The organism is Methanobacterium lacus (assembly GCF_000191585.1).
GTDB lineage: Archaea > Methanobacteriota > Methanobacteria > Methanobacteriales > Methanobacteriaceae > Methanobacterium_B > Methanobacterium_B lacus.
This window is the reverse complement of record NC_015216.1, coordinates 1,547,501-1,605,171: the sequence shown is the minus strand read 5'-3', so window position 1 is coordinate 1,605,171 and position 57,671 is coordinate 1,547,501. Positions and strand designations below refer to the sequence as shown.

Annotated in this window: 46 protein-coding genes, 1 tRNA gene and 1 pseudogene (2 of these 48 running past the window's edge); 19 read left to right on the top strand and 29 right to left on the bottom strand. The window is 31.9% G+C overall.

Annotation, left to right across the window (positions count from 1 at the left end; translation table 11 throughout):
* Positions 1 to 79, bottom strand: the start of a protein-coding gene (locus tag METBO_RS07810; protein WP_013645151.1) for a zinc ribbon domain-containing protein. The gene continues 536 nt to the left of window position 1, outside the view; 79 of the gene's 615 nt are visible here — the first part of the coding sequence; the start codon lies at positions 77 to 79; its stop codon lies off the left edge, out of view.
* Between the two features lie 589 nt (positions 80 to 668).
* On the opposite strand from METBO_RS07810, the gene METBO_RS12820 reads away from it, so the two are divergent.
* Positions 669 to 3,566: an Ig-like domain-containing protein gene (locus METBO_RS12820; protein ID WP_013645150.1), complete on the top strand. Its 2,898-nt coding sequence runs from the start codon at positions 669 to 671 to the stop codon at positions 3,564 to 3,566.
* A gap of 182 nt (positions 3,567 to 3,748) precedes the next feature.
* On the opposite strand, the gene METBO_RS07800 is transcribed toward METBO_RS12820, so the two are convergent.
* The 3 genes from METBO_RS07800 to METBO_RS07790 all read right to left on the bottom strand — a co-directional run bounded on the left by METBO_RS07800 (position 3,749) and on the right by METBO_RS07790 (position 5,753).
* Positions 3,749 to 4,741, bottom strand: a complete 993-nt coding sequence (locus METBO_RS07800) for an ARPP-1 family domain-containing protein (protein WP_013645149.1) — start codon at positions 4,739 to 4,741, stop codon at positions 3,749 to 3,751.
* 133 nt (positions 4,742 to 4,874) lie between these two features.
* Positions 4,875 to 5,312 (bottom strand): hypothetical protein, encoded by a 438-nt coding sequence (locus tag METBO_RS07795; protein WP_013645148.1) that lies wholly within the window; start codon positions 5,310 to 5,312, stop codon positions 4,875 to 4,877.
* 45 nt (positions 5,313 to 5,357) lie between these two features.
* Positions 5,358 to 5,753 carry a zinc ribbon domain-containing protein gene (locus METBO_RS07790; protein ID WP_013645147.1) on the bottom strand — a complete coding sequence of 132 codons (396 nt, stop codon included), beginning with the start codon at positions 5,751 to 5,753 and terminating at the stop codon, positions 5,358 to 5,360.
* A 305-nt stretch (positions 5,754 to 6,058) separates the two neighbouring features.
* Here METBO_RS07790 and METBO_RS07785 point away from each other — a divergent pair, with 305 nt between their 5' ends.
* The 3 genes from METBO_RS07785 to METBO_RS07775 all read left to right on the top strand — a co-directional run bounded on the left by METBO_RS07785 (position 6,059) and on the right by METBO_RS07775 (position 8,719).
* On the top strand, positions 6,059 to 6,529 hold the full coding sequence (locus METBO_RS07785; protein ID WP_013645146.1) for a hypothetical protein: 471 nt from the start codon (positions 6,059 to 6,061) through the stop codon (positions 6,527 to 6,529).
* 305 nt (positions 6,530 to 6,834) lie between these two features.
* Positions 6,835 to 7,203, top strand: a complete 369-nt coding sequence (locus METBO_RS07780; RefSeq protein WP_013645145.1) for a DUF5518 domain-containing protein — start codon at positions 6,835 to 6,837, stop codon at positions 7,201 to 7,203.
* Between the two features lie 439 nt (positions 7,204 to 7,642).
* Positions 7,643 to 8,719, top strand: a complete 1,077-nt coding sequence (locus METBO_RS07775; RefSeq protein WP_013645144.1) for a hypothetical protein — start codon at positions 7,643 to 7,645, stop codon at positions 8,717 to 8,719.
* A gap of 352 nt (positions 8,720 to 9,071) precedes the next feature.
* Here METBO_RS07775 and METBO_RS07770 read toward each other — a convergent pair whose 3' ends face one another.
* From METBO_RS07770 to METBO_RS13030, 7 genes are all read right to left on the bottom strand, one after another.
* Positions 9,072 to 10,169 (bottom strand): hypothetical protein, encoded by a 1,098-nt coding sequence (locus METBO_RS07770; protein WP_013645143.1) that lies wholly within the window; start codon positions 10,167 to 10,169, stop codon positions 9,072 to 9,074.
* A gap of 88 nt (positions 10,170 to 10,257) precedes the next feature.
* Entirely contained in the window at positions 10,258 to 12,705 is a 2,448-nt protein-coding gene (locus tag METBO_RS07765; RefSeq protein WP_013645142.1) for an AAA family ATPase, read from the bottom strand.
* A gap of 217 nt (positions 12,706 to 12,922) precedes the next feature.
* Positions 12,923 to 14,791 carry an endonuclease NucS domain-containing protein gene (locus METBO_RS07760; RefSeq protein WP_265101221.1) on the bottom strand — a complete coding sequence of 623 codons (1,869 nt, stop codon included), beginning with the start codon at positions 14,789 to 14,791 and terminating at the stop codon, positions 12,923 to 12,925.
* 112 nt (positions 14,792 to 14,903) lie between these two features.
* On the bottom strand, positions 14,904 to 16,094 hold the full coding sequence (locus METBO_RS07755; protein WP_013645140.1) for a PD-(D/E)XK nuclease family protein: 1,191 nt from the start codon (positions 16,092 to 16,094) through the stop codon (positions 14,904 to 14,906).
* Between the two features lie 10 nt (positions 16,095 to 16,104).
* On the bottom strand, positions 16,105 to 18,450 hold the full coding sequence (locus METBO_RS07750) for a DEAD/DEAH box helicase (protein WP_227717209.1): 2,346 nt from the start codon (positions 18,448 to 18,450) through the stop codon (positions 16,105 to 16,107).
* Positions 18,451 to 18,598: 148 nt separating this feature from the next.
* The gene (locus tag METBO_RS07745) at positions 18,599 to 20,365 is read right to left on the bottom strand and encodes a DUF2357 domain-containing protein (RefSeq protein WP_013645138.1); all 1,767 of its coding nucleotides are present in this window, start codon (positions 20,363 to 20,365) and stop codon (positions 18,599 to 18,601) included.
* A 9-nt stretch (positions 20,366 to 20,374) separates the two neighbouring features.
* The gene (locus tag METBO_RS13030; protein WP_227717267.1) at positions 20,375 to 23,935 is read right to left on the bottom strand and encodes an MrcB family domain-containing protein; all 3,561 of its coding nucleotides are present in this window, start codon (positions 23,933 to 23,935) and stop codon (positions 20,375 to 20,377) included.
* Between the two features lie 103 nt (positions 23,936 to 24,038).
* On the opposite strand from METBO_RS13030, the gene METBO_RS07735 reads away from it, so the two are divergent.
* The 9 genes from METBO_RS07735 (at position 24,039) to METBO_RS07710 (ending at position 34,759) form a co-directional block, all read left to right on the top strand.
* Positions 24,039 to 24,563 carry a hypothetical protein gene (locus tag METBO_RS07735; protein ID WP_048186412.1) on the top strand — a complete coding sequence of 175 codons (525 nt, stop codon included), beginning with the start codon at positions 24,039 to 24,041 and terminating at the stop codon, positions 24,561 to 24,563.
* Between the two features lie 353 nt (positions 24,564 to 24,916).
* A complete protein-coding gene (locus METBO_RS13630; protein ID WP_158304901.1) occupies positions 24,917 to 25,081 on the top strand; it encodes a hypothetical protein in 165 nt (54 codons plus the stop codon).
* A 342-nt stretch (positions 25,082 to 25,423) separates the two neighbouring features.
* Positions 25,424 to 28,570, top strand: coding sequence for a helicase-related protein (locus tag METBO_RS07730; RefSeq protein WP_013645135.1), 3,147 nt, complete (start codon positions 25,424 to 25,426; stop codon positions 28,568 to 28,570).
* Between the two features lie 4 nt (positions 28,571 to 28,574).
* Positions 28,575 to 31,754, top strand: a complete 3,180-nt coding sequence (locus METBO_RS07725) for an Eco57I restriction-modification methylase domain-containing protein (protein ID WP_013645134.1) — start codon at positions 28,575 to 28,577, stop codon at positions 31,752 to 31,754.
* 324 nt (positions 31,755 to 32,078) lie between these two features.
* On the top strand, positions 32,079 to 32,207 hold the full coding sequence (locus METBO_RS14120; protein WP_227717208.1) for a DUF365 domain-containing protein: 129 nt from the start codon (positions 32,079 to 32,081) through the stop codon (positions 32,205 to 32,207).
* Positions 32,208 to 32,245: 38 nt separating this feature from the next.
* On the top strand, positions 32,246 to 33,220 hold the full coding sequence (locus METBO_RS12815; protein ID WP_227717266.1) for a DUF3883 domain-containing protein: 975 nt from the start codon (positions 32,246 to 32,248) through the stop codon (positions 33,218 to 33,220).
* Positions 33,221 to 33,270: 50 nt separating this feature from the next.
* Positions 33,271 to 34,341: an endonuclease NucS domain-containing protein gene (locus METBO_RS12810; protein WP_013645132.1), complete on the top strand. Its 1,071-nt coding sequence runs from the start codon at positions 33,271 to 33,273 to the stop codon at positions 34,339 to 34,341.
* A gap of 18 nt (positions 34,342 to 34,359) precedes the next feature.
* Positions 34,360 to 34,518, top strand: coding sequence for a hypothetical protein (locus METBO_RS13625; protein WP_013645131.1), 159 nt, complete (start codon positions 34,360 to 34,362; stop codon positions 34,516 to 34,518).
* A gap of 13 nt (positions 34,519 to 34,531) precedes the next feature.
* On the top strand, positions 34,532 to 34,759 hold the full coding sequence (locus METBO_RS07710) for a hypothetical protein (protein WP_013645130.1): 228 nt from the start codon (positions 34,532 to 34,534) through the stop codon (positions 34,757 to 34,759).
* A gap of 234 nt (positions 34,760 to 34,993) precedes the next feature.
* On the opposite strand, the gene METBO_RS13025 is transcribed toward METBO_RS07710, so the two are convergent.
* A complete protein-coding gene (locus tag METBO_RS13025; protein WP_013645129.1) occupies positions 34,994 to 37,048 on the bottom strand; it encodes a histidine kinase dimerization/phosphoacceptor domain -containing protein in 2,055 nt (684 codons plus the stop codon).
* 363 nt (positions 37,049 to 37,411) lie between these two features.
* Entirely contained in the window at positions 37,412 to 37,591 is a 180-nt protein-coding gene (locus METBO_RS07700) for a hypothetical protein (RefSeq protein ID WP_013645128.1), read from the bottom strand.
* Between the two features lie 477 nt (positions 37,592 to 38,068).
* Between METBO_RS07700 and METBO_RS07695 the strand changes: the two genes are divergently transcribed.
* From METBO_RS07695 to METBO_RS07685, 3 genes are all read left to right on the top strand, one after another.
* The gene (locus METBO_RS07695; RefSeq protein ID WP_048186411.1) at positions 38,069 to 38,758 is read left to right on the top strand and encodes a hypothetical protein; all 690 of its coding nucleotides are present in this window, start codon (positions 38,069 to 38,071) and stop codon (positions 38,756 to 38,758) included.
* Entirely contained in the window at positions 38,751 to 39,212 is a 462-nt protein-coding gene (locus METBO_RS07690) for a hypothetical protein (RefSeq protein ID WP_048186410.1), read from the top strand. Before METBO_RS07695 ends, METBO_RS07690 begins: the two co-directional genes overlap by 8 nt.
* Before the next feature lie 364 nt (positions 39,213 to 39,576).
* On the top strand, positions 39,577 to 40,485 hold the full coding sequence (locus METBO_RS07685; protein WP_013645127.1) for a transglutaminase domain-containing protein: 909 nt from the start codon (positions 39,577 to 39,579) through the stop codon (positions 40,483 to 40,485).
* Positions 40,486 to 40,808: 323 nt separating this feature from the next.
* On the opposite strand, the gene METBO_RS07680 is transcribed toward METBO_RS07685, so the two are convergent.
* The 6 genes and pseudogenes from METBO_RS07680 to METBO_RS07660 form a co-directional block, all read right to left on the bottom strand.
* On the bottom strand, positions 40,809 to 41,162 hold the full coding sequence (locus tag METBO_RS07680) for an Ig-like domain-containing protein (protein ID WP_083804479.1): 354 nt from the start codon (positions 41,160 to 41,162) through the stop codon (positions 40,809 to 40,811).
* Between the two features lie 21 nt (positions 41,163 to 41,183).
* Positions 41,184 to 41,275: pseudogene (locus METBO_RS14065) on the bottom strand (FN3 associated domain-containing protein); the annotation flags it as partial.
* 105 nt (positions 41,276 to 41,380) lie between these two features.
* Positions 41,381 to 41,731: a zinc ribbon domain-containing protein gene (locus tag METBO_RS07675; protein WP_013645126.1), complete on the bottom strand. Its 351-nt coding sequence runs from the start codon at positions 41,729 to 41,731 to the stop codon at positions 41,381 to 41,383.
* A gap of 163 nt (positions 41,732 to 41,894) precedes the next feature.
* Positions 41,895 to 42,950 carry a ketopantoate reductase family protein gene (locus tag METBO_RS07670; RefSeq protein WP_013645125.1) on the bottom strand — a complete coding sequence of 352 codons (1,056 nt, stop codon included), beginning with the start codon at positions 42,948 to 42,950 and terminating at the stop codon, positions 41,895 to 41,897.
* A 319-nt stretch (positions 42,951 to 43,269) separates the two neighbouring features.
* Positions 43,270 to 43,343: transfer RNA gene (locus METBO_RS07665), tRNA-Lys, on the bottom strand.
* 296 nt (positions 43,344 to 43,639) lie between these two features.
* The gene (locus tag METBO_RS07660) at positions 43,640 to 44,521 is read right to left on the bottom strand and encodes a hypothetical protein (RefSeq protein ID WP_013645124.1); all 882 of its coding nucleotides are present in this window, start codon (positions 44,519 to 44,521) and stop codon (positions 43,640 to 43,642) included.
* A 595-nt stretch (positions 44,522 to 45,116) separates the two neighbouring features.
* On the opposite strand from METBO_RS07660, the gene METBO_RS07655 reads away from it, so the two are divergent.
* Positions 45,117 to 45,998 (top strand): TIGR02391 family protein, encoded by an 882-nt coding sequence (locus METBO_RS07655; RefSeq protein ID WP_013645123.1) that lies wholly within the window; start codon positions 45,117 to 45,119, stop codon positions 45,996 to 45,998.
* A gap of 231 nt (positions 45,999 to 46,229) precedes the next feature.
* Here the strand turns inward: METBO_RS07655 and dgt are convergent, their stop codons facing one another.
* Positions 46,230 to 48,077 carry a dGTP triphosphohydrolase gene (gene dgt / locus METBO_RS13020; RefSeq protein ID WP_083804477.1) on the bottom strand — a complete coding sequence of 616 codons (1,848 nt, stop codon included), beginning with the start codon at positions 48,075 to 48,077 and terminating at the stop codon, positions 46,230 to 46,232.
* Between the two features lie 364 nt (positions 48,078 to 48,441).
* Here dgt and METBO_RS07645 point away from each other — a divergent pair, with 364 nt between their 5' ends.
* Positions 48,442 to 48,960 (top strand): AbiV family abortive infection protein, encoded by a 519-nt coding sequence (locus tag METBO_RS07645; protein WP_013645121.1) that lies wholly within the window; start codon positions 48,442 to 48,444, stop codon positions 48,958 to 48,960.
* A 333-nt stretch (positions 48,961 to 49,293) separates the two neighbouring features.
* Here METBO_RS07645 and METBO_RS07640 read toward each other — a convergent pair whose 3' ends face one another.
* The 9 genes from METBO_RS07640 to METBO_RS07605 all read right to left on the bottom strand — a co-directional run bounded on the left by METBO_RS07640 (position 49,294) and on the right by METBO_RS07605 (position 57,369).
* The gene (locus tag METBO_RS07640; protein WP_013645120.1) at positions 49,294 to 49,626 is read right to left on the bottom strand and encodes a hypothetical protein; all 333 of its coding nucleotides are present in this window, start codon (positions 49,624 to 49,626) and stop codon (positions 49,294 to 49,296) included.
* A 78-nt stretch (positions 49,627 to 49,704) separates the two neighbouring features.
* The gene (locus METBO_RS07635; protein WP_013645119.1) at positions 49,705 to 49,989 is read right to left on the bottom strand and encodes an ArsR/SmtB family transcription factor; all 285 of its coding nucleotides are present in this window, start codon (positions 49,987 to 49,989) and stop codon (positions 49,705 to 49,707) included.
* A 118-nt stretch (positions 49,990 to 50,107) separates the two neighbouring features.
* Positions 50,108 to 50,797, bottom strand: a complete 690-nt coding sequence (locus METBO_RS07630; RefSeq protein WP_013645118.1) for a class I SAM-dependent methyltransferase — start codon at positions 50,795 to 50,797, stop codon at positions 50,108 to 50,110.
* Positions 50,798 to 50,951: 154 nt separating this feature from the next.
* Entirely contained in the window at positions 50,952 to 52,652 is a 1,701-nt protein-coding gene (locus METBO_RS13225; RefSeq protein WP_158304899.1) for an outer membrane protein assembly factor BamB family protein, read from the bottom strand.
* Between the two features lie 224 nt (positions 52,653 to 52,876).
* The gene (locus tag METBO_RS13620; RefSeq protein WP_013645116.1) at positions 52,877 to 53,023 is read right to left on the bottom strand and encodes a hypothetical protein; all 147 of its coding nucleotides are present in this window, start codon (positions 53,021 to 53,023) and stop codon (positions 52,877 to 52,879) included.
* A 22-nt stretch (positions 53,024 to 53,045) separates the two neighbouring features.
* Positions 53,046 to 55,784 (bottom strand): cation-translocating P-type ATPase, encoded by a 2,739-nt coding sequence (locus tag METBO_RS07620; RefSeq protein ID WP_013645115.1) that lies wholly within the window; start codon positions 55,782 to 55,784, stop codon positions 53,046 to 53,048.
* A 290-nt stretch (positions 55,785 to 56,074) separates the two neighbouring features.
* Positions 56,075 to 56,362, bottom strand: coding sequence for a hypothetical protein (locus METBO_RS07615; protein ID WP_013645114.1), 288 nt, complete (start codon positions 56,360 to 56,362; stop codon positions 56,075 to 56,077).
* Positions 56,363 to 56,514: 152 nt separating this feature from the next.
* Positions 56,515 to 56,796 (bottom strand): hypothetical protein, encoded by a 282-nt coding sequence (locus METBO_RS07610; RefSeq protein WP_227717207.1) that lies wholly within the window; start codon positions 56,794 to 56,796, stop codon positions 56,515 to 56,517.
* A 180-nt stretch (positions 56,797 to 56,976) separates the two neighbouring features.
* Positions 56,977 to 57,369 carry a winged helix-turn-helix transcriptional regulator gene (locus METBO_RS07605; RefSeq protein WP_013645112.1) on the bottom strand — a complete coding sequence of 131 codons (393 nt, stop codon included), beginning with the start codon at positions 57,367 to 57,369 and terminating at the stop codon, positions 56,977 to 56,979.
* A 155-nt stretch (positions 57,370 to 57,524) separates the two neighbouring features.
* Here METBO_RS07605 and METBO_RS07600 point away from each other — a divergent pair, with 155 nt between their 5' ends.
* Positions 57,525 to 57,671 carry the 5' portion of a tautomerase family protein gene (locus METBO_RS07600; protein ID WP_048186407.1) on the top strand. Its footprint extends 78 nt past the window's final position, so the window shows 147 of its 225 coding nt (coding positions 1–147); its start codon is at positions 57,525 to 57,527; the stop codon falls past the right edge of the window.

The following is a 57,671-nucleotide window of genomic DNA, read 5'->3' as shown; positions in this document are numbered from 1 at the left end:
TATCCTTTAATGCTGCACCGCATGATTTACAGTATACTGCGGTTTCATTATTCTCCCTACCACATTTATCACATTTCAAAATTAAAAACCCCCCAAATATATTGTTAACTAAAATTTAGATTTAATTTACAACCATATATAATCATAGATACTGGACTGTTACAACTGATAATCAATGGATAAGGTTAGAATCTAAATTCTACCCTGTCATTCCATTAAGAAAAAGATTTAAGACTCATTTTATTAGAGTCTTAAAATTTTTAATTTGTTTAAATCCCCCTGAGATTTGCACGTACCTTTGATCTGGCCATGCATCCATTATTTAAACTTTATAAAGTTCAAAATCTATTTTCAGGCATGAAATACTCTAATAAACTATTATCCATATTTAGATTTATCGAAATACTCATAAAACCCATTTTTAAAATAAGAATTAAAATCATGGGGCTGTGAATCATACTTCTCAATGTTTTAATTACTCTATGATGAGAATGGATATGCCATGATTTAAGAATAAAATTAGACAATAATTAGTAGTGATAAGACTGTTTACTATGATATTAGTTCTAAATTTTACTATCACTTCTTTATACTAACTCATATACCTATTGACTTGATAACATTTATATAGAGATTAATTAAAACTACAGTATAACGGGGGGTATCTTATGAATATTGAAAGTAAATTTATTAAAACGAAAACAAGTTTACCAATTATATTTTTAGGTTTAATTTTGGTTTTTTCTATGGGTTTAAATACAGTTTCAGCTGCTACTTATTCTAATGTTTACGTGAATGTTGTGACTGGGAATGATAGCTGGAATGGTCAGTCATCTGTATGGCAATCAGGTGTTATAGGTCCTAAAAAATCTATAAAAAGTGCTACGGGGGCTGTGAGTAATAATGGGCAGATATATATTGCAAACGGGCAATACACTGGGACCCAAAATACAGGCATGACCATAACAAAAAATATGACACTCACTGGTCAAAATTTAACTAGAACTATCCTAACTGGAAGTTACATTTACCATATATTTGATATTAAGAAGGGTGTTATTTTTAATATCCAAAATATGACAATAACCAATGGAAAAACAGCCAATGGAAAGGCTGGTCTAAATGGTAATTCTGGCGGTGCTATCAGTAATAATGGGACGCTTATTTTGACAGATACCATTCTTTCAAACAACAATGCGGGTAATGGTGGTGCTGGGGCTTCAAGCAGCACGGGACTTGGAAAAAATGGAGGTAATGGAGGTAATGGTGGAGCTATTTATAATACTGGAAAACTAACTATAACCAACTCGCTACTCTCAAACAACGCTGCCGGTAATGGTGGAAACGGTGGTGATGCCGGTAAAGGAACTTATGGTGCTTTTTGTGGTGGTTCCGGTGGTAAAGGTGGTTCTGGTGGAGCTATTTATAATACTGGAACACTCACATTAACCAACACAGTTCTTTCAAATAACAACGCAGGCAATGGAAGTTATGGTGGTTGTGGAGGGAATTGTATCATGGGACCCGAGTATGGTGGTCTTGGAGGATTGGGTGGTTTTGGAGGTGCTGTTTACAGTACCGGAACAATCATCATGAGTGACACAATTCTTTCAAGTAACCTTGCAGGAACAGGTGGATATGGTGGACATTCTGGCCCCACATGTGTGAATGGAAGCGGTGGTTTTGGAGGTGTTGGTGGCTCTGGTGGAGCTATCTACAATACTGGAACACTCAACATAACCAGTTCCACATTCTCAAGTAATGCTGCTGGAAATGGTGGGAGAGGTGGAGATAATGGCGCTAGTTATGCTGATGTCCCTATTTATGGAGATGGGGGTGTTGGAGGTTTTGGTGGTGCTATCTATAACAACGGTACAATTACCATAGCAAGCACAAGCTTCTTAACCAACCAAGCGGGAATTGGGGGAAACGGTGGATTTGAAGCTAATGGTGGTAACGGTGGAGATGGAGGGGCTATTTACAATATAAAAACTCTCAACATAATCAGTTCTACATTTTCAAATAATGCAGCAGGAAATGGGGGAAATGGATACTACCAATATTGTGGCAATTATGCAGGCAAAGGTGGTTTTGGTGGGGCTATATACACTACGAAAACCCTCAATTTAACCAACACTACAATCTCAAACAATGCTGCAGGACATGAAGGCAGATGTTCTGACACCGCTACAGGACCTTACAGTTTTGGTGGTGCTATATACAATGCAGGCACATGTAATTTGCATTTTAATAAATTTTATGGAAACTCTGCATCTAAATCTGAAGTTTACCAAAAAATTGGTACAATGAATGCAGAAAATAACTGGTGGGGATCTAACAATTACCCGGACAGTAACATTATCACAGTAATTGATGGCTATGTTAACATTGATCCATGGATTGTGCTCAAAATCAGCAGTAGTAAAAACCCAATTAACCCTAGTGAATCAAGCATTATAACTGCTAACTTAAAGTATAACTCAAACAATCAAGATACTTCTAGTTTAGGAGCAGTTCCAGATGATGAAGTTTTTTTCACTTCTAATAATAACTTAGGTAATATATTGTCCACAAATAACATTATATACAGTGGATTAAATGCATTTGCAACATTTAGAGCAGGAAATACCTATGGAGACTCTATAATAAATGTTAAGGTTGATAATCAAACACTAAGTCTTTTAATCAACATAAGAGATTTAATTTCCCCAGTTGTTATAAATACCAATCCTGCTGACAATGCTGTAAATATCCCAGTAAACCCAATAATCAATATTAAGTTCAGTGAACCAATCAGATCAATAAATAATGGTATTGAATTAAAAAATAGCAGCGGAACATTAATTCCAATAACCAGTATTGTCAATGGAAACATGTTGACTATAAAGCCATTAAAATCTTTAAATGGTGATAAATATGTTGTAACGATTAATCCGGGTAGTATAACTGATCTTAATGGAAATTCTTTCAATTTTTACATGAGTAGCTTTACAGTAGATAGTATTCCTCCAGTTTTAAGTGCAAACCAAGCTAGTGGCATATCAAAAAGTAATATCAACGTTAAATTGTCGAGTGAATCCTGTGCTAAAATTTATTATAGAATAAACAACGGGTCATGGCACATGTTCATAGGCAGTGGAAACGTTTTAGTAAGCAATCAGGGAACTAACCATCTTGAATTTTATGCAGTTGATACTGCAGGTAATCCATCAACACATAAAATATGTACCTATACAATCGATAAAACAGCACCGAAAGTTATCCAAACCACCCCTAAAAAAGGTGCAATTGGTGTTTCAAGAACAGGTACCATCTATATCAAATTTAGTGAAAACATCAAAAACAGCACCAACTGGAACAGGATATACCTCAAAAATTTAAAAACAGGAAAAAAGGAGCTGATCAAAAAAACCATTTCTAAAAACACAATAAGTATTAAAATGAATTTGAAAAGGCAGGCTCAAAATCTCTATCAGGTTTATATTCCTGTAGGGGCAATAAAAGATACTGTGGGCAATAATTTTGCCACTTATTACACTTTCAAATTTAAAACAGGAAAACAATAAACATTTCCATTTTTTTTAATTTTCATTCGTTTTTTTTTTTAATAGGAAATTATTTTGTAAAAAAAAGATATGTTTACATTCTATAAATACTTAGAATATTCCAACAATTAAACCTATTAATACGATTAGTAGTTTAAAAAAAAATTAGGATGGGATCCAAGCTTAAAATTAAAAAAACCTATTTAGTTTCCCTTGAGATTTGCACGTACCGTTGATCTGGCCATGCCTCCAATTTCACCATCTTCAACTTCAAGACTTTTAAAGAATGAAGCATGAATGAGTTCATTGTTGAAGACCAGTGCAGAGCCTATGTAGAGGTCACTTGCAAATCTGTGATCAAAACCATATCCCACCGACTCATTTTTAGATTCATCACAGTCCTTGATGTCTTCAATGAATTTATGGGCAGCTTCAAGGTTTATGTTCATGGATGTTTTTTTATTGTCTTGAAACATGGAATCCAGGGCGTAGCTTTCAACAAGTTTCTTGTGGAGAACTTTGTAGGCTGATTTGTTTGAGATGATGTCCAATCCCATAATTTCACCGTTAATAAAGACTAGAAGTCCTGTTTGGCCTTCAACCACTTTAAAGGATTCCAAGTAGTCGGTCAGATCATCTTTGAATTCATCGTAAATATCAGTCATGGCGCTGGTGGGGGAATGTAGATCAGTTTTCCTTTCGATTTCATGAATGGCGTTCCAAAGTTCGCCCTGGTCTGAGAAGTGCTGACCGTACTCTTCAACAGATTTCTTCACAGAGACAGATTTCAAATTTCTGAGCTTGGAATGTGCCAGTCTGCTTGAATCCTGAAATTTACGGGATTTATAACTCCACCTTCCCTGTTCAACACAGCTCACAGGAATAACTGTTAAAGATCTTTCCTTTAAAAGTATGGTGGTATTTACAATTCTGTTCTGCTTTGCACCCACCAGTTCCTCCCCATCAAGGATAAGCACGGGAACATCGGCACTGTTATGAACCTTTAACTCAGAAACAGTTCCCATTTCATTCATTTCAGATATTTCCACCAGATCCGCCTTCAAAGCATTTGTTAACGTCATGTAATGAAGACTAGATTCATGGCTAGTAAAAACAGGTAAAACAGCCATGGATCCCTGGTGTTGGATTTCTCCAAATTCCAGTTCCTCAAAGTATTCGATTAAATCAGCATTCATAAAATCACACCCCTAATTCTTTTATTTTGAAATCCAAATATTTCTCGGGAATATTATCCCCAAAAAAACAAATCATACATACAACAGGTTAAAAAAAATAAAAAAAAATTGAATTGAAAAATCTATCCTTCTTTTACTTCGTCATGTTTACTGTGGCATGGTATATTGCGTCTGATGTGTCTCCACCACTAAACACGGAATCAAAAATGTAAACATCAACCTTTGCAGGTGTACCTTTATCGTAGAGTGAATCCATACCATTTACCTTGTAAACCTGACCTGCAGTTACGTTGTTGATGTTCCATACAAGTGGAGATTTTTCAATGATTGCACCGCTTGAATCGTACCATACAGTGGCCATTTCAAGGTAACCTATATCTTTATTTGGTACCACAACTGCATTGATGTCGTAGCCTCCGTAGCCTGATGATTTCACAGTCAAGTTGGTGACATTTATTTTTGGCTGGTCAGATGTGCTGTTACCACTACTCGTACAGCCACTTACACCTACAATTGCTAAAACAATTAACACTCCCAGTACTAAACTAATGTTTTTTAAACCCCATTTCATCTTAATTCACCTCTAAACCCAATGTTTTATGATTAACAAAAAAATCTATTTCCTTAAAACTGCCAATAAACCAGCTAAACCTAAGAGCACAGCACCTAGAACACCGAATAATGATATGCTGATTAGAAGCCATACTGCACTTACAATTAGGATGATTCCTCCCCATTTGGGATTCTGCAATACGTAGGCAGATCCTATTAGACCCACGATGGATGCTATAACTGCACTTGCACCTAGACTTGCAACACTGGGTGCGAAAGCCGAGAACATCAGGGCAAAAACTCCTCCTAAAAGTCCGAAAATGCCTCCAAGTATTCCTAGTACGAGTTCAACTGTTCTGGAAGTCTTCTTAATTTCAACACTATCCATTGATTCGCCACATTTTTTACAGAATGTAGCACCATTAGTATTTTCACTTCCACATTTTTTACAATATGTCATATATTCACCTCTAATTAACATTAAACGTATGATATATTTAATGTTTACTATTGACAAAAAATGGAAATAATTATAATGTACATAAAACATATACAAAGATAAATTAAAACAATGACAAGAAAAGTAAAAACCAAAAATTAAGGTGATTCAAAATATTTGTAACCAAAACATTCGACAAATTAGTAAAATACGTACTAAAAACCTGCGATATAGATACCAGCTTCAAAGTCGTAGTACTGGATGAAACAGAATCACAAACATTTTTCAATGAAAGAATCAGCTACGGCAAATACCTAGATGAATATTTGGGTGCAGCAATTAAATCCCCGGAACATGGCTGCGAACCATTATCGTACATAGCCTGTTCAATACCCTGCAAAGCCAATCAAATCTACATCAAAAAAATCAAGGAAGAACTAAATCCAGACGAACTACAAACCTTCAACTCAACAACCAAATTCATGCAACAATTATTCCAATCCTACACAGCTGAACATCTCATACTCCTTAACGATGAAAATTTTTCAAGCGTTATAAACGTAAAAAGACCCAGTATCTTGGCACACGAAGCCTACCACATAGTGGAGTATGAAACCTTTGATCAAACACACACAGGAGAAGAAATCGATGAATATGCCCAGAAGCTGGTGGAACTCTACTACCTATCATTAAAAGATGATGAAATTGAGGGGGAATACGATAAGATCTGTTCCACAAAAAAGGGAAACAGAAAATACGGTAGATTAAGAATAATCACCAATTTTCACATGAAATAAAGAAACCATTGGGCAAGATTAGGTGCAACTCTCTTTTTTTAGAAATACTTACTTTAAAATTCAACTTCCTCAATTATTTAAGGTTATTTAAGAGATTTTGATGATTTAACTGTTTCAATGAAATAAGTTCCAATTTTATAACGAATTTCAAAAGAGAATTTTCATATTTTATAATAATTAGGAGCAATATAATAATATTAAAGAAAAATTTCCTTACAAATCAAAAAGAACATTTCAGGTTATGGATCTGTAATTTAGATTGATAACGTGTCTGAAACTTTTGAATAATGGAGGAGGTTAATTATATGGTTGAAATAAAGTGGACCTCAGTGAGAAGGGGTCTAATAATATCATTAATACTATGGGCCATACTCCGAGATATTGCGGGTGATGCTGGGGGAATAATTGGATTTTTCATTGCAACAGCATACGTAGGATACAATGTTGGAGAAGGTTATAAGAATGGAGCAATTCATGGTGCCCTTGTTGGTGTTGTTGGAGGAGTTGTAGGCACCCTAATAATATTAATATTATACCTCCTGGGATTTGGTGCCCTTGCAAAAGAATTATGGCCAGTCACAAGCTTATTACAGGCTCTTATAGCCATAATTATATACGCCCTAATTGGAGCTGTAGGGGGTACAATAGGCTCAATTTTCAACAGAACACCCTAAACCACGAAATGGAACAGAACAATAAACTGTTTGCATTAAAGATAACTCAAAATTTGCAGTTTATTAGAGATAGATAAACCACACAATTTTCCATTTTTTTAATAACTTGGTGTAAAAGATCATTAGCTTTCTTTTCCTTAATCAAATTTTCATGATAATTATGTGGCCATTGGTGCATATCACATATTTAAATTTTGTATATTCATAATTAAACAGTAATCCACCCTTCAATAATTAATTGATTCGTATTAATTCTTTTTAATGATTAAAAATATGATAAATTCAACTTTAAACGAGAAAATATGATAGATTAGGGATCATAACCTATGTGCGGTGAATATAACTCAATCATATATGAAATGGAACTATTTTAACAACAATTTTACTAAAATTTATAAAGGAGTTTAATGATAACTATTTAAAAATGGGGGTTGGTTAAATGAAAAGAAATATACTATTTTTAGCAGTTTTAATATCATTTTTTATCTTTGTTCCAACTGCATCGGCAGTTGACAGTACTGATATTGTTATTTGTGATGTAAACCATAAATATGCTGGAAATCATGCCAATTTAAATATTGAGGGATATGTAGAGAATTCGGGAGATTGGGACTCACCTGACTATTGGGGTACACCAGACGGTTATGTGAAATTAAAGGTTGTAGGAAAAAATTTCACCAAGGAATCTAATCAATACACCTCAAACGGGGATTTTTATTTTAGTATTCCAGTGAACTCTGGAAAATATTCATATTTTGTAAGATATGCTGGAAACTCGATGTTTGGATCTTCATCCTACAATAACGCATACACGATTCCAAAAGGGAATTCTACATTATCACTAAACATGAAATTGGGAATAAAAAAATTAACTCTAACAACGAAATTAACTGATCTAAACTCTAAAACACCAATATCTGGAATAATCCAAACTAAGTTGGGTGCTAAAACTTATTTTACTAAAACTAATTCCCAAGGTATTGCTACCTTTACTATTCCTGCTTCTTCTGGAAAACAAAACTTATTGGTTTCTTTCATTGGATCCAATATTTACAACGGAAAAAACAGGACCCTAAATTTTTCCATATCACCCAACACCATTATAATATCAAAAAATACCACAACATTTGTTAAGTATGTCGAGGACAACAACTATCTCTACAAAAAATATGCTAAAATTACTAAAAACTATTTATTCAGTGGATTAGTAAAAACCAGTGAAAAATACAGTTACCAAAAAATCAACTCCCTTAGAACCGTTAATTTTGGAAGCGGAACTTCACATCAGATAGTTAAAACCTATCCTGATGGGTATCTAGAAGTTGACAAGTACAGCTATATTAATCAAATTGGAATTTATGATTACATAAACTACGACAACAGATACTTAGACTACATTAAAATATGTTACAATAACGGCAAAACAAAACTAATTACCTGCACACACTACTACAGTGATTACTGGATAATCAGCAGCATAGGAGTATCTAAAATTAAGTTTTATTTCTACTGCTAACCTTTAATCATTAATTCTTTTTTGATTTTTTTGGACTATATAAAATTTAAAATCTTATATAACATCATGATTTCCACTTTAGAGGGGTTTTTGTAATTTAATTATTTTTTTATTCAGTAACCTTTTTTTGAAACTGTTTAATTACAAAATTTGAAGAAGGTAGAACTAATGGTTCAATTCATTCTATTTTTTTTAATATGCCCTAGAAATTGGTAGAGTTATATTATTTATCATTAAAATATGATGAAATTGGGAGAGGAATACACTAAAATTTGTTCAACAAAAGAAAGGGAAACCGAAAGGGTAGATTAAGAATAATCACCAAATTTAGGTGAATCGAGGGTAAAGATAATTAAACCAAACCATTTTTTTTAATATCTCCTATTGTATTCAAAACTAAATCCTTAAACTTATTCCATTCATCACTTTGCAGATTTCTCTTTAGATCAAACATAAATCCGCCATTAATCTTGATAAAATTGTCAATTGTCAATGCTTTTGAAATAAATTTATCAACTACTTCATCACCGTTTTCAACTTTTTTTATGATACTATTAATGGTGGAATACATTATTTGTCCATTTGCCCTTAAATTTGAATATCCTTGCAACAAACTAACATTTTTATTATCTATTTTAACATTCAAAGAGAATCCTTTGGTTCCCCAATTGATTATTAAATCGTTTTCAGAAGCAAATTTGAAAAGTAAAATAAAAAAATTCTTTCCATAAGTATCTACATTTTCTAAAAAAGTATCTTTTGTTAAATATTGAGTTTTTCCACCCTTTGATTGGATTTCTGCTGATTGTCCAATGATTCTGGATACCAATGTTTTTGTTTGTTCTTCTTCAGCTAAATATTGTTTAATTTCTACACCTAAAACTTCTGTTTTATCCATTTGATTGTTTAAGAATTCTATAATTGTTTGAAGTTCTTTAGGTATTTCATCTGCAACAAAAAGTAGTCTGATTTTTCCATTTTTTAAATTAGATTCTAAATTATTCCAATATACATTTTCATTCATATCTTCATCTAAAAAATCATCTATAAGAGTTATATCATCATATTTTGAAATTAATGTATTTTTAATTTCTTCAAAAGGTAAATAAGACACTATATTTGCTGCATAATCTAACATTTGTGCTACTACTTCTCTCCGTAATCTTGTATCACAACTTCTTTTAACTTCGACCAATGTGGGAATACCATCTTGATCCAGAAAAAAATGATCTAAAGACAATAATTTATTTCCTTCTTCTTCAAAGGGGATTCCAAGTTCTCTTTTAACCAATAGCCATTTTCGAGGATTTTCACTATTAATTTGATCGCCAGGCATTAAATCAGGATATTCTTCAATTAAATCTTGAAAATCAAGTTCATTTACATACTTCTTTTCATCCATAGCAACTAATTTTTCCTTATTTTTAATCATGAAAATTTTACTTGACATTCAATCACTCCACTATCAATTATTCAATTTTAATCAACTAAGGTTCAAATTTAAACAATTTTTTAACTGTTCATAAAATACAAATTCACTATTTATCAATGAGATTCCAATTAACATTTCCACAGTTACATTTAACAACTTCTGCACGTGGTCCTTGTGTAATTAGATGTAAAAGAGTTCCACATTCCGAACATTTAAAGATTGAAAATAGATCGTGGAAAGTTTCCACAACAGGTTTAAAGTCTTCATGTGTGAAGTCAGCCCACTGATTATAATGTACAGCCGGATTAATAGCCCAACGTTCCATATTCAAACGTTTAAAAACATCCTTTGAAAATAGTTCAACTTCCTTCAATTTTTCCAGTTCTTCATTATTTCCCCAGGAATTTGCAGCTGATTTAGCATGTTTCAGTTGAGTTTTATACTCGGATAATGCTCCAGTTAATAAATCTCCAAGCTCGTATTGTCCATTAAAATTGAATTTAACAGGCGCTCTAAGTGATGCACAAACTTGTGTAAAATATTCTTCAGATCCTCTTCTAAGCTTAGCAGCAGCAGATGGTATGTCATTTTTGTTTAGATCAGTATTTATTAACTCCCAAATGTCACCAAACACATTTATTGAGGGTCCATTCTGGATTGTCCAATTGGAAAATTCTATCCTATTTTTGGCTTTAATAACACCTTCAGATTGTAACTGTCTGGCCCATGTCTGATCATGGGTAGTTATGAAAAATTGTTTTCCTTTAAAGAATTCTGCTAGCATATGGCATATTTGACGACGATGAGGAGCATCTACACTCATCATAACATCATCCAAAATTATTATATCTATGTATCCTGTGGTGAGTCTTTCAGCCAAGGCAAGATAAAGGCAGATTCCCATACTGTCTTGATGTCCTTCACTATGCATTGCATTTGGAGGATTCACACCCTTTCCATGAAAATCAACTTTAAAAGTTACTCCTGCACCATCTGAAACAATTTGGGCATCAAAGTTCTTCTCATCAATTCCATGAAGTTCCTTGTAAAGTTCAACAAAACGGTCCTTAATTTCTGTAAATAATTTATCCAATACAGAATTTCTTGACTCTAAAAAGGTGTTTAACAGAATTTCAGCTTTGTAATAAGATTTAAAAGATTTATTGAAATCATCCCGGGAAATTTCATAGTTATTCAGATTTTCTTCAAGCCTTGTGAGATTATCCCAAGCAGTTAGCTCCTTTGAAGGTTCTGGAGTTTTTTTAACTGCGATGCTGTAAATTCCCTCTAAAACCTTATCTATATGCTCTGGGGAAAAAGTAACACTAACCTTTTCACTGTCTATTTTTGAGGTAAAATAGGTTTCATCCTCAATGGAAGATAATAATTCTTTTAAACTATCCAACCAATGGTTCAAGATATCCTTTTCATTATTTAATTCTAATTTGTCAGTAGCTTTTATGATTTCATTCAAACTTGCCGTTTTTAAGTTTATATCATTAATAAGACATTCAGTTAGTTTTTCTATTTTATCTAACTTTTCGGATGCTCCTTTAAGTTCATCTATTTTATTGTTTAAATGGGTTTTAAGATCTCCTTTTTTCCATGGCTTATCACAAAGTGGGCATTTACCTTCCGGATTAATTAATTGAATTCCAAGCCGTGTAAGTTTGAGTTGTTCGTTTGATTTTTTTAAATTAGGATTTGAATTAATATCCTCAATTAATTCATGTAACTCAAGGATTATTTTACTTATTTCTTTTTGATTTTCGTCAGATATTAACTCTGAAAGATTTTCAATATCCTTTTTTAACAGATCAAGATTTAAACCAGAGTTTGAAACAGGATTTTGAGATTTAATGTCCAATTTTAATTGTTCGGAACTAAGTATTTCTAAAGGTTTTCCACCCAATATTTTTCTGTTTAAATTTGTAAAGGCAAGAATTTTTGAAGAGTCAAAAGTATCAATTCCTATATTGTTACATAATGTGCTAGTTATGGTTTTAAGAGCACTTTCTTTGGCTGTGTGATTAGTTTTTAGGGTATTTTTAATTTGGTTAAGTATGCTTCTTGTTTTTTCAACGTCTGTAATTTTAAGAAGGGTTTGAATTTGTTTTCCACGTGTACTAGAATCTGCATTGACATAATTAAGTATTTCACGGCGGGTTAAAACATGCTGTCCGCGACTAGCTAACTCTAAAACAGGTTGTAAATTATCTCGAACTGAATCAGTACATATCAAATTGTTGGGAGAATCTAAAGTTCTTTGTATTTCAATGGGTTCTTCAACACCATGAATTTGGACTACTGCACGAACCTTAGCATCTTGAGGGGAATGATCAATGTGTGGGCCATGTTTTTTTAGATTAATTCCTTTTGTGCCTTTACCTGTCATACGAGATATCTGTCCAGTTAAAAGAAAGTCCACAGCATCTACAACAGCACTTTTTCCAGATCCATTTGGGCCTATTATCATAAAATTTTTCCCTGCAGGATTTATTTTAAGATTTTTAATGCCCCTAAAATTTGTGATCTCAAGTTCAAGAACTTTCATGATAAAAACCTCAATCAGTGAAAAGATCTATAATTTCCTCGGGATTAATTGGCTCATATTTAACAATTGATATTAAATTTTCAATTGTTTCAGAATCAAATTCAGAATTACTCTTTAGTTTTAAAATCACATCTGCCCATATATCATCTAAAACTGTTTTAGGAACGTTAGTTTCTTTGATGTTTATACCCCCCCGTTGTATTCAAATTAATAAAGTTTAAATGAGTTTCATATCCAACTCCGAGAGAACATCCGTTAATTCAATATGTTCAATGTTGGGATTGGTTTTCAATGCAGATCTGAATTTGTTGTCATAACCTCTACTTACAACGATACCTTTAACAGATTTACCAGTAGGTTTGTGATCCATCACCCAACCCATGTAACCTGAAATTTGTCCGAATGTGTTTCTGTTTGCCTTGTTAATTTTTAACTCGATTACAACAAAATTTCCTTCATTTTTATCTTTACATAGAAGATCTATTATTCCGTCATCTCCACGACATCTCTCTTGACGGCTAACGATTTCCAAATCATGATTGAATCTTTTAAATATGTTAATATTTTGTTCTAATTTATCTTCAACTTCTTTTTCTGTACGAATTTGAGAGATAAGCTTTTCACGATCGAATCCTTTCATAAAATTAGCAAAATCAGGATTTTTGTCAATTAACAAATCAGTTAAATGTTTCCAATATTTTTCTTCAGTTTTATAAGATAAACGATGGAATAATGCATTTAATGCATTCCAACCTTCTAAATAAGGGTCATTACGCATTTCAGATAATTCTAAAGAATTTTCAAATTTGTAGAGTGGAATAAAATCGCAACCATATTCCCAACCATTTTCAACAGTTTCTTCAAGATCTTCTAGGGGATAAGCATCGCTTCGAGCCATAATTAGATATTTTATATCTTGATAGGTGGTTCCTTTCTTTTTTCCTGCCCTATAAAGTAATATAAGGTCTCCTGCAAAGGTATCCTTATGGCATGTCCACATTGTACCCGGATCCAATGAAATTCCCGGGTCAAGCTCACTTCTCTCTGATCCATCCGGGTTTAGATAATATTCTGCTTTAGTTGACCATTGCCAGTATTGAGGTTTCTTCTGGGGAGAAATTGTAATGATTTCGTTTGTCTCTTCAATCCAGTTTAAATACTCCTGAACTCTTTGAGATTTGTTGAAAAGATCTAAAATCTTATTCTTTCTCACCATTTCTACAAATTTTTTGTAATACTGGATAGATTTCTCTTTGTCGTTCAAATCTTTATACAGATTACCAATTTGATATAAAATTTCTGGATCATCAGGATACAAACTTTGCATATATCCAAACGTATTTAAAGCATCTTCGGGCTGATTTAAATCTCTTAAAAATTCTCCTTTGCTATTCAATAAACTATAATCTTCTGGATCTATTTTTAAACCCTTTTCAAGCTGATCTATAGCATTTTGTTTTCTTCCTAAATTCCAAAGTGCTAGTGATTTCCACCAAATAGTTTCATTATTTGTGGGATCGATTGCAAGAGATTTATCATAAAATTCTATGGATGCTGAATATTCTTCTAATAGTGCTAAACTCAAACCTTTGAGGGATAATAATTCAGGATCTTTTTTGTACTTTTTAAGAGCAAAATTTACACATTTTATAGCTTCATCAGATTTTTCAATATAATTCAAAGTCCTAATTTTATTTGTTAAAGAAAAGTAATGTGTTGAATCTAGTTTTAAAGCATCGTTAAAATAATTTAAGGCTTTATTGAGCTCATCTTCTTCAAATAGTATCTGACCTTTTAATTGTAGGGTATCAGGATTTTTAGGATCCAACTTTAGACTTATATCAATATTTTTATTTGCTTCACTATCTTTTCCCAATCCATACAATGTATTTCCTTTGTTATAATAAGCCATTGAATCTTTAGGATCTAATGAAATTATTGTATCGTAATAATTTAATGCATTTTCAAAATCATCAAGTTTGATCAATATATATCCCTTAAGAAAATTTGCTTCAATATTTTTTGAATCAATTTTTAATGCACTATCTACAAATTCTAACGCTTTAACAAAGTTTTCATTATCTATTTCTTGGTTTGTTTTATCAATAAAACTTTCAATAATTTAAATCCCCCCATTTAAATTTGTATTTAAAAAATTACTGATATTTACAATGGAATACATAGATGATTAAAATATTTCAAGGTACACTAGGAAACCTTTTAGATGATTTGTTATCTTTACAAAAGGTTGTAAAGTCACATGCATCACAAGTTCTCTCATCCGGATTAGGGCTCCATGACGATTGTATATCCTGTCCATTCACTTCCATGAGTATGCTTTTTTCAATATCTGCCACCACATAATCAAATTCCTTAAGCGAAGTTTCAAGATTATCATACTCAACTGGAATGATCCGTATGGATCGTAAACTCTTTAGAGAATCTGAAATTTTAGGAGGTTTATGATGTGGATTCCAGTTTAAAATATTCTTAAGATCGTCGGCAAAGGGTTTTATATCAGTTTTTCCAGTTTCAACATCTTTTTTAAGTTCCTTTAAATCCTCTTTAAAGAGTGATAACTCGTTTAAATAGAATAGTATTCCAATAAGTACAGGTCTGGATTCAGGTTGCATGGATCTTAACCATGAATATGTTAAGACTTGCCAGTTATGATGGTTCCATGATGGAGAGTCTAGTTGTGGTCTTTTCATACCTTTGTAATCAACAATTATTTCATATTCTGGTTTATCGAGTTTTTCAAGTTTGTACTGGAACGCAGGATCGTTGTGTAAATATTTTATTATGAGATTTTTGTCACTTGCCTCATCGATCTTAACAGAACTTAAAACATCAATGATACCTTTGATTCCATAGTAGTTAGAACGGCTCTGATCCTTTTCGTAGTTGGGCATGTCCCTTATGCCTTTGAGTTTAACTTCTGAATCATCTATGAGTGGAAATAGGTGGGGTCCCCATGTGTTTATAGAGGCTTCGGCCCGTATACTTGCTGCTAACTTATGTGGATGGTCATGATCTGGACACAAACCAAGTTCTTCAGTTTCTTCGTGAAATGGACAGAAAAGATTTGCAGGTGGTTGCATTCCCCTTGCCCTCATCATTTTGTCTATGGATAGTTCAATGTCTCTAATTTGGGTTTTCCAGTCCCAAGGAAAATCCTTCCAATCATCATCTTCCTTCCATCTAAGGTAGGCTTCTTCCATCACACCATGAATAAAATTACCGAACCATAACTGTATTGGCATGGCCGGTGGAAGTGTTCCTTTATTTTGGTAACGATACTGGAGGCCACATGTAAGATATGCTAAAAGATCACCTGTAAGGCTGTACTCTGGAATTATGTAGGGTTTTGAACGTACTGAAAGACTCATAATATACACCTTAAATTTTTATAATATTATTTAGACCTCTCCAATGCCATTTACCATCCCGGGACCAGCCTGTCCCAATGTTTGGAAGATCATTAAGTTTATTCTTAGTTTTATAACCATTTTCAAGGGTATCTAAACCAATTAGTAATAAAACGTCCTGTGCTCTGCTAAATGCGACGAAGTAATGTCTGATCAGATCATCAAATGCACGATCCTTACCTGATCTATCTGGAATGTCTAGAGGGGAACATTTACGGATCAGATCTTCCAAGTCACATGTTTTTCCACCTTCATTTGGAAAACGTTTAAATGCATTTTTATGATGATCCATCTTAAAATCTGAACCAACATCAACAATTACCAATGGAAATTCCAATCCCTTAGATTGGTGTATGGACATGATGTTGATCCTGTTATCTGGAAGTGTGTCAAGCAAACTCTCTTCAACTTCGATTGCACCAGTGGCAATTGGAACAAAAATATTCCAATAAGCTTCTTTAATTGAATTGTACTCCAAATCATGGAATTTTTTATCAAAAACAATGTTTCCCCCGAAACTACTGAAAATTCCAATCTGTGAAATGGTTCGAGTCACTGCTTCAAGGTAAACCAGACCTTCAACATCATTTTGCATGCTAGGTATCCATGTAACAAGTTTATAGGCCAAGTCCAATAGTGCAACATCTTTGGACCATTTTTTCTTGCCCAAAGGTTGACGATTTTGCCAAGCTGTAACAAAATCTTTAAGCCCAAGATGATCTTTGGGAGCAGGATCTGTTTCAATGTACTCCGTGGCGGTTTTTCTCCAAGATTCAAATCTTCTTTGAGCAGTTTTTGGAAGTTTTTCAATAGATGCTTGAATGGTTGAACATGGATCAACACATTTCAATAACAAACCACACAAAACACTTGCTTCCCAAGTTCTTTCTAGATTTTGGCCCCTTGGATTAAAAACAGATAATGGATGATTAGCATTCTCCAAATCTTCCCTTAAATAATGGGCCAAACGTTTCTTCTTAAATGAATTAATTTCTAATGGAGAACTCATTAAAACAGCAATATCTGTGGGAGATCCTTCCATTGGATCTACTTTTATAACATACTCTTTTCCACAATGTTCAAACTTGAATCCGTCTCCATGAATTATTTCTTTTACAAACTTTGTTAGATCCTTTGATAAAGTTTCTACATCACTTCTAAACATGCCTAATACTGGAAATTCTGTGCTAGCTTTTCTTGCAGGTTCAATTGGTGGTTTTCCCTTAACCCTTGCTGGTTGAAAGGCCCCATCTAAAACAGAAAATTCGTTACAAAAATCTACGATGTTACAAGTTGAACGATAGTTCTTAGAGAGGTAGATCAATTCAGGATCAATTTTTAGTTCTTTAAATATCCTGGTTTTAAAGTTGGTGAAGAGATCAACCGTTGCTCCCCTGAATCTGTAGAGGGACTGATCATCGTCACCCACAACAGTCAAGTTTCCACCATTTTTTAAGGCGGCCTTTCCAATTTCAAAGTAGATCTGTTCTTGTAAAAGGTTTGTATCTTGATACTCATCAACCAAAACTAATTTGATATCCTTTAGAAAACTTTCCAATTTATTATCCCTTAACTTATCAAGAAAATCAGCTTCAATTAATGAAAAATCGTATAGCAATTTTTCATCCAATTCTGTTAGATAATCATTAATAACTGCATAGGCTACTTTAACGCCTGGATCTTCGTCTTTTGAAAATTCATCCCAAAAAACCTGATCATAGTACACCCGATCCTTAATTTCTAATAAACATCTGCACATCTCATTGGTGTTTAAACCAAAGGAAGAGCCTCCTCTGATTTTTATCAGGAAATTTCTAAGATCTTCGTTGTGATGTTTTTCATCCTTAAATAAACCTGCCCTCATCATCAATGCATTTGAAACAAACTCGTCGATCACCACTGGTGGAGGTGAGCCTGGAGCTCGATGATTCCTTAAAACTTCTTCAGAGATGCTGTCCAACGTACCTGTGACTATTTGGTTAAAATCAAGCTTTTTAAGTTTACTATGCAAATCAGCAAATTCAGGATCATTTAATAACTGCTGCTTGAGTATGTCACCCCAACTCAGAATTCTGGATCTTAATTCAGCAGCAGCTTTACGGGTAAAAGTTGTTGCAAGAATGTTTCCAGGGTTAACATCATCCACATAGATAAATTTCAATATTTTCAACACCATGACGGTGGTTTTACCACTGCCAGGTCCTGCTACGATGAATTGAGATTGATCAGTTGGGGCTGAGATTGCTTTATTTTGATCAGGGTTTACAATTAATCGTATGTCACGGTTGAGATTTTTGACCACTAACTGTTCAAACATATTCAAATTTATCATATTTTTACGTTCCTTAAATTAATAACAATATTATAAATTTAATCTCAATAACAATATTTTATATTTACATATACATTATTGATTATTCAATTATATGATAACTATTTAAATATCAATTTTTTTTATTTAATACCTATGATTCTTTAATTAACCAATCCAAAATATCTCTGATAAAATCTTCAATTTTATTTTCTTTTAGATTATTTCCTGGTTTTAAATTAAATGCTCCAACAGAGGGTATCAGATTGTTTTGATTTTCAGGAAATATAACTGCTTCACCTCCGGGATAAAGTACATAAGCTCCTAAAGAGTTTTTTATAGCATCTTTATAGGTATGCATCTTATATACATCTTCAAATTTGTATATATGATCTTTTTTATTGAATAAGTCCTCATTTGGAATTCCTTTCGACTTATATTTAGCATCAAAAAGAATAAAGTGAGTTTTGTCATTAAAATTAATTTCAATTACATAATCTGGCCTCAACTGAAGGGAATATGAATAATATTGATAATTATTTTTGCTAAAAGTTAAATTGTAAAAGAATTTTAAAATAATGTTTTTGCCTTTGTACTCAAAATATAATTCTATTTTGGAATTTTGGCCTTGTTTCAAATTTATATTCTTATTTTCAATCTGAAATAGATCCTCATAATATATGTTATAGTTAGTAATTTCTTCAATAATCTTTAGAAGTTTGAAATAACACCAAATTTCATATAGCTCACTTAATTTTCGTTCATTACCATTGAAAATATCTTCTATTTCATTCCATTCTGGCTTAAAACCAAATTCATAATTTAAATAATATTTAAAAATATCTCGGTAACCTTCTTTCTTTTGTAGTACCTGGGAATTCATTGGCACTTTTTCAAGCTTGTTAACATCCATTAACCACTGATCTGAAAGATAATCCGAAACCATGGTCTTAAATAATTGTAATCTATCATTAAAATAGCTGTTTTCTTTAAATTCAACCAATAATTTCTCAATAATTTCTTCAATAGATACTAAAAAATATTTTACCAACCTATTTTCAGGAGTATCTACAGATTCTTCAAAGTAAGGTTGCTCAATGTTATTTGGAACGTAATTTCTCATATTTTCAGGCCAAATCTGTGGAGGTTTATTAGTTTTAATTAGATCTTTAGGATTATTCACAATATTAACTAATATGGAACTTCCAATATTATTAGCAAAGGCAGTTGGTACAGTTTCCAAATATTTTCTTAAATTTACAAAAATATTTTTTCTAATGTATTCATATGCATAGGGCAAATTTTCATCTAAAAACAAATATTCCAAAAACATGTAATATTCATAATAAGTATTTTTGGGGATGTTGTTCTGCTCGAAATTCTGAAATAGTGGAGATTTAGGTTTAAATAATATTCCTGACATTACATTAGACAATTCAGCAACCATTTCGACGTATTCATTCATATAATTAATTTTTTTAGATCTAACTTCAAATGGGATTAAATCAGAGTTAATATTGTCAATTGAAACATCGAAAAATGATTTACCTGCGAAACTTTTAAAATTAATATTAGCTTTAAGAGGATTTTCTGATGTGATATTTAAAGGTTCGAAAACATCTTCATAATTATCTCTAATAGTTGTAAGGATACGAATTTTTTCATACTCAACTAACGGTTCAAACGATATTTGATATTTTGTTTCTTCAAGAAGCATTAACTGATGGTTATTTCCCAAATTACCATATAAAATAGGTGATTCATTATCAATTTCATCGGATTTTATTACATTAAAAAATTCTTTAATATCTTCCATAAAATAATTTGAAGAACAGTTAGTTGGATAAAACGAGATAACAGACAAGTGCCCTATTATTTCATTTTTCAACGTTACTGGGACAACAACCTTCTGACGATTCATGGTATCCCTTTAGTTTGTATAAGAAACATATCTCTGCTTAAGGAGAATATCATTCATTTCTTGAAGTTTTTGCTTGGAATTTGGATACTCATTACATTGAGCAAGTAATTCTGAAATTATGTTGTCCAATGTTCGCTGAGATCCATGTATTTTTGGTAGCATTTTTTGTTTAATCTGAGCGTCAAAATATCTTTCCCAATTATTCCATTGTGATTTCTTACCTTCATAAACCCATGAAACATACATAAAACGCATAATCTCATTGATTATTCTGAATCCAAAATCAAAATGAGCTTTTTTTAGAATATCTTGAAATTTTTTAATTTCCAATGTAATTAGCTCCCAAAAGTTTCCAGTTGGTGTATTAATATCCAACATTAACTCTTTTAATTCGAATATTTGAGCATTCCTAATTTCTAAATTTGATAATGGATTTTCTAAATATTGTTTTTGACCATCCAAACTACCGGTATCCAAATTGTTTTTCATGTAATCTAAAGCAGAAGGTGTTAAAAATTCTATGGTATTTGCTCTGTCTAACACTTTAGGACTGAACATGTAAGTTGTTTCATCAACATTTACAGTTCCAACAACGAAAAGATTTTCAGGTAACTTTAATCCTTTTGGAACATCTTCAATTCCATTATTATGTAATGGTATTGGTTCATAGCTTTCCATTCCGGATAGAAAATCTGAAAAATATCTTTCAACATGGGAAAGATTCATTTCATCTAAAATTAAAAAATAAGGGTTATCTAAATCTGCATGTGCATTTAATATTAAATCTAATGAACAGGTTTTTTCGTATTGTCCAGTAATAACATTGTAAAAACCTAAAATATGACGATTTTCTGTCCAGTTAGCTCCAACTGGAACAATTTCATACAACTTTCCTTCAAATTCCCCATAATCCTTTGAGACTAAATTCCATTTGATTTCACCTTCAGCTTGTTTTAAAAAGTTATCAAGATCTGAATTTTCATCATAGTAAATATATACTTGTATATCATCAGAATAAGAATGCTTTTCTTCAACAAAATTAATATTTCCCCAAATAACTCTGTTTTTATCAATAATTTCCATTCCAATATCTTTTGGTAAGTCTTTAATGGTTTTAGAATCAAATATTTCTGTTAATTCATTTATTTCCTTAGGTTTAAGTTTCCAACCACCATTATGCTTTTTAGAATAAGTTGTTACAGATCTTTTCATTGGATAAACAATTTTATGTTCAGTAGGTTTGATTTTATTGGAGGAACTTAAGTACTGAGAAAATAGTTGTGCAAGTTTAGTTTTTCCTGTACCTGAATTTCCTGTGAAAATTACGAACGGTTTTATTTTAAGAGATAATAAATAATTTTCAATTATTTCTTTATCAAACACATAACCCCTTTCTGTCAAAAATTTAAAGAAATCATCTCCCAATGTTTCTCCCCCCTTTAATTCATATACTTTATAAATAAATTCCTTCAATTTTTCATTGAAGTCATTATCTTCTAATCCTCCAATTAAAACTGCTTGATTTTTTTCAGTTCCATCATTTATTTCGACCCAATTCCAATTATTATTTTCATTTGTTGCATTAACTCCATGGAAATGCCCACGATTTAATAGAAAAATCTTTCCATCAGAGTTTTTAGCAAATAATCCTGAAATAGTTTTATTTATTCCGTTATGAGGGAAGTTAATTTCACATAATGTTTGATTATTAGAAGATTGGGATGGATTACCCACTCCAAAAGGGTTGTAATAATAGTTATTAGAATCATCAAATTTTCCCCATATTCCAAGCTTATCTGAAAAGTAAACATTTTTAGTTTGGGGATTATTTTCAACTTTGTTATCATTAACTTCCATAAACCGTTTTTCGAATAATTTCAGCGCTTTATTAATCTCTGATCTTTCTGATAATGTAACTAGCTTATTCTCAGAAACAAGAAGATCATATAATTCAAACATATTGATTAAATCTTCTTGTAGTTGTTCTTCTTCTGGCAAATTCTCTTTTTCATAATATCTTGAATAAATAGTTCTGTTATTAAACCAAAGGTTTTCAGAGATTTTAGTAAAATTTTTTGTTAAATCTGATTTTTTTCCAAGCTCATTCCTGAGATTGTTTATATAATGATCTTCGTATTTTTCAATTTTCGAAAACTCTCTGTTGTTTTTGTAAAGATCTTCTAGTACTCCGGAATTAATGTTTAATGCTAAGTATGCACCGGTCATATCCTCTTTAAACATGTATCCTACGTAGTAATTGTTTGATCTAGTTTGATCAGTGAAATAAACGTATGGGGTTTTAGTAAATTTATTATTTGCAAAATGAACGGATTTAACATGATATTGCTCTGGTTTAAGAGCTAACTGATTGTTAATATATTCCTTTAAATTTACAGTAAAACCATTAAATACCGCTGATAAAGGATGATCTTTAACTAGTTCATCTCTAGCTCTAATTCCCTTAAATTTTTCAAGAACTTCATTTAAAAAACTTCTTATATCCAATGTGTAGATTGAATACTCAGATTTGATCCTATCCACTTCTAAAATAAATTCTTTCAATTTAAATAAGAATTTAGGATCGTCTAAATTACCTATAACAACCATTTCTGTAATTTTTTCTCCATCTTGGACTTTAGTCCAGTCACCTTCATACTTTTCTTTAAATTCCTTTTGATATTTTCCCCCACCTAACCTCCCTCTATTGATCATGTAATAATCATTTTGACTATTTTTAGCAAATGCTCCTGAAATCAACCTATTATATTCTTTAGGAAAATTAATTTCACAAGAAATATCTATTCTATTTCCTTCTAAAGGTTTTTTTAGAGTTAAACCATTCCAAAATCTGTTATCCAGTTCTTCATATGATAAACCCATACTTAGATCATTGTTCCAGTATGAATTTTTTAATTTTTTTGTATAACCAAATTTAGTATTTGAAATTATTTCATCAGTATTTTCTTTAAATAAATTTAAGAACCTATTTTCCAAATCCCTTATTTCATCAGGATTTCGAACTATTTGTAATTGAAAACTAGAATTTGTAATTGATTTGTAAAGATCTAAAAATTGGTTTAAATCGGATAAAAGTATTTCATCTGAAGGAATATTTCCAAATTCATAATATTTAGCATAAATATTTCCAGCTTCGTAGAACGGAGCATAATTTCCATTACCTAAATCAATTTCTTTCTTTAAATCTTCTGATACAAGTTTATCCCTAAATTCTTCAGAACTTTTCTTCAAATGTTCTAAAGCCTTTTTATCGCCATACTTGTTACGATAATCCGTAACACCCTGATTTAATGATAAATAAACTCCATCCATATTTTCTTTAAATAAATAAACAATATAATAGCCAGATTGTGCAGAATAAGTAATTTTGGGATTGAAAATTCCAATCCAAGGAAGTTGGGCCCAATTTCCCATTCCAGGAGAACCCTTAACAATATATTTATCACCGTCTAAACTTTGGGTAATTTCATTAGGAATTTCTTTTCTTATTTTATACGCCAAAGAGTTGTCTACAAAGTTTTCTTGTTTGGCAGAAAGGTAATTTTTTAATATTTGTTCAAAGTACTCTCTTAAAATTTCTATACCCCCATATCTTATATTTTTTAATTAATTAAAGTTTTTTATGATAAAAAAAGACATAATAATAGGGGTTACTATGGTAGATGATGAGAAATTAATTGAAAAAATATATCAATCAATACTTAATCTGGAATTAGAATTTCAAATATATGTTAAAGGACAAAATGGTTTAAATAACATTGTTTTATTTGACGAACCAGAATTATACCCTAGAGAAAAAGCTAGATTTAGAATTGGAAATGGTAGTATACTAATTTTCGATGGTGAAAAACCAATTTTAGCTATAGAAATTATTTCAAATAAACCGACTTCATCTAAAGAGATTGCAGGACCTATTCCAGTTTATATGATTTCGAGAAAGATAAAGTTGAATTACAAGGATGGTACTGAACGTGAAATTGATCTTTTGAATAAATTTCCATTATTAGTGGTTGTTCCTGATCAATCCAAGACAAAAACTAATCAAATAAATGACCTAAATGAAAAATTCAGGGGAATTTTTAAATTAAACACAGAATATTCTGCTTTAAATTATTTTAGAGTATGTGTAGAATCCGATTTTGATTATTATTTAAAAAAATTATTGAGTATTGAAGTTTAAATCATGTTACTTTAAATCCATTCATACTCCCTCACGAATAAATAACTAAATAATTCAATTTATTATTTAGATTCAAACTAGTACAGGCATAGTTACTTATTCATATTTTTTTAATTAATTAGTCAACAATTATCACAATTTATCATACTTATTATATTGTTAGTAATACTATATAAATATTAATAATTTTAATTAAATATTATCTAATGGATGCTAGAATTGATGATAGTCTTTTTTTTTATTATTCCTTGAATATCAAGTTATTATCATGATTTGCCTACATAAAGTGGATAAATATTTATATACGCCGAAAATATACATCTAATAGGAGTAATATAGACCATGATAAATTGTTGAGGAAACTTGTAGAATATTTCTCTACTGGAAACAATTTTAGAAAACTTATAGAACCAATAATAATTAAGAAGGATACAGAAGGAAAATTTGATTCCACTGAACTCTTGAACAGGTTAGACTACACAATAATTGATCAGCGCGGGATGTTGCATCCATCATAATCCTACATGGATCAATTTGATACACGTACTAGAAATATGATCGAAATAAAAAGAATGAAAGAGTTTTATACTAAATGTGGAATAAAAGAAATGATTTCATGATAAATGGCCTGAAACTGACTAAATATTTATAATAAGTATCTTGGAGTATATATAATAACCTGAAAGCCTAAATATTACATTATGAAAGAAGACGATGTATTCTATTGAGTGGTTTACAAAACGAAATCTTGTAAATAACACTCGAAAGGGGTATATTACTCTATCGTTACACAACTATAGATATTTTTAGTTCTTACATTCAATTTCATTTTCTTAACGTTCTTGGGGGGGGGGTATTATATGAGTAGGATTGTTGATAATCAAAAGAGCCTTCAAGATGGGCTTGTTCATGTTAACATGATTGATATTTTTAGAGAATATTATGATGATGCTGAAGATTTTAAATTTCACGTAGGTAGTGGATTTTTCTTTTTAGATGGTTTCGGGGAATTTTATAATATTATTGATATTAATAAATTGAAACTTGGTTCCGATACCTACAAAAACTATTGGGATACTCGTGCACCCCTCCTTATAATGATGGGCAAAGAAACCAATAAGACCACCAAAGATGCCCTCATAGATGCAGCAAGTATGGTAAAATATGCACTTAATACTCATGAAGAACAATATATGGAATTCCTAGAAGACCTAATCCACAAAGGTTTAATAAAATTCAAAGTCTTCACTGACCAAAGGTTCCATGCAAAAATTTACTTCTTTTATGATGGAATTTCAATTGATGATATTTATGTAGGTTCCGCTAATCTGACTTCAGCAGGCCTTACGCGAAACATTGAACTCACAGCCCCTATGAACACAACCAAAAGCCTAAAAAAAGTTCATAAAGAATGGTTCAAAAATTTATGGGATCGATCAACAGAAGACCTAAACGTTCTAGATATAATTAAAACCTATAAAAAATATGATTTCATCTATTACGAACCAAAAAACTTCTTCGAAAACCTAATCAAACTAATGGACAAAGAATACTTGTTTTATAACTCAGATATTAGTGATAACACCCTCCTTGTTAAGTTCCAAAGTTTCGATTTCTATCAAGTAATGAGCACTCTAGAAAAATACAATGGTTGTATTTTAGCATCTTCAGTGGGATTAGGTAAATCATATGTAGCTTTAGAAGTCATGCGATATATCGAAAACAATGACATGGAAGCTCTTCTTATTGGGCCTCCTAACTTGTTAAAAGGTAAAGATAGTGTTTGGAATGAATATCTTATGAAATATGACTTGAATGTTGAGAAAATCAGTTTTGGTGAATTACAGCAGAAAAATTTTGATGCTAGCCGTTATTTGAATTATGATTTGATTGTTATAGACGAAGCACATAACCTAAGGAATTCATCAAATCGCAGAAAAAATATTTTAGAAGTTATTCACAGATCTCCTAAAGCTAAATATCTACTTTTAACAGCTACTCCTATAAACGTTAAAATTAGCGATCTTACTAGTCTTATTGACCTATTTTATGAGGTTAACAAAGATACTTGGTTAGATAAAGAACTGAAATCTAGATACGAAGATTTTAAGACTAAAGTTAATAAACTTGAAAAATCACAAGATGACTCTAAAGAACTATTAAATGAAGTAATTGAACTCCAAGGTTATATAGAGAAAGAATTGATAGTTAAATCTACTAGAAATATGGTAAAAGAGTATTTTTCTGATGATCTTCTTAAGTTAGCTGGAACATCCGAAATTCCAGAACCAATTGTAATTGGCGAAACTTTTAATTATCCCGAAGAATATCACACCAATTTCTTTGATAAACTTCCCGATTTTCTTCTTTCTCTCAATTATGAGCATTCTAAATTCCAAAAAGAAGAAGATGCATTCAAATATTACGAAGATAAAAATTTGATTTATCTTTATAAATGGGTACTATACAAAAGAGCTGAAAGTAGCATCTATGCTTTCTACAAATCAGTAAAAAAACTTCATGACCGTATAAATACATATATTAACTTTTTGAATAAAACAAACGTTCCTAATGATCTTAAATACATAATTGATAGGGATTTAAATGAAAGACATAAGATAGCAGCTAAAGTATTCGAAAATTTTGAATCGGATGAAGAAAGAAACCAAGTTATAGAAAACATGTGTGAAGATTTAGTTAAAACCTCTGAAATGCTAAATGAACTTGAAAAATTTAAAAGTGACTATGTATTTAAAGATGATACGAAACTGGAACAACTCAAAGAAATTCTTAAAGAAAATCCAGATAAAAAATGCATAATTTTCACAGAATTTTTTGCAACATTAGAATATTTAACTATTAATTTAAAAAATGATTTTAGTGTTGATTATGTTGCAGGAGTAAATTTCAAAGGACAATCGATGAAACCATCTTCTAAAGATAGAAAAATTAAACGATTCAAAGCAGGTTATTTCCAGCATTTAATATCAACAGACGTTTTAGCGGAAGGATTCAACCTACCTGAAGCAGACATAGTTGTAAACTATGATTTACCTTACAATCCTGTAAAAATCATCCAAAGAGTAGGTAGGGCCACGAGAATAAATGAACCTAAACAAATTGAAATAAGAAATTTCAATCCCGATGAATCTATAGACCAGGAATTAAATTTAATAGAAAAACTTGATATGCGAATATCTAACATCATAAGCATGATAGGTATTGATTACAGCATATGGTCCGATACAGAAGAAATGGTAAAAGAAAAAGAACAATTAGCCAATGTAAATAAATGCAAAGTGTTGAAAGAGCTTAAAGAAAGATTCAAAAAAGAAAACCCTGAAGAAATATATAAAGTTCACTTCAGAGACGAATCTAAATTAGATCTACTATTGAGAAAAAGTATTGAACACTACAATTTAAAACAAGAAGACATTCCTGTGCGAAAACCCTCAAAACCAATATATACTACACTAGTGAATAAAAAGGAAGGATTTTATGGAATTTATAAATTCCACAATGATTATTATGAATATGGATTACCTGCAAGCTTCATTGAACAAACCCCAAAACCCCAAAAAACATATGAAACTCAAGAACTTAAGGTTTTCTATGAAAAAATCAAAAAAGAATACATTAAAATAATGTGGAAGAAACGAGACCAAGGATTATCTCACAAAACGGACAGGGAGATAGTCAAAAAACTTTACAAAATAAAAGATGAAATTCCTCAATTAAAAACGGTAATTGATAGAATTCTTATTACAGAACTACATACAAATTTTCAAATAGCTAATCTTGTAAAAGAAAAAATATATCCTAAAATTAATGATGGAAATTTTATATGGGCTCTCCAAACAGACCTTATAGACAAATGGGAAGAGGAATTTGAAGCAATTCTGATTAGTGAGGGGGCAGAGGACAAACAATTCCTTGATGAAACCATCAAAAGACCAGAAGAATATAAAAAAATGATTTCTGCATTTATACAATACAAAAAGGCTTAATCAAATGACGAAATATAACTTAGAATACCTCCAAAACAGATTAGGAACATTCAACAAAGACTTCAAATATCCTAACAAAAGAATATTAGGATCCAACCTTATATACATCGAAACACAAACAAAAAAAGAATTAAATGAGTGTATAGATAAAATTAAAGATAAAATGAACCCCGGATATATTTGGGGCTATGTAAATAGCACAGAATCAACCTATGTAACAAGAGCATTTGGGGAAAATCAGATATTTACTTACAATCCTGAAGTTTTTAAAAATAGAACTGAATATGTAAAAGGAAAACAAAAAGTCCTGAATAACCTCACTGAAGACTCAATAAATGAATTATTTGACCAAAAAATAGTTTTTAATCATTTTTACGAGAAATTATGGTATTTAAGAATAGATTTGGGCAAAGAAATTAGAGACCAAAACAATTTATCTGATAATGAATCTTTAATGGCAGCCCAACACATTATTGACAGGATATTATTCACTTATTTCATTTGTGGAAAAAAATTATTGAATGTTAATGGTAAAGAGCCAATAAGTGGTCAAAAACTTTTCACAAATATAATATCAAGAATGCCGGACCCTTGGAGATGCTTAAAAACCCTTTTCTTCCGAAATTTCGCCAAAAACGGAACACAAAAACTTAAAATAGGTTCTAAAGATTACATACAAACAAGATATCTAAATGGTGGCTTATTTAGGCCAAAAATCATCGAAGGAATTTCGGAAGAAGAACTTATAATAAAATACACAAAAAAACAATGGCAAGATCTCTTCGAACCACTCAACAAATATACATGGATAATAGAAGATGAAATAATGGATTATTATGGGGAATACGAGGGAAATCTAACACCAGAAATCATTGGCCATATATACGAAAAATTTGTTATCACTATGGTAAAATTAGATGAAATAAAACTTGAAGAATTGAAAATCTCAGATAAAGGAGAACTTTTAAAAGGTAATAAAGAAATTGGTGCATATTACACTGAAGAATATATCACTGATTTTATATCACAAAATACTATTAAACCAAAACTATTTGATCAACTTGGAATAGTAGAAAAAATAGATTTTGATGATTTTGTTAACGCATATAGCTCTGAAGTTTTAGAAGAAGCTCTTGGTATATTGGACAAGATGACTATTTGTGATCCTGCTTGTGGATCTGGGGCTTTTTTAATCAAATCTGGCGAAATACTTCTAGAATATAAATCTAAAATAAATAAAAAACTTAAAAATAAAAATATGGATTTATATAATCTTAAAAAATATATTATTATTAATAACCTTTATGGTGTTGACATACAAGAAGGGGCCATTGAAATATGCAAATTAAGACTGTGGTTATGGTTAATAAGTAGCTCAAAAAATCAAAAATTTGAACCCTTGCCAAATATCGAATATAACTTTATTATCGGAAATTCATTAATGGGATGGGCTAAAGAGAAATTAGGCCAAAATTTATTAGTTAAAATAGATGAATCAGTATTGAACAGCATTGAATCCCTTAATATTAATAATGAAATTGGATTTAACCAAATTAAAGAAAACCTGCAGAATAATGATATACAAAGTTATGCAGAAGTAATTTCATTTTTGAAAAATATTTACTCATACTCAACAGATGAAGAAGCTGAAAAACTTAAAGATATAATAGAATCAATTAAAAAATTTATTTATAAAGAAGTTGATCGGATATATTTCGATAGCATTGAATCTAAAGGCAGAATAAACTTTGTGGATTATGAAAATTTCAATCCTTTCCATTGGAAAGTGGATTTTAATAAGATTTTTAAAGACGGAGGATTTGATATTGTAATTGGAAATCCCCCATATGGCTTTAGGGGAGTATTAACAGCGCAAGAGAAAAAAATATTCCGAAAAAATCTTGAAATTAGTTTCCCTACAGGGGACATTGCTGAATTATTTTTTAAAAGAGGTCTTAATGCATTAGTAAAGCCAAATGGCTATTTTAGTTTTATAATACCTAAAAAATCTATTTATGGGGAGTCTTGGGGCGAATTAAGAGAGTATTTAAGAAATTACTATACATTTTTCTTTTCTGATGCTGGAAAAGCTTTTACAGATGTAAAATTGGAAATGATTGTTTTTGGACTTGTCAACAAGCTAGAAAGAAATAGAAATATAGAAATTTGGTATTTTAATCAATCTCAAAATATTGCAAAAACTCTAGGGGAGGTGGTAGATTCAAATAACGGTTCAGAACCGTTTTATATTTATAGCTTAAATAGAAATGCAGAAATTTATGATTTATTGAAGGAGTATAAAACTCTAAATGATTTTGATACTCGAATTTCTATGGGTCAAAGTAACATAACTAAGTATATGTTAAATGAAAGGGAAAATAAAGAGGACATACCTATTCTTAAAGGAAAAGACATTTCTCAGTATCAAATTAGAAATTTGCATTATTTACCTTATTCTAATGTTGAAAAAGAATACTTAATCCCCAAATTAATCATCCAAAAAATAGTATCTCATATCAAAAATCCTTTTCCTCATATTCAGTTAATGGGAATAGTTGATAAAAAAGGAATTTTCAATATTCATGACACTGCAGTACTCTATAAGTCTGAAAAAATTAATCTAGAATCTATGTTACTACTAATGAACTCAAAGATAATCTCATGGTTTTTGTATAATTTCACATATGATAGGGCAATAAGGACGATGGATATGATAGCTTATTATGCAAATCAAATTCCAATTCCAACTAATTTAGAGAATTATAATAACGAATTAGAAATAATCTGCGATTATTTGTTATTCTTAAACCAAACAGCATTAAACAAAGAAATTGGTGATTTTTTCAAAAATGAAATTATTGATACTCTATTTTATGAACTATACTTCGATAAAAAAATTAAAGAGAAAAGAATATATTTCGATTCGGAAGAAACACTTATGAAATTAGTATCTAATTATCTAAAAACAGTTGAATTTGATGAATGGGAAAGTTTATACTTGAATAAACTTTTAAATAGTAAATTTTCCTTAAAAAATCAATTAAAACTTGAAAAAATATCTAAAATCAATTTAGAAATCATTCAAGATGTTTCCGAAAATATAAAACATGATGTTAATATACAAAGAAAAATTGAGAAAATAAGGTCAATGTCATGGGTTAAATTAATCGAAGAAGGTATCTAGAATAATACTCTTTAGTTTATTAATATTTGGGGAAATAATATGAAAATTGTAGGTGTAACACATCCAATACCAACAGAGTATGCAAAAAGGATATTATGAAAATAAAACAGTTTTTGTAGTAAAAAATGCCTTTGTAAAGTCTCTAAACGGGATAAATTTATATATATATATATATATGAAATCTAAATGGGCAAAAGCATACACAGAATGGGTTAATATAATATTTATAGAAAAAATTAACCATAATTCCATTTCTAAAAAACATGGTACGAATTTGATGAACTCAACGATGAACTCAAAGAATAGATTAAAGGGTGTAAAACTATGTTTGTCATTGGTTTTGAAAACTTTGAGAAATTTAAGAAACCTATTAAACCTAACCGTTATGTCACTGCTGCTGGCAAATATATTTATGAAGACGAATTTAAAATGATAGAGATTAACAAAGGTTGAATTTTACTACTCATGGGGGGGGGGTTATTTTGGAATCAGTGAATAAAAGGATTATTTTTTTAAATGTAGGATGGATGAAAAGTTATCAAGGGATTATTAATGGTGATATTATCCAAGGTGGTGGTTCATATGTCCATGAAAATAAGTTTGGACATGAAGTTTATAATTTTTTACCATATGATGGATTTGTTTATGGTTTTGTACAACCTCCACGTTCATCTAAAATTCATATTGAAAGACTTGGTGCAGATCCAAAAGATGATTCTATAGATAATGTTCTTGCTATATGGGTTGCGACAAAACCTACTAGTGGCAATGTAATTGTTGGTTGGTATAAAGATGCAACTTTATATAAAGAATATCAGTATTCTGATGAGTTGAATCGAAATTTTAAAGATGAAAAGATTGGATATAATGTAAAAGCAAAAGAAGAAGATTCAAAACTATTAGCATTAGACGAAAGAGTTTTTCATATTAAAAGAGGTAAAGGTTGGATGGGACAGTCGAATATATGGTATGCATCACAGGAATCAAATGAAGACTTCAGAAATGAAGTTTTAAATTATATCTATGAGAATATTATTCCTAAAAAAAATGATAAGAAAAGAAACCACAGTATTTCTCGCCAAGTTGACACATATCAAAGACAAAAAATTGAAGTAACTGCAATAAATCATACGATCAAATATTATGAAAAATATGGGTATACTGTAGAGTCTAAAGAAAAAGACAATGTTGGATGGGACCTTGAAGCAGTAATGGATAATATCAAGTTAAAAATAGAAGTTAAAGGATTATCACAAGAAAATGTGGCAATTGAACTCACTCCAAATGAATATGAAAAGATGAAAGAATTTAAAGAAGACTATCGTATATCTGTTGTTACCAATGCACTAAAAAAGCCTATTCTAAGAATATTTTCATATAACGATGAAAATGGAATATGGCAAGATATAGAAGGTAATAAATTGGAAATTGATGAAAAGGTCAGTGCAAAATGTTATGTTAATTGAAATAATTTGTGTAATTTTTTGGATTTGTATCTGAAAATGTAGGGATAATAATGATTTTAGTAATAGGGGAGAATAACAAGTTAGAAAAACTTATTAATGAAGTCAATTTCTCAGAATTAGGTATTATGGAACGAAAAGATTTACAAGAGTGGATTTTTGAATGTCCAGAGATATTGGGAGAAGACTTGTTAATAGTAACTAAAGAATATGATAAATTTGACAAGACTAATAAAAGATTAGACATATTGGCAATAGATCATGATGGAAAATTAGTCGTTATTGAATTAAAACGTGATGTAGCCAATGCTTTTGTGGATTTACAAGCTATCCATTATGCTGCATATTGTTCTACATTTACTTTAGATCAAGTGGCAGAGATTAGAACAGAAGATAACAATAAATCAAAAGATGTAAACAAAGAAGAAATTATTGATTTTATTGAAAACAAGGAATTTTCAGATTTCGACAATCAACCACGAATAATAATTGTTGCTAACAGTTATAAGGAGGAAACATTAGCTGCAGTTTTATGGTTGCGTGATAATGGGATTGATATTTCCTGTGTCAAGCTTGAATCTCATAAATTGGACGAAAAAATTGTTGTAACACCTGATATTATCGTACCAATACCTGAAGCTAAAGAGTTCATGGTATATCGTGAACAAAAAAGCAAAACATTATCCAAGGGTAAAATAACAGAAAAAACGTTTTTTGAACACTTAAATCAATATGGAACGCATTTTTTTGAAGAACTTTTTAAATTCAGTGATGAAAAAGATTTAATACTCAATTGGGGTGGTACGGGATTTTCATTAAATGTTAGAATTGGTAACGAAAAAGTCAGTTTATTACAAGGTTACTGCGACTTAAAAGTGACTGGACAAACCATGAACTCAACGGTTAGTATGATATCAAAAAAAGTAGAAAACGGTGATATAATAGTTTCAGATTATGTAGAAAAAACACTAGATTTGAATATTTTTAGAAAGGTGGGGAATGGATTTGTATTCGATCTGGAAAGAGAATTAACTGATGTTGAATGGTCTAAATTTAAAGATGTATTATCCCATACAATTGAAAATATCAAAAAAAATGGAGTAAAACTCTCTGATGATAATTAATTAGGAGGAGATTTTATCATGGATGTTAACAATGATTTGGATATAAATTTAATTGTAAATGATGAAGAAAGTCCTGAAGTTGCTATTGAGATATTTCAGTTATATGATCATGAGTTATATGTTGAAGCTTTGAGAGAACAAGTTAAATTTTCTCCGAAAGAGGAAAGAAAACTGTAAAAGCTCCATTATCATGAACGATTTTGACGCAATTTTTTGGATAGCAAAAAAGGGTAAAATTGATATTAATGTGTATGAACTTCATAAAGTGACGCCTTTAGATTTAAATGAGATGTGGGATGTTGTAAATAAGGTTATTGAAGTAATAGAAAAATTAAATATTAAATGGATGAAACTGATGTTGACAGTCCAGAAGTCAGTTATGATATTTTTAAATTGTATTGGGATGATTTATACGTAGAACACTGAAAGAACAAGCTAAGATTCTTCGTAGGCGAAGAGGTAATTGTTCAAGTTGGATTGCTGGTAATGATCTATCTGCAGTAGCTTGGATAGCGGAAGAGGGTAATATAAATCTTAAAGTGCCAGAACTATATGATGATCTCCATACACGTAAACTCCCCTTGGAAACTTGTAGATAAAGTGATTGAAGCAATGAAAAATTAAACTAAAATTTTAATAATGATTTTATGGATCATATCCTCTTTTTGTAGTTGAGCTCTTCAAATGTGATGATGAACTCAGTGCACTGTTCTCTGTTTATTGTGATGTTGCCATCCAGCTGTTCTGTTAAGTTGAAAACCAGTAGAAGTCCCAAACTATCCAGCTTTTCAACATCAAATTCAGGTATTCCAACACCGTTGTCACGGACTCTTAGATAATACTTACCATCCCTAAACTTGAGGGATATAAATATTTCCCCGTTTTTCTCTCTTGGAAATGCATATTTCAGACTGTTAGATACGAGTTCACTTATTATGAGTCCGCATGGAACTGCGGTGTCTATGTTCAAACTCAGATCTTCCACATCGTACACTGGTTTGATGTCGGTGTTGTTGGCGTTGTAGGAATAAAAAAGGTTTGAAACCAAACTTTCTATGTACTCTCCAAAATTTATCTGTGAGATATCATTGGACTGGTACAGTTTTTCATGGATAATGGCCATGGATCTGACACGGTTCTGGCTTTCTTTCAAGATATCAAGGGCTTCTTCATCGTTTACAAATTTCGTTTGGAGGCTTAAGAGGCTTGAAATGATCTGCATGTTATTTTTTACCCTGTGGTGTATCTCCTTAAGCAGAATATTTTTTTCTTTGAGGGAGGATTTGATCTGATTTTCAGCTGTTTTACGTTCGGTTATATCCATAAGTGATACCAGCTGTTTTTTTGTGCCGGGAATTGTAACCACTGTCACTAGCAGATCCTTTATATCTCCATTTTTATCCTGTCCCTTGGTTTCGTACTCCCTGGGACGTTTGTCAGGTTCATTTTTAAGTTCGTTGTATCCTTTGATCCTTTCAATCTCTTCTTCAATTGCAAAGTCAGTCCATTTTTTCTTGCCTTCGATCTCTTCCTTTGAGTATCCAGTTAATATTTCAACCTGGGAATTGACCCTTGAAATTGTCATATCTTCATCGATCATCAACATGGAAGTTCCTGTATTTTCAAAGATAGCCCTGTAATATATCTCATTTTCAAGTGCTGCATTTTCTGCGAGTTTACGGGATTCTATTTCCTTTTCTGCCAGGAATAACAGTTTCTTATTTTCCCTCGTTGTGATGAACTGACGGATGATCACCAATAGAATTATGATTCCAACTAGAAATTCTGTTAAAATGTAATTTGAATCAAATTGATTATTATTTGCCCATAAAAGTATTATAAATGCAATTAACGCCCAGATAAGGGGTAAATATGGAGTTGGGCTGTGTTTTTGGATGCTGTTTACTAGTTTGGAATATCTGCTTAGATCGAGTTTTTCAGGGGTGGCTTGTAAAAATGCTGCCAGTCCAACCAAGACGAAACTAATTATCCATCCGGTATCCAGAAATCCGCCGGATACATAGGTTCCTTGTGATGTTTGCACAGCGAAAATAATATCTGTAACTATCATGACGAGGAGGCTCATGCTCAGAAACAGCAATGGCATGGATCCTTCATCGTACTTACTGTAGATGCCTCTTAACAAAACAAAGAACAATAGAAAATCACCAATTATGTAAATAACTGATATGGTATTTGCAAATGAATCTCCGCCACTTGCGAGAATTGGACTAATCAAAAATGTCCAGAATATGAGTCCAACTGAAATAATTATTATTCCCATGTCTAAAAATATTTTAAGTTTTTCAGTCTTGGTAAATGAAAAACTGGACAAGTAATAGATACCAATGGCAAAAAGGGGATAAAAAATTAGATAGAAACCATCTGCAATTGATGGAAAGGGGGATTGATAAATTCCCAATTCTAATATGGCCCATACTACATCTCCCACAGTGTAAAAAATAAATGAGAACGTTATAAACATCCATGCAAATTGCACTTTTTTACCGTACTTTAAGGAACGTGCAGTCGCATAAAAAAGGGTCAAAACAACGAGCAGGTCAACGAATATGGGGAAAATATCTCCAAAAACCATCATCAAAGCTGAATTATTTTCAAGCAGTACTGTGAAAAGTAAAGAACAGGTCACAATTACCAAAGCTATAATAAAACCAGTTTTGATGGAAATTAAAGGTTTATTAATCATAATATAATCATTTCCTGAGTTAATTAAATTTAAAAAGGTTATAGGCAATTTGTTCAATTACCAAATAGACTATGTTATGTAGTTAGATTTCATATTCAATTAAAGGTTTTTCTTTTATTTTTGATCAAGCTACTAACAGATGTGTTAAAATATGTTAATCAACTGCATATAACAAAGAATAAATTAAGAAGATATCTGAGTTTTAAAGATTTTTCAAGTTTGAAGAAAAATTAGAATTGAATAGGGAAAATTTATCAAATGTCAAGATAGATGATATTTTTTTAATACTTTTTAAAATTAACTTAATCTAACTATGAAAAAGCTATTATTATCTAAATATTATCCAAAAAAAATAATTTAGATCTATCTATATATGAACATCATCTGGGGACGGGAGATGTCACAACCATCATAGATCATCATCATATATTTAGTATATTCATATAATTCACTAATATAATCCATTTCCTGAGCATCTACTTCAAATTCATTCATTTCAGTAATTTTTTTACCTATTTCTGCTAATTGAGGTACATAATCCATTTTATTATCCTCCAATTTTTATTAAATTTTTTGTAGATCTAAAATATGGTAGGATGCATATCATAAATAATAATATATTCTAAGATATTAATACATTTTCCTATCAAATAATCATTAAATTTATCTATTTTTGTCAATTGGGTTATTTGGGTAAAAGGATAAAATAAATGCTAAAATATTGATTTAATTTGGTAATCATACTTTTATGTATGTAAAGTATTATTAACTATTACCATTATAATAATACTTATTAGCTTCACAAGCAACTAACCATTTTCTAAATAGCCGTGAAAACAGTTTAAACCATTAACTGCACTGCATCATACTTTTGTTAACAGTATTTCCAACAACATAATCTTATTTTAATTTGTATTAACCTAATACTTTGAGGTTAACCTTAACCATAAAATTAATATCTTTAATTCTATAACTAACAATATTTACCAATGGAATAAAAAGAAGTGAGTGTATAATGGTATGAAAAATGGGAACATCTTCCTGATGGTTGGATTGGTTGGTTTGGTGCTTTTAACTGGTTTAACTCAGTTTAGTCCACATGATAAACACAAAAATTTTGAGGGATACAATGCTTTTAACTTTGATCAGAATGTTTTAGATTTGCCTGTTACAGATTTTAATAGTGCAGGATCAAATTCAATTGGTTCTGATACTGATTCTGGTTGTTGTTCAGTTGTTGTTCATGTAAGTTCAGGACATGATGTTGTGTCCTACAGGAGGGATTCTAATAATTCTGCAGATACAATCATTGAAAATATGAGTTTCAGTGGTCAAAATGCCATCCATGAATATAAAACACAGGGAGGTTATTTTACACACGTCATAATCACTCAAAGTGGATGGATAATCTGTATCGGTGGAAAGGATGATCCTGATATCAATAAAATGCTTCAAAAACTCGGAAGCGAAATAGTGTCACGTGGCAGTATCCAGAAGCAGGATATAAATGAGGCCAATGCAATTATTAAAGAGAATCACTGGGGCCATTTCCTTATTAAATCCCCCGACAACAACGTGGCAGTAACATCCTACGATGGGAGAATTCCAGACAGCCCAGCAAACATGACTGACATGTTTAAAATGAACGATGGAGACTATGTTAAACTTGCCAACAATCCCAGTTACTTTGTAGTTAGCAAACATGACTGACATGTTTAAAATGAACGATGGAGACTATGTTAAACTTGCCAACAATCCCAGTTACTTTGTAGTTAGCAAATACAATGAGACCAGCACAGACCCAGTGGATGCAGCAATAAAAATTGTAGGTAGAGATACCTTTGGTTTGGATAGAAGGGATGTTACAAGCTATGAATTTATAAATAATTCCACCATTTCCAAGGTGAGTGTTTGGGCCTCCTTTGATGGAGGAGCTTTAACTGGTGCCCATGGATATCCTGATAATGTTCTGTTTTATGGCAATGAAACACCTGCAAAGGAACTACCAACCATACCTGCCAAAAAATATTTAGGAGAACAAGTACTTTACAACAACACTCCCAACAAGTCTGCAACATCATCCCCTTTAAATTCAGGAATGGCCCTAGTAATTATTATATTGGGATTATTTGCTGGTATATTTCTGGTCCAATCCAAGTTATGACGTTAAATTTTGACTTGGATTAAAAATAATTTTTTTTTATATTTAACCCGTAGAATTTGGTTTTAATTTCACTTCTAACCTTTCATAAATCCTGAAATAAGGCGTATAATTATTTAAATTTGGATTTGTTGGGTTAAGGATTTGCTGCAAGATATATGTTGATTTTTGAGTTATTCAATATCCTTTAAAAATGTCTTGATTGTTAAAATTAGCTGTGATCTTCCTTTTTTTGAGATAAAAATCAAAAGATTTATAAGTGTTAATAATGTGATAGTCAATTGTCTTAAAAAAAGATTCTTTATACGAATTGAATTGAATTTTAGGACATGGAGGCGGTATAATTAAGGGAAAATGGATCTTATCAGTGCTATTGCTATCGGGCTTAGTACTGTTTTTTAATGTAAGCGGCGCTTCTGCTGTTACTACAAATAATATTAACGTTACAAATCACACCAAAACTACAGTTGCATCTCAGGCAACAGTTAAAACAAGTTTCACACCGAGTCAAATCGGTGCTGCATCATCTAAAGTTAAATCTTACTACGAAAAGAATAATAAATTACCATGTTACGTGACAATTAATAATAAAAATGTCACTATGCCACAGTTCCTACAATTAATATCAGACGATATATATCAACTCAGCAATAAAAAAACAACATCAATAACTCTTAAAAATGTAACAGCACCATCAAATCCTGTTGAAAATCTAAAATCAGGACAGTTAACAAAGACGGAATACATCAACCTAGCCAAGATCACAAGGTCGTACATCTACGCCAATGGTAAGGCACCTAACTATGAAAATTGTTCCCTTGGAAAGATCAAGTACCAGAATCTGATTTACAGTTTCAGTAAGATTCTAGCATTTCAAGCAGCAAACAACAGACTACCTAACTACGATTCAGTTGCACCATTCTCAAAGACCAGCACAACCAATAAGATCAGTTCAAATGCACTGGCATCAGTTGATTCTATAGGATATGCCGAAGCAAAATTCAGAGATGTTCAGGGACAGTCAAGTGCAAGTGTTATGGACAAATGCGGTTATGGAGACTGCTGGGCAGACAGCAGCTGGTTATACAATAAACTATCAGCAGCAGGTATCCCAGTAAGAATTATGAGCACAACTTCAGGTGGAATTTACTACCTACATCGCTGGGTTGAAATAAACACCGGTAATGGATGGCAAACCTGGAATTATGCAAAGTATAACAGTCAACACTACAGTGCACTAGGTTCAGGACATTACGTTGTAAAGTCATCAGTATAAAAAAAAATTAACATTTCCACACATCTTTTTTCTTCTTTTTAAAGGATTATCTTGTAATTTTTATAGAATCCAAAACAACCTTATAATTACGAACGATCCTAGGGAGACCTTAATCTTTGTACAGCAAGATAATCTCTGAAACTACTATGGCCAGATGCTCATGCTCAGAAATATTATTGATTATGAACACACATTGTACCTGCTATAAATTCCCTTAACCATTTTTGAGCATATTTTATAATGAAAGAAATATAACCAGTAAATTTTTCGTTGGATATTTAAAAAAAGAAGAGAATGGGCTTAATATTTACCTGTTTTAAAATTTACTGTATATTTTGTGTTGTTTTTCCAGTCAGATCTTTAACTGAACCTAAAGGTATGTAAACCTGGTAGTTGTTTAAACTTGACATTTTACTTGACATCTTAATTGTTAACGTGTTCTTATTGAGTGTTTTTGTTATGGACACCAGTTTTCCAGTGCTCAAATTTTTAATGTATATCTTGGAGTAATTGGTTCCCAAATTAATGCTTTCACTGAAAATAATTGATATTGCTGAGTATAAAGACACTCCATTAGAATTGTTTTTAGGCGTGGATTTGGTTACTACTGGAACTGTTTTGTCTATGATATAGTTCTGTGTGTAGATCAGGGATTTGTTTCCTGAAAGATCTATCATGAAAAATTTGAGTACAGTTGTTTTTGAAATTGCCAATGGTTGAGTGTACACATTATCTTGTTTGTTGGTGTTGTTCCGTTTAAGGTGTAGTAGATGGTTTCTGATTTGCTCATGTACAAAGCAACTGTCTTAGATGTGTTGTAAATTCCACCTGTTGATAGAGATGTGGCTGTTGGTAATGTATATTCTCAAAGAATTTAAAAAAAATTAATGAAGGATTAAACCACTATTTCTCCATCATTGATTCTTTTTGCAGTATTGTAAGCATCATAAATACCAAATATCCAAATGAGTGGAGTTGTTATTAACCCTATAAGTACCAGGACCAAAAGTATTGAAAAGAAATAAAGAACCATCATTATTAATCCTTTAGCTATTTGGCCATTATATATTTGTCCAAATCCAACAAATAATGCTGATAATACTGCTGCAAGTCCAGGATTTTTTTGTTGATAAACAACTTCCCTGTAAACCGGTCTTGCCTGTCTAACACCACATTCTGGACATACCTCTGCTTCTTCATCGATTTGCTGTCCACAATTAGAACAATATTTAGTTCCCACCACCACTAAAACCTCCCAACCATCTTAATAATTAATTTATATTCAATAGAATATATTTAACTATTTATTTTAGTCTGAGAGGCTTTTTGATTACAGTATTATTATATTAGTCCCATGATTCATTTGTTTTAATTGGAACTGTTTCTTATTAGTTATACAAGATATGGGCTTATCTAACCTTTGATGCAGTTTCAATCTCTGCAATTTTAGCCTCAAACAGGGCTTTGCAGGACGCATTCACGGGTATGGTTCCAGCTTCCTTTGCATGTATGATGTCCACTATAAGATCGTTCATAGGGGTGAGTACTTCATGCTTTTTACCAACATCAACCACAATTCCGTTGATTGAATCAACTTCACATTTCCTGCCCTTTAGAAGATCCTGTCGCATCGATGCTTCAGCTTGTCTTGAGCCATTCCAAAGGTTGTAAATATTTTTCATGGTCTTGGAAATTGTTTCATCACTGTCGAAGGAAAATATTTTTGAGAAATCCAACTCCCCAATTCCCATAGATGTGCCACTTGCTGAAATAACTTCTATAGTTTCTCGTCCAACATAGGCTGCACTTTTTAATGCCCAATCATTATCAAACACCTTGGCAAAGGAACCTCCTATAGCTGTACTTGTTCCTGTCATTACGGTATTTATCACTAATTTAGACCATCGAAGACTCAAAAGGTTGTCTGAGGTGTGTACTGTACACATGAGTTCGAGAATAGCTTGAATGTTTGGTAAATATTTACTACCACGTGGTGTCATGCTGCCCAGGGCAAAATAAGCTTCATTGATGGGTGTGGTTAGCATGGAAACACCCGGCTCTATTGCGGTAGCACCCCAAGATACTGGTGCACCAACTGTCCGATCCTGACTGAAGGCTTCAGACACAGCAAGTTCGGGGAGGCCGTTTTGAAGTGTGCACACCACGGTATTATCATGTGAATGATCCAGCATCTGAGGAATGGCAGTACCGTTGGCTGTCTGTTTCACCATGTACAAAAAAAGGTCATAGGTTCCTTCCATATCCTTTGCACGCAGGGCATGTACCGGCACGGTTTTATTAACCTTTCCAACTACACGTGCACCATTGGTAGTTAATGCATCCGCAGTAGCTTTGCTTGAAACAATCAGGTCTACCTGTCTTTTCTCTGCAATGTAAGCTCCGAGTATGATGCCCAAAGAACCTGCACCCATTATTCCAATTCTTTCAAATTCAACAGTTTCCAAACAAATTGCCCCCACATTCAATTAAGACCATAAACAGCCCAAAAGAAGTTTCTATTTATTAATTAGATATTCTACAATTTGAATCTGCACATGTTAAATGATACGAAAATTCTAATATAAATTAATTATTATTTATTTTAGACTATTGGTGTAAAAAAGGGAACTATGTTAATTATAACTAATTTTTACAGTTATTAATACTAAAAATTAGCCCTAAAAACCTATTAAGCCAAGATTTTGTTGAGTAGTTGGTGAAAATTGTATGAGGGTCAGTTAGTAGAAAAAAAGTGCAGTTTTTAGTTATGATTTATAATAGGAGCGGGCCCGACGGGAATTGAACCCGCGGCAACTCGGTTAAGAGCCGAGCGCTCTGCCAGACTGAGCTACGGGCCCCTCAAAATAAAATACAATTCACTGGAAATAAGTCCAATACTTAACATTCAATATCATGACTATTAAAGTTTTCTATTTCCTTAATGCAGTCTAATATCCCATATATTTACCAAATCAAACACTCAACATGAATACCAGTATTAATATGGACAGAATATGCGTTTATTCCCTGTGTAATATAGGATCAAATATCAAAAGTTGTTATTGAACTGTTTAACTTTTTAACCCAGACCTTTAAAATAGTTCAGCTCAAAAAAGAATTTAAAAAAAAAGAATTGTAAAAGTAGATCCCTTAATTATTCGAGATCTAATTTGACTGTACCGATCTTTGGTGCAAGGTAGTTGTAGAGTATGGCTATGAGCGCTGTTTCAATGAAGTAGAGTATGAAGTTACTTATGAACTCTGTGTAGTTGTGTGATAGCAGGCCTGTTATGATTCCCATGATCAGGTAGACCAGTGCCACTGCCAGTGCAGTTGGAAGTACTGGTATGTGTTTGATTTCATGGAGTGATTCTCGGATGGATGCAAATTCTATGTTTATTTTAGCTACCCTGGTTACGATGTAGTTGTAGAATATTGCAAAGAATGCGTTACTTATGAAGGTTAGCACAAATGCCAATATTGGGAGTCCAATTATCAGGGCCACAGACAGTATTATTCCTATGGCACCGAAATTTGTACCGGTTGGTATGGCTGATCCTGTGATATTGGTGAAGTTTGCTGCTATGCCCGTTGCATCAGGTGTTGATCCTATGATCGAAAGGATGGGTGAAGCAACAGCTGCAAGCGTTAGTCCTACAATAAAGGCCCATATTGCACTTATGGCTGCTAGTATGAGTGCAAATGATACTTCTGGAATTTTTTCTATTTCATTTCCATTCATGCCCAATTTTATTCCGCCGAGTCTAGGTACAAGTGCGTTGTAGAGTATGACTGAGAAGAAGCTCACAGCAATTGTGCTGAAAAATCCTAGTATTGGAAGGAGTATGATCAAAGGTATTCCAATACCTGTTATTACGTTGAATGAACCAATCTCAGATGCAACTCCAGTCACCTGAACTATGACCATTGCAACCAAAATAACAACGGCTGCAACAAAGCCTAATACTCCGTATATTGAAGCTGACATCTTGGTAAAAGGTGTCAGTTCAAAAGATTTAATTTCTTTTATATCCATTTTTTTAACCCCAAATTATTATTTTTTTATTTAACCCAAGGGAAATTTTTATTAAAAAATTCAATTCCCCTAAAACTATTTCATTTTTTTAATCAATTCTTGATTACTTAATTCTTGTTTAAACACTTAAAAGTAGTTATTCCAAAATTTAATCAGCTTTCACTCTTTTTTCCCTCCAAATTCAAACCAAATTAAGATCGCTGAACCATGATATATATACGTGTACACTTTCATTTTCACTTTGAGAGAAAAAAAATTGATAAATAATGTCGTAACTAATCTATCTTTTATACCATTTTATTAAGTGTTGGCTATAACATATTTTCCAAGATAAAATTAGTATATTTCAATATTAAATTTCATAAATTGAGGAGTATATCGTGATTTCTTTAATGGTGTTCATAATGCACTCTAAGAATGGATCTAATAATCAAGATTCCACCCCGAAAATTTGAGAAATAAATAAATTAGTATAATTCAATCTATTTAATAATACTATAATATAGGGGGAATAAATCTGCCCAAAGAAGAAGAAATTAAAGATAAAAAAGAATTTAAAAATGATACTTGTTATCAGGAACTTTATCGTTTATTAGTGTTTTACCAGCTTTTAATTGATTTTCTCGAAAATTTTTTCGGTGGAGGTTTTATTCTATTCGATAAGGAGTCTAATCGGATTTATTTAAGATTATACAATAAAATAAATGAAATTATTGGTGGGAATTGTTTTGAAGAAAATTTAGTAGCAGTTGATTTTCCCTTTATTCATTTACGTTCATTGGATCCAGATGCTCCTGAAACAGATTGGATATATGGAGGTCAACAATTATGTGGAGAACAATTAAGTTCAATTGAGGATCTTTTTATAAAAACAGGTGAAAATGTATACGAATTAGATGAGGAAGATAGTAATCTTATAAGTTCAATTAATGATTATATGGAAGATATTAGCAATTATAAAAAAGAAGAAAATCTAAGATTATTGAAAATAGCTAAAGAGAGAACTAAACATGCTAATACTCTTTCAAATTCAAAAAAAATTATGGAAGAGAATAATATTATTGATTTTTGGGATCTAATACATGAAAATATTGTTAAAGTATCTAAATCAAGATTTAACAATGAACATTATGCTGATGCTGTTGAATCAGCGTTTAAAGAGGTTAATATTAGAGTTAAACGAATCGTAGAAAATAAAATAGGACAAGAATTAGATGGAAAACATTTAATGGATACTGCATTTTCATTCTCAAATACATCTAATCCTACTATAATTTTAGATGATCTTTCGAAAAAAACTGGAAAAAATATACAAAGAGGATATAAACAGCTTTTTTCTGGATCAATGCAAGCTATAAGAAATCCAAAGGCTCATGAAAATATTGAAATAAATAAAAATGAAGCAATACATTTTATTTTCTTAGCCAGCTCATTGATGTTTAAATTGGATAATGCTATAGAAATAAATGAAGATTAATTTTAAACTAATCATGTAATAACAATTCTGTCCATTTAATCTATTTTTTCAATTTACACTGCCTAATGAAGGCTTGGAAATTTTGAATTCCTTATATTCTTCCACTAAATCTATAAATAACTCTCCCAATATATTCTTTAAAAAAATAAAAAAAATAATGAATGTTATTTTTTGTTAAAATTGATTATTTCATTTAATTATATCTTAATATAATAACACAATTGGGAGTTATCACACCAAATAAAGTTTTTTGTATTCATTATTAGCATAGTTATCTGTCATTCCAGCAATATGATCACAAATTATAGATAAGTATACGTAATGTAGTTCTAATAAACATTTTATGAAAATGATTTGTTGTTGAAGTTCTTCTATTTCATAGGGAATATCATTTACCGTTATAATATTTATTTTATCAAATATTTTTTCAATAACCTTTTTGTTAAACTGATCATCACATTTTTTGCAATCTTTATTTATACTGGAATAATCTCCTCCGATTAATTTTAAAAAATGATAATTTAAATCTAAATGATTTCCAGGGAATGTTTTTTTAAATATCAATTCTAATTCTTCTTTATTAAATTCAAGTTTCAATAACTTAATCAGCTGATTTATATCCATAGGCGGGCTTGTTTTAAATTCTATTTCTTCTAATTTTTTTCCATGTAAAATTATATTACAATTTGACAAATTAATCGTTTCAACAATTCCTTGATATAATTTATTTAACTGTTCCTTAGGCATCTGTCTGGGATTAGTATAAAAAGCTTTGAATAATTGTCTTACAATGTATATAGCTTTACCATCAAAGACGTTTACATTATAGGAGTTTAAAATTTGATTTTTGATATAGCTCTCTATGTTTTTATCAAATTCAGATGCAGAATAACTGAAATCTATTATTTTTGAATCAAAATATTTTCTTTTTTTCCAATATTTTTTATTTCCACTTTGGATTTCGTTATTTTTGTTACAGTTAATATAATCTAAATTAACTAATTGTAATTTACAATGAGTTTTAACATCATTTTTTAATTTATCTAATGAATTAAAAGTAACATCCTTAATGAAATAATCTATTATATCTCTAATTAAAGAATTCCAAATATAGGTTTCATTCTTACAATTTTTATTTTTTTTAATTCTAGTTTCTAGCTCTCGAAGTAATTTAATTTCAATTTTATCCGGGACTACATATTCCACTATGAAACTATCCATAACAATTTTGTCCCACAATTCATAGTCTATAGTACGTTTTTCACTCAATTTGTATTTAATAATCATATCTTTAGTAAGAACGTCTTTAGGAGTTGAATTTTTTATATAAGAACTAAATTGCTTATAATATTTTTCATCTAAATCTGTTATGTTGAACGTATCTTTTTTTAATTGATTTTGTATGTTAATAATTTGTTCATTAATATAACTAATAATTTTATTTACGTCTAATTTAAGATCATTATCCCTCAATCCATCATCTAAATCATGTTGTCTTTGTGCAATTTCATCAGCTATAGTTACTATTTGTCCTTCTAATGTTACAGAATGATCCGGATATCTCAAAAACTTTTCAATATATTTTTTACATTGTATAAATCGATTAATATCCCATTTTTGACCTTTTTTTTTAGTTTTAGTGTGTTTTAATATGCCTTCAATTACTTGCCAAGTTAAATTTAACCCTTTTTCTTTTTCATATTTTTTTTCTAAAATATCTAGAACCTTTATACTTTCAAAATTGTGTTTAAACCCATAATAATTTATTCGATATTTTAAATTTCCACCTAAATTATCAGTCCCTCGCATTATATTATCTAAAACTTCTTCTCCTTGATGTCCGAATGGAGTGTGGCCTATATCATGTCCTAAAGCAATAGCTTCAGTTAGATCTTCGTTTAAACCTAAATTTCTAGCTATGCTTCTAGCAATTTGCATGACTTCAATAGTATGTGTTAACCGTGTCCTATAATGATCTCCTTTTAAATGGGAATAGACTTGTGCTTTATGTTCTAATCTTCGAAAAGCTTTTGAAAAGATAATCCTATCTCGATCTCTAGAAAATTCGTTCCTATCCAGATCTAAAGTATCATTTTCAAATGATACTTTTCTATCTTTAAAAGAAGGTTTTTGAGAATAGTTTTCGAAAACTTCTCTTTTTAAATCATCATATTTGCCTTTTTTTAAATCCTCAAATGTTAAACTATCAATAAAAATAATTCCCCCTCCAAATATATTATGCTACAGTAATAAAAATATTATTGTATTAAGAAATAGACAAAGAACTGAAAATAAAGATTCAATAATTTAATTGAAATTAATGATATTAATAATTGATCATTTAAATTATAGCAAATAGTGTTTTTAACATTATTGTAATGAAATTGTCTCAAATAGAACATCTTAAGATTAATATTCCCGAATTTAAATTATAAGTGATTTTATGACCTCAAAGAAATTACCCAAAGACGTAAAAAATCATTTTGAAAAATATTGGAAACTTTGCATTAAATTCTTTGAAGATTCTGAATATCAATTAGCTTCATTTTTTGCTATTACACTTATAGAAGAAATTGGAAAACTGTCAATTATTAGGAATAAATCTTTAGGAGGATCGTTTGATGATAAAGGATTCTATAATCATCATAAAAAATATATCTACGCTGCGTTTGATAATCTCAGTAACAATTATCGGGTTACAAGAATATACAGTAAAAAAGAAAGTAAATTTGCTGAATTAGTGTTAAAAAAAAAATTATTTGACATGAGAAATAATTCATTGTATTTAGAAGAAGATATGGTGACTCCTGAAAAGGTAATTTCAAGAGATGATGCTTTTTTATTAGTTTGTTTTGCTGGTGAAATTTATGCAGAAATACAGGGAGAATCAATAGGACCTAGTCCCGATGAATGGCTAAAAATTCTTGAAGAAGTAAACCAATTTAGAGAGCATAATAAATAAGTTTTTTTCTTTTTTCATCTTAACACATTTTATTTACAATTTTTAGTTTAAAGTAGCTTAATCGAACCAAGATACCTATACTTAGTGGGTTAAATAGGAGGTATTTAGTAAATTTTGAGAATAGGCTAAGATATTTTCTGAAAAATGTGGCGAAAATTACTTTGTCTAACTCCTACTTCGTTATAGTCCAATATAATGCTAAGAAATTATCGATTAATAGCATACATGCTATGGTTATGTGAGGGTTTAAAAGATGTTTGTATGGTTATTGGGATTACTAATGGTTTTAAATCAAATAAAAATAGAAACGAAGAATTGGAAAGAAAATGTGGTTTATTCCCTAGTTATCATGAGTAGTAGGGCCAGGGCTGCGAATTCCAGGCCTAAAAATATCAGGGGCAAAGCTGCGGCTTCTATGGTTACTGGTGGATAGTATATTAGGTAAACTGAGAAGATTATGTTTTGTATCAGAAATAGCAGTGAGAAGAGTACAAGTGTGGTTGTGAATTTGGATTTAACTTTTTGATACCTTTCAAGGTATACGTAGAGCATTCCAATTAACAGGCAGATATTTGCCACGCTGGTAATTAATGGTGAACTCTTCACGAGAATAAACAAACTTGGAAGCACATTGGAAAATCCTAACAAATTCAGATCCATAAACATCTACTCACACCTTTTACAACACAAATATTTTTTTAATTTTTTTAATATTACAAAGTCATCATTGCTTAGTTGGGTTACTTACATTTCCTTAAATTCTTCCCAGATCTCAAGGAAGACGGCGTAGTTCTTTTCCATTTCATCGGACAGGAAGTAAAGTGCACCGTACTTTTCTCCAGTTGATTTAACCAGATTATTTTCATTTAAAACATCAATATGATGCTTTATAGTTTTATAGTCCAGACACAGCTTTTCAGCAAGCTTATTAAGATTGTATGGTCTGTTATGAAGTTCAAGTATGATTCTACCCCGGTTTTCCCCACCCTTGTTTCCGGTGATCAACCACCATAAAAATACTTTCTTCATAAAACCTTAACCCCTAACAAACCGCAATGAAATACTATTTTAAAGAACCCTTACTTTTCTTATTAACCTTCCCTACTACTTATTACCCACGGTTTGGGTTTAGTAAATGAACACTACATCATTTGATACAGTAAAATCCTGCCTGCATGTAGGACATCCAAAACAGTTCAACCACTTTAAAACCGGTTTTTTCAAGTAATGAAATGTGTTCCTCAACTTTAATTGGGAAGAACTCCACATCAAATCGTTTCAAAAAGTTATTCACAGTTTCTTCATCCCTACCTCTTTTGAGCTGATAATTTTTCACGTACTCCTTCACTACCCTAATTCCTTCCTCTGTTTTTGGGCGTATATTTTCGAAGGTGATGTAAACACCATCATCCCTTAAAAGATCGTAACAGACCTTGGTGGTTTCAGTCCTTTCCTCTTTGGAGAGGTAGTGGTGGGCTTGAATTGCTGTTATAACATCGGGTTTTAAATCGTTACCCAGTGAAATATTGGAGGTTTCGTTGGGGTTAAGAATTCTGAGCCTTTTAGTTTGGTTTGAAAGTTTCTCTCTGGCCAGATTCAACATTTCAGGGGATGGATCTGAGAGTATGAAACTGGTGGTATCAAACTCTTGAACTGCCTTATTAACCAGTGTTCCTGTGCCGCATCCAGTGTCCAACCAAATTTTAGGTTCCTTTAATATTGTCTTTACCATATTCAAGGTTTCATCATGGAACGATTCGTAGTAAGGAATGGTGTCTCCAATCTGGAGATCGTAATCTTCTGATCTGTGGGATGAACTGTTATCTTTAGCAGGCATTTAAATCCCCCTTAAAGTTTTTTATCATTAAAAAATTCATTAACTTCAATATATTATACATCTCTTTTTGTCACTATGTAATGTTTAGAATTTAATTTTATAATATTATAACGCAAAAATATAAAAAAGTAGAATTATTTAAGAATTTGGGTTATTAAGCTCTTGTTTTAAAGTTTAGAAGGTACTTAGTGTTGTTGTTCCCTGCCAGGTCTTTAACTGCATTTGTAGGGATGTAAACTTCGTAGTTGTTCCTTTTCAGTCTGGTTTTTAACATTTTAATTGTGAGTGTGTTTCCAGATATTGTGACTGTGGTTTGTGTAACTTTGCCTGTGCTAATATTTTTAATGTAGATGCGTGAGAAATTGGTTCCCTTGCTGATTTTTTCGCTGAATTTAATTGTTATGGGTGTTGTTAAGGCCACTCCCTTGGTATTGATTATTGGTGTGGTAGTGGTGATCTTGGGTGCTGTTTTGTCGATGGTGTAAGTGTTTGTGTAAACTGGGGATTTGTTGCCTGCCAGATCCACTGCGAAGTACTTGAGAATGGTTGTGGAATTGATGGTTATGGGTCCTGTGTATCGGTTGCTTACGGTTGTGGGTGTTTTACCATTTAGTGTGTAGTAGATGGTTCCATAATCATTCATTGTTAGTTTAACTACCTTTGTGGTGTTGTAAATTCCTGATTTAAGATTGGAACTGGCACTAGGTGGTGTGGTCTTATCATGAATGGCATAGAGGATACCGTCTTCACTTCCGATGTAGAGTGTGCCGTCACTTCCAATACATGGGGAAGAGTCAATAAATTTTCCTGTTTGATACTTCCATTTTAGAGAACCGTCAGGGTTAATAGCATATGCACATCCATCACCACTTCCAACGTATATTATTCCATTACTTCCAATGGCTGGAGAAGACATTTGAAGAGGATGGTCACCGCTATATATGCAATATTTCCATTTTAAATTTCCAGAGGGTGTTAAAGCGTATATAAATTTATCCTGGGATACAATGTAGATGGTTCCATCCTTTGCAATTGCAGGGGATGAATCTGTAATGTTTCCTGTTAGGTATTTCCATTTTAACGAGCCATCAGGGTTTAAAGCATATACATTATGATCTTCACATCCGAAGTACAATGTTCCATCACTTCCAATGGCTGGAGAGGAAACTATAATATCATTACTTGTAAAATTCCATCTTTGGGTTCCATTTGGATACACTGCATATAAATGATTATCAAAAGTTCCCAAATAAATAGTTCCATCACTTCCAATGGCGGGAGTTGATACTAACATATTACCAACTGTGCAATTCCATTGCAATATTCCATCGGGGTTTAGGGCACATAAAGTGCTGTTAACCAAATATCTGTGAGTGGAAATTCCGATATATATTGTTCCATCAGCTCCAATAGCCGGAGATGTAGCTATTATATCCCTATAGTTTGGAGTATAATTCCATTTCTCAGTTCCATTGGGGTACAGGGCATATAACATACCAGTACATACAAGGTATATGGTGCCTTCACTATCAATTGCAGGAGTGTAACCTATTTGATATCCTGAATTGAAACTCCATTTCACAGTGCCGTTGGGGTAGAGAGCATATAAATTTTTATCTACACTGCCAATGTAAATGGTGTCATCGGCCCCTATAACTGGAGAAGGAAGTATACCTCCTCCTGTTCTAAATTTCCATTTGGTGGTGTTGGTTTGTGGTCCTTTGTACTCTGATTGGCCTGTGTTGTTTGCGTCGTGATGAAATTTAGGTTGTGGTGTGTTTCCAAGGTTTGTTGCTGAAACAGCTCCCGAGAGAATAATCGTTCCAAAAAATATTAAAACTAAAACTATAACCATCTTACCAAATTTATTTTGATTCCCAGTTTTCTTTAATTTACCCTGCCCTAATATGCCAAAACCCCACATACATATATATTCTAAACTAAATTTTAGTATACCCTTAAAACCCTTAACCTTTTCTCTGGGTTAGGGTTATAGCCAAAAATAATATGCATGATGTAGATGGAACAGATTAAATTTACTAATACGCTGGGGTGGGCAATGTAAAGTTAGTTTGTAGTTCACCAGAATGGACTTGTACGGATGAGTATGCCTATTACTATTACAACCAAGAGGAGAATTACCACTCCCAACATTATCAGACAATCAATTTTTCTTTCCATCTTTCTTTCAAGTTCATTCTTCTTCTTTAATTCATCATCATCCATTTTAATCCACCTAACGAAGTTTTTACCTGTTTATTCTTCTCACAACGTACTTCCTCAGCTCCTCTGCAAAGAACATTATGGGTATGAAAGTTATGACGTAGAGCCATTGATAGATGTCAAGGGCTGTTGTTCCGAAAATAGATTGGAGGTATGGTACGTACACAATTGAGAGCATGACAGCGACTTCAAATATTATACCCCGCATTATCCATTTATTTTTAAAGATTCCCACCTTGAAGGTTGATGTTCGTGTGGTCTGACACCCTATCAAGTTTCCAATCTGGGAGGTGACAATTCCAACAAAGACCATGGTGGTTGCTTCCAAGTAGAGGGGATCAGTAAAGGGTAACGATTCTCCGAGGCTCCATCCTCCTCCGTATAAAACCCAGAAGTAGCCACTCATAACAAGTAAGGCTTCGATCAAACCCAGGAATATGTAACCCCTCCATATAACTCCCCAGTTTAAGAGTCTTTCATTTCTTGGTCTAGGTGGTCTGTCCATAACATCGGATTCTGATGGGCCCATTCCAAGGGCCAGGGCAGGTAAAGTATCTGTTCCCAGATCAATTGCAAGTATCTGCATGACAGTTATGGGCAGTGGTATTTTAAAGATGACCAGCAAGATGAATGGAATGATCTCCGCTGTTTCATGGGCAAATATGTAGGTGATGAACTTTCGGATATTTTCAAATATGGTTCGCCCCTCTTTAATGGCTGAAACAATGGTTGCGAAGTTATCATCTGTAAGCACCATGTCAGATGCTTCTTTAGCAACATCTGTTCCAGTTATTCCCATTGCAACACCAATATCTGCCTTTCGAAGTGCAGGTGCATCATTCACACCGTCACCTGTCATTGCAACGATCTCATCCATATCCTCCAGGACAGATGCAATTCTCATCTTATGCTCAGGAACGGCACGTGCAAATATGATATCGTCACCAGACTGTAGAAGTTTTTTCAACTCTTCATCATCCATTTCAGTTAACTCTTTACCCTTAACAATTCTACAATTTTCATCCCCAACAATATCCACTTCATGGGCTATGGAACGTGCTGTAAGCCCGTAGTCTCCAGTGATCATAATTATCCTGATACCTGCCTTGTGGCAGTCGCGAACTGCAGGAAGTACCTCTGGTCGCGGTGGATCCTGCATTGCAATCATGCCTAGAAATATCATATCCTTCTCAACAGTATCTGGATCGTAATCCTCAAAATCAGATGGTAGATTTCTGTAGGCCATACCAAGAATTCTAAGTCCGCTTGCAGCGAGCCTATCATGTTCGGCTACAACCTTCTTCTTCTCTTCCTCTGTGAATCGTATGGGTTTCTCTTCTACAGATATTTCGTTACAGAGTTTTATGATCTTTTTAGGAGCTCCCTTGATGTAGGCTACCTTTCTGTTGTCAACCATGTGGATGGAACTCATGGATTTTCTCTGGGAATCAAAGGGAAGTTCGTATATACGGGGATACTTCGCAAGTTCAGCTTCCCAGTCAAAACCATTTTTTTGTGCAGCAACCAAAAGTGATGCTTCGGTTGGATCTCCATATATCTTCCAGTTATCACCAGGCTTTTCTGGGGGAACAAGTTTGGCATCGTTTGCAAATGTTGCCGACCTCATGAGTAGTTTGAGTTCAAGCACATCTTTATGACAGACCTGGCCACCACCTTGAAGAAATTCACCAGCTGGATCGTAACCTGCCCCTGTAACATCAATAACATCGTAGGGTATCCACACCTTACGCACCGTCATCTGATTCTTGGTGAGTGTTCCTGTTTTGTCTGTGCATATTATGTTGGTTGAACCCAGGGTTTCAACACTTGAAAGCCTTTTTATCAGGGCATTTTTACCCACCATCTTCTTAACAGAAGCTGCAAGTGCCAGTGTAACAGTTGGAAGCAGACCTTCAGGAACGTTTGCAACTGTGAGTCCAATGGCAAATAAAAATGCAACGGATAGGCTGAGCTTAACAACGTAGATATTTAAAAAGAAAAGTGTAACACCCATTAAAACTGCTATAAGTGCAATTAACTGTGTTAAACGGGCCAACTGTTTTTGGAGGGGACTGGGCTCTTCCTTAACATCAAGGGTCAGCGAAGCTATCTTGTTAAATTCAGTGTTTACACCTGTTGAAAATATAACTGCCCTACCAGATCCCGATGAAACATTGGTACCTGCAAGAACCAGGTTATGGGAGTTAACAATATTTTCATCACCATTCCCCTCAGGATCTGAAACTTTTCTAACGGGTTTAGATTCACCTGTGAGTGTGGAACTGTCAACCTTCATTTGATAGGCTTCAACCAGCCTGGCATCAGCTGAAATATTGTTCCCCTCTTCAAGAACCAGCACGTCACCAGGAACCAGTTGGGAGGAAAGTACCTCCACCACACTACCCTGCCTTATGACCTTGGAAGATGAGGGTAAAATCTTTTTTAGGGCATCAACAGCTTTTTCTGCCTCAAATTCCTGCCAGAAACTGAAAATTGCATTGATAATTATAACAGCAATGATTGCAAATCCAAGTTGAGGAGTTCCACTAATAAAAGCCAGGATGCTCGCACCCCAAAGTAGCAGGGCCAGTAACTGATACAGATTGGCAACAAATTTCAAAATTAAAGGTTTTTGTTTAACTTCCTGGATCTGATTCAACCCATACTTGATTAAACGGTTTTCAACTTCATCAGGATTTAATCCATTCTTTGAAGTACTTAACTCGTTGTAAACGTCTTCCGGAGCCAAAGTTTTAATTTTCATTTTCGTCCAAATTTCTTCAAATAAAAATGATAATCGCTATCAAGATTTATAGACTTTCTAAAATAAATATTAGATAGTTTAAATTCGTTTGAAACCCTCAACAGTTGGTCCATGATATTATTAATTGAATGAAAATTCTAATTATTTGATCTTAAATTCAATTCTAAAATAAATATTTGATACTTAAATTATTTAATTCAATATCCATTTTAATCTTCTAATTCTTTGATTGGAGGGTTACAGGTTGCTCACTGGAAATAATGGTATTAAAAAAAAAGAATGAATTTTATTTACAATGTTTTTGCTATTTCACTGAAGGGTTTTACTTCTCTGAGCTCTAATAATTTCATAGGGCCAAAGAATTTCACTATGGTTTCTTTATCAGGTGCTTCAATTATGAAATATCCCTTATGATCTGAACTTTCATCTACGGGACAGCTCATATATGCCCCAACAAGTTCAATCCCTGCTTTGTTTATATTTTCTTCAGAAAATAGTTCCTTTATCATATCTTTCCCGGCATCTGATAACATGGGACATTCAGAGGCGGGGTGGGTGTGCTCTGCTACAAATAACATATTTTATCACATAATATATTATTTTGTTCAGTTTAGAATAAACAATTAACGATTCAGAAATAAGTTTGATAGAGGTTTTTTTAAGAATTACTAATCTATGGATTAGATTTAAATATTTTTAGATAATATTGATGGTATTATTCTTATTTTACTCAAGTATCATGGTCGTCAATGATCTTTATGAGTTCTTTTTTCAGTTCTTCTTGAGATTCGTATACTGATGCTTTTATTTCATCTGCTTCACGGTCCATGTTCGCCAGAACTTCTTTAGTTCGTTCATGATTATTATCCATAACATCCTTTAACTTTAAAAAATTATTCTTAAGTCTATTTTCAACCCTCATGGAAAATAATATGGCAAATATTGCTAGTACAATTGAACTTATGCTGGAAATAATGGATACCATAATTACAATATCAACCAATTCTTTCACCTATCCTATCAAGTAGTAACCCTACAAATTAATGAGAAACATTTTAAATATGTAGAATATTTACCATCTTAAAATGGAATTCAAACCAGAACTGTTAAATTTAGACAGATATGAAATATTCATAGTATGAACCTAATTAATTAACAATTCAAGTAAGTTAAGTAAACTAAAACTGTTAAATCACGATTTTCCTGTTAACAGGCACTTATTCAGATATTCTCTGGATTCAGCTTTCTGTTTGGAACTTTTTTCATCCTTCATAACTTCATCCAAGGCAAAATCAAACATCTCATAGATAATTTTATTCAATCTCAGACCCTTTTCTGTGAGGCAGTACTCTGTTTGGGTTGAGTTAACAGATTTTTTTTCGATGATGCCCTCTTCTTCTAATTCCTTTAATCTTTCGGCCAGAACTTTACTGCTTAAAGTTGGATGTTGTTCTAAAAAGTCTTTGAAATGTTTACAGTCACAAAATAATCCTTTGATTATCTGAATATTCCATTTTTTCCTGAGATAGCCGAATGTATCATCAATTGTCTGGTATATTTTGTTTAAATATGGATCGTTACCCATTTTTACCCTCCACTTACCAATAGGTGATTACCCAATGGTTAGAAAAATTACTTTAAGTTAGTTTAAGATCATTTAAATTATGAATTGTTTCTTAATGATCTTGTTTATGTTCATTAATAAATAACTCTTCTAAAAACATGTGTATGGTGATAAATGTGCCAGTATTAAACGTGAATGTCTGGAAAGGTTTTGAACAAGCAAAGATAGATTACTTAATTGAGAACTTGACTAAAGTTTTCGTGGATGTTGGAATTTCAGCAGAAGCTGTTGAGGTAATAATACACGAAGTTCCACAAAGCCAC

Excerpts from the sequence above, each read along its gene's own strand:
- METBO_RS12820 (WP_013645150.1), top strand. The coding sequence starts at position 669 with ATGAATATTGAAAGTAAATTTATTAAAACGAAAACAAGTTTACCAATT.
- METBO_RS07800 (WP_013645149.1), bottom strand. The coding sequence starts at position 4,741 with ATGAATGCTGATTTAATCGAATACTTTGAGGAACTGGAATTTGGAGAA.
- METBO_RS07795 (WP_013645148.1), bottom strand. The coding sequence starts at position 5,312 with ATGAAATGGGGTTTAAAAAACATTAGTTTAGTACTGGGAGTGTTAATT.
- METBO_RS07790 (WP_013645147.1), bottom strand. The coding sequence starts at position 5,753 with ATGACATATTGTAAAAAATGTGGAAGTGAAAATACTAATGGTGCTACA.
- METBO_RS07780 (WP_013645145.1), top strand. The coding sequence starts at position 6,835 with ATGGTTGAAATAAAGTGGACCTCAGTGAGAAGGGGTCTAATAATATCA.
- METBO_RS07775 (WP_013645144.1), top strand. The coding sequence starts at position 7,643 with ATGAAAAGAAATATACTATTTTTAGCAGTTTTAATATCATTTTTTATC.
- METBO_RS07770 (WP_013645143.1), bottom strand. The coding sequence starts at position 10,169 with ATGTCAAGTAAAATTTTCATGATTAAAAATAAGGAAAAATTAGTTGCT.
- METBO_RS07765 (WP_013645142.1), bottom strand. The coding sequence starts at position 12,705 with ATGAAAGTTCTTGAACTTGAGATCACAAATTTTAGGGGCATTAAAAAT.
- METBO_RS07755 (WP_013645140.1), bottom strand. The coding sequence starts at position 16,094 with ATGAGTCTTTCAGTACGTTCAAAACCCTACATAATTCCAGAGTACAGC.
- METBO_RS07750 (WP_227717209.1), bottom strand. The coding sequence starts at position 18,450 with ATGTTTGAACAGTTAGTGGTCAAAAATCTCAACCGTGACATACGATTA.
- METBO_RS07745 (WP_013645138.1), bottom strand. The coding sequence starts at position 20,365 with ATGAATCGTCAGAAGGTTGTTGTCCCAGTAACGTTGAAAAATGAAATA.
- METBO_RS07735 (WP_048186412.1), top strand. The coding sequence starts at position 24,039 with ATGGTAGATGATGAGAAATTAATTGAAAAAATATATCAATCAATACTT.
- METBO_RS07730 (WP_013645135.1), top strand. The coding sequence starts at position 25,424 with ATGAGTAGGATTGTTGATAATCAAAAGAGCCTTCAAGATGGGCTTGTT.
- METBO_RS07725 (WP_013645134.1), top strand. The coding sequence starts at position 28,575 with ATGACGAAATATAACTTAGAATACCTCCAAAACAGATTAGGAACATTC.
- METBO_RS14120 (WP_227717208.1), top strand. The coding sequence starts at position 32,079 with ATGTTTGTCATTGGTTTTGAAAACTTTGAGAAATTTAAGAAACCTATT.
- METBO_RS12810 (WP_013645132.1), top strand. The coding sequence starts at position 33,271 with ATGATTTTAGTAATAGGGGAGAATAACAAGTTAGAAAAACTTATTAAT.
- METBO_RS13625 (WP_013645131.1), top strand. The coding sequence starts at position 34,360 with ATGGATGTTAACAATGATTTGGATATAAATTTAATTGTAAATGATGAA.
- METBO_RS07710 (WP_013645130.1), top strand. The coding sequence starts at position 34,532 with ATGAACGATTTTGACGCAATTTTTTGGATAGCAAAAAAGGGTAAAATT.
- METBO_RS13025 (WP_013645129.1), bottom strand. The coding sequence starts at position 37,048 with ATGATTAATAAACCTTTAATTTCCATCAAAACTGGTTTTATTATAGCT.
- METBO_RS07700 (WP_013645128.1), bottom strand. The coding sequence starts at position 37,591 with ATGGATTATGTACCTCAATTAGCAGAAATAGGTAAAAAAATTACTGAA.
- METBO_RS07695 (WP_048186411.1), top strand. The coding sequence starts at position 38,069 with ATGAAAAATGGGAACATCTTCCTGATGGTTGGATTGGTTGGTTTGGTG.
- METBO_RS07690 (WP_048186410.1), top strand. The coding sequence starts at position 38,751 with ATGACTGACATGTTTAAAATGAACGATGGAGACTATGTTAAACTTGCC.
- METBO_RS07680 (WP_083804479.1), bottom strand. The coding sequence starts at position 41,162 with ATGATAGATCTTTCAGGAAACAAATCCCTGATCTACACACAGAACTAT.
- METBO_RS07660 (WP_013645124.1), bottom strand. The coding sequence starts at position 44,521 with ATGGATATAAAAGAAATTAAATCTTTTGAACTGACACCTTTTACCAAG.
- METBO_RS07645 (WP_013645121.1), top strand. The coding sequence starts at position 48,442 with ATGACCTCAAAGAAATTACCCAAAGACGTAAAAAATCATTTTGAAAAA.
- METBO_RS07640 (WP_013645120.1), bottom strand. The coding sequence starts at position 49,626 with ATGTTTATGGATCTGAATTTGTTAGGATTTTCCAATGTGCTTCCAAGT.
- METBO_RS07635 (WP_013645119.1), bottom strand. The coding sequence starts at position 49,989 with ATGAAGAAAGTATTTTTATGGTGGTTGATCACCGGAAACAAGGGTGGG.
- METBO_RS07630 (WP_013645118.1), bottom strand. The coding sequence starts at position 50,797 with ATGCCTGCTAAAGATAACAGTTCATCCCACAGATCAGAAGATTACGAT.
- METBO_RS13225 (WP_158304899.1), bottom strand. The coding sequence starts at position 52,652 with ATGGTTATAGTTTTAGTTTTAATATTTTTTGGAACGATTATTCTCTCG.
- METBO_RS13620 (WP_013645116.1), bottom strand. The coding sequence starts at position 53,023 with ATGGATGATGATGAATTAAAGAAGAAGAATGAACTTGAAAGAAAGATG.
- METBO_RS07620 (WP_013645115.1), bottom strand. The coding sequence starts at position 55,784 with ATGAAAATTAAAACTTTGGCTCCGGAAGACGTTTACAACGAGTTAAGT.
- METBO_RS07615 (WP_013645114.1), bottom strand. The coding sequence starts at position 56,362 with ATGTTATTTGTAGCAGAGCACACCCACCCCGCCTCTGAATGTCCCATG.
- METBO_RS07605 (WP_013645112.1), bottom strand. The coding sequence starts at position 57,369 with ATGGGTAACGATCCATATTTAAACAAAATATACCAGACAATTGATGAT.